The sequence below is a fragment of the Asaia sp. A2 genome, from assembly GCF_057319415.1.
In genome coordinates, this window is sequence record NZ_JBXWTO010000001.1 from 461,374 (window position 1) to 519,044 (window position 57,671).

A 57,671-nucleotide genomic window follows, 5' to 3' on the forward strand; every position below is an offset into this window, starting at 1 on the left:
TATCGATTTTGACATCCCGAACCCGGATTGTCCCGGAGTCAGGTATCTCCAAAAAATTGAGACAACGCAGAAAAGTCGACTTCCCGCAGCCCGAAGGCCCGATGATGGAAATCAGGTCACCACGCTCAACGCAAAGCGACATGTCGTGCAGTACGACATGTCGCCCAAAGCTTTTGGTGATGTTTCTGGCGTCGAGAACGGTCTCGGCGTGATCAGTCAGTTTCGGTCATCCCGCGCAGGACATAAGGAAGAATTCCTCCATGCCTGTAATAGGCGACTTCATCAAGCGTATCGATGCGGCAAAGAAGCTCGACCTGCTCGGTTTCGCCGCTGGCGCGGGTAATGGTCATGGGAACGGTCATGCGCGGCGTAATGGACTCGAGCCCACCCAGCGAGAGCGTTTCGGTGCCATCCAGCCCCAGCGTCTTGCGTGTCGTCCCCTCACGGAAGGTCAGAGGCAGAACGCCCATGCCAACCAGATTGGAACGATGGATACGCTCGAAGCTCTCTGCAATCACGGCTTTGATGCCCAGCAGATTCGTGCCCTTGGCGGCCCAGTCACGCGAGGATCCCATACCGTATTCACGCCCGCCAATCACAACCAGCGGCGTACCATCCTGCTGATAGCGATGCGCCACATCATAGATCGACGCCACCGTGCCATCAGGCAGGTATTTCGACATGCCGCCCTCGACGCCCGGAAGCATCTCGTTGCGAATACGGATATTGGCAAAGGTGCCGCGCACCATCACGCGGTCATTGCCACGGCGCGACCCGTAGGAGTTGTAGTCCGCAACCGCCACCTGATGCTCGCTCAGGAACTTGCCCGCCGGAGAGGACGGCTTAATAGCGCCTGCCGGTGAGATGTGGTCAGTCGTGATGTTGTCGCCCAGCAGCGCGAGGATACGCGCATTCTCGATGTCATGCGTCTCGCCCGGCTCCTTGGTCAGCCCTTCGAAATAGGGCGGCTTCTGGATGTAGGTTGAGCTGTCCGACCAAGCGAAGGTCCGCGCATCGCTGGCAACGGCCAGAGCCTGCCACTGCTTCGTGCCCTTCGAGATGCTGCCATAACGCTCGACAAAGCTTTCACGCGTGACGGAGGACTTGATGAGCGCTGCGATCTCTTCATTGCTTGGCCAGATATCACGCAGGAAGATTTCCTTGCCATCCTTCGAGATGCCGAGAGGCTCTTTCGTGATGTCCTTGCGCAGAGTGCCAAGCAGGGCATAGGCCACCACCAGCGGCGGGCTGGCAAGATAGTTGGCGCGCACATTGGGCGAAATGCGCCCCTCAAAGTTGCGGTTACCCGAAAGCACCGACGTCGCCACCAGACCATTGCCTTCGATCGCATCCACGATCGGCTGGGCGATGGGGCCCGAGTTGCCGATGCAGGTCGTGCAGCCATAACCGACCGTCTCGAAGCCAAGCGCATCGAGATCAGCGCTGAGACCCGCCTTGTCGAGATAATCCGTCACCACCTGCGAGCCGGGGGCGAGTGACGTCTTGACCCAGGGCTTGGGCTTCAGGCCGAGCGCACGGGCCTTGCGTGCCACCAGACCAGCCGCCACCAGAACCGCCGGGTTGGAGGTGTTGGTGCAGGAGGTGATGGCCGCAATCACCACATCACCATGACCGATGTCGTAATCCGACCCGGCCACGATGGCGCGCTTGCGCACATCGTCAGGCTTCACGCCCAGCGTGGTCGTCAACGCTTCCTCGAAAGCCGCCGTCGCATTGGTCAGGGCCACGCGATCCTGCGGACGCTTGGGACCAGCCAGTGAGGGGATGATGGTCGAGAGATCGAGCGACAGAACCTTCGAGAACACAGGCTCAGGCGTATCGGCGTCGCGGAACATGCCCTGGGCGCGCAGATAAGCCTCGGTGAGACGGATGCGATGCTCGTCGCGCCCTGTCTGGTGCAGATAATCCAGCGTCAGCGCATCGACCGGGAAGAACCCGCAAGTTGCACCATATTCCGGCGCCATATTGGCGATGGTCGAACGATCGGCCACCGGCAGATGATCAAGGGCGGGACCGAAGAATTCCACGAATTTGCCAACCACGCCTTCGGCGCGCAGCATTTCGGTAATGGTCAGCACGAGATCGGTCGCGGTTGCGCCTTCAGGCAGAACGCCCTCAAGACGCACGCCGATCACATCCGGGATCAGCATGGCGATCGGCTGGCCGAGCATGGCAGCCTCGGCCTCGATGCCACCCACGCCCCAGCCAAGCACGCCCATACCGTTCACCATGGTGGTGTGGCTGTCTGTGCCATAAAGCGTGTCAGGATAGGCGTAGTCCTTGCCATCGACCTTGCCGGTCCAGACGGCCTGCGCCAGATATTCGAGATTGACCTGATGGCAGATGCCTGCACCCGGCGGCACAACGCGGAAGTTCTCGAACGCGCCTTGTCCCCAGCGCAGGAAGGCGTAACGCTCGCCATTACGCTCGAACTCGATCTCGACATTACGTTCCAGCGCATCGGCGCTGCCCGCGACATCCACCATGACCGAGTGATCGATCACGAGATCGACCGGCACCAGCGGGTTCACCTTTTCCGGGTCACCATCAAGGGCAATGATGCCGTCGCGCATGGCGGCGAGATCGACCACGGCCGGAACACCGGTGAAATCCTGCATGAGGATACGCGCCGGTTTGAAGGGCACTTCCTGATCCGAATGGCCCTTAGCGGTCCAGTCGACAATGGCCTGCGCATCTTCGGTGCGATAGCTCAGCCCGTCTTCAAAGCGCAGTACGTTTTCGAGCAGCACCTTGAGACTGACCGGCAGGCGCGACAGATTGCCCAGCTTGGCCGCCGCCTCTGGCAGGGAGAATATGTGGTACTTTCGGCCATCAACCTCCAGATCCCGCATCACGCCCAGGGAATCCCGTCCAACGGTTCTCATGGCTTGTCCTCCTGCCTTGTCAACTGGCTGTCTTGTCAACTGGCCCTCTAGGGCTGAGCCTTCTATACAGTCTCGACCCTTATTCGCACAGAGTCGAATAAAACTCTCTCAGGAAGATGTTATTCCCGCACAATGTCAGGTTTTCCCTCGCCTCCAGCGCCCTGGCTCCATTTGCATGACGTAACCGTGATACGCGGTGATCGTCTGGTGCTGGATCGACTCAGCCTGTCGCTCGCGCCCGGTGAGGCCATCCTGCTTACAGGCCCGAATGGTGCGGGCAAATCGACCCTGCTCCGTTTTCTGGCCGGGCTCTGCCCCGCACAGGGTGGTCAGATCATCTGGAATGGCGAGCCAAGGTCAGCCGACAGGCCCGATCCGACACAGGCTCTGGATATCGCCTATCTCGGTCATCAGGATGCGCTCAAGCCTGCCCTGACCCTGCGTCAGAACCTGAACCTTGAGGCCGGGCTATTTGAGGCACGAACAGGCAAATCGGGCGAGAGTGCTGCGCTGGATCAGGCTCTCGACGTCCTCGGCCTTGTGACGCTGGCCGATCTGCCGACGCGTCTTCTTTCGGCAGGCCAGAAAAGACGTGGCGCTTTCGCTCGTCTCCTTCTGCGCCACGCGCCCCTGTGGTTGCTGGATGAGCCGAGCCTCGGGCTGGATGCACACGCCATCGAAACACTTGGGCATGTGATGGCCCGGCATCGTGCCCAGGGTGGCATGATTATCGCCACAACCCATGTTCCCCTGCCCCTGACCGATGCCACGACCCTCGCTCTCACTCCCACGGCCTTTCACGGGAGCGACCCATGCTGGTGAGCGCCTTCCTCTCCCTGATCCGGCGCGACCTGTCTCTTGCCATGCGCTTTGGGGCCGATACGCTCGCAGCTGTTCTTTTCTTCGTGCTCTGTGCCAGCCTCTTTCCGCTGGCGCTTGGACCATCGCCGGTTCTGCTTCACCGCATGGCCCCAGGCATTATCTGGGTCTGCGCGCTGCTGGCCAGCCTGTTGCCACTCGACCGGCTTTTTGGTGCCGAGCTTGATGATGGCGGCCTCGATCACCTTCTGCTTCTGGGCCTACCCCCTTCACTGGTGGCGCTTGCCAAGATCATCGCGCACTGGCTGACGACCGGCGTGCCCCTTCTCGTTGCGGCCGGCCCTCTTACACTCATGCTGGGGGGCACACCGGGCGATATCCTGCCACTACTAACGGGGCTCGTGCCGGGCACGGCGCTGCTTTCGCTCCTGGGAGGAATGGCGGCGGGGCTGGTGCTGGGCGCGCGACGTGGCAGCATCCTGCTGCCGCTTCTGACCCTGCCTCTCGCCTCACCTGTGCTGATCTTTGGCGCAGCGGCGGCCGATGCCGCGGCCAATGGTCAGAGCAACAGGGTGGAGCTGAGCATACTTGGCGCCTTTCTGGCGCTGGCACTGCCTTTGTGCCCCCTGGCCGCGGGGAGCGGATTACGCGCCGCTACCAGCTGAGGCCCCTCCCGGTACCGTTTCCTGTACCGTACCGTTCCGTCTGGATGGCCCATGCAGGCCATGAGGCTTGCGTTTGGGGACACTTCACAGTTTCTATTTGCAACCCCGTCGAGGTGAGGCTTCCGCGCCAGTCTCCCGCATCACAGAATTTCGTTGCTCCAGAAGGTGTTCATGCGTCTCTCCTCCCTGCTCGCCAGTACCGCTATTGCCAGCCTGACCCTGCTTGGCCTTGCCTCGCCTCCGGCCCAGGCTGCGCCCGGCTATCTGCGTGATCCGGCCCTGTCAGGCACGACCCTTGTCTTTGATGACGAGCAATCCGTGTGGAGTACCCCCCTGCAGGGTGGCAACGCCACGCGCTTGACTGCGCCAATCGGCACCGATCCGCATCCCGTCCTTTCACCCGATGGCAAGCAGGTAGCCTTTCTGGCCAATTATGACGGCCCGCAGGAAATCTATGTCATGCCGATCGAAGGAGGGACGGCCAGACGTGTTACCTTCGAGAACCAAAATGTCATGCCTATTGGCTGGGACAAGAAAGCAGGCATCCTCTACAGCTCTGCTCCCGCGACAGGCCCGGGCCTGAGTCGTGTGGTAAGCGCGATCCTTCCCGTCAGCGGCACGAAGCGTACCTACCCTCTGGCCGATGCCAATGACGCGGCCCTGAGCACCGACGGACAATGGCTCTATTTCGTCCGTTTCGGCACGGCCGTCTCCCATGATCACCTCAGGCTGTATCGCGGCGGCGCCGTGGCGCAACTCTGGCGCTATCGACTCAAGGGCGGCGGTGAAGCCGAACGTCTGGGGCCGCAGAACGTCAATCTGCGCCGCCCCATGCTCTGGAAAGACCGGCTGATCGTGATCAGCGATCAGAGCGGCCGCGATAATCTCTGGAGCTATGCGCTGGATGGCACGGATGGTCGTCCGCTCACGCAGCATGATGATTTCGGTATCCGGCAGGCCAGTCTGAGCGGTCACGATGTGGTTTATCAGCGCGGGGCCGACCTCTATCACCTCGACCTCGATACTGGCAACGAGACGCTCATTCCGGTTGACATTGTGAGCGACAATGCTGCGCGGCGCACTCAGTGGCTGGACAATCCTTTCCCATACCTGACCGATATCGATCTCGCGCCCAACGGCAAGCAGGTCGCCCTGACCCTGCGTGGTCATGTAGTGCTCGCCAGCTCGGGGCCACAAAGACGCATCACGCTGGCAACGCCAGCGAGCACACGCTTGCGACATGCCAGCCTCTCTCCTGACGGCAAGACGCTCTACGCGTTCAGCGATAAGGGCGGTGAATCCGAGCTCTGGGCTTTTCCGGCCACAGGGGGCGCCGAAGGGACGGCCCTTACCCATGCCAGCAAGAGCGAGCCTACCGGGCTCTGGATTTCTCCTGACGGCACCCATATCGCTCACACCGATCTCGCCGGGCATCTTTCCATTCTGGACGTGGCCACACGCAACGACAAACTGATCGATGACGCCCGCCTTGATGGTCAGAGCGACTATGATTCCGTCGTCTGGTCCCATGACAGCCGCGCGCTTGCCTTCACGCGAGCCCGTGGTGAAAACATAAGACGTCAGATTGCGCTTTATCCCCTGGATACGGGCGTGACACTTTGGGCCACAACGCCGGATTACGACTCCTACGCACCGCGTTTCAGCCCGGATGGGCATTTTCTGTGGTTCCTGTCCGACAGGATTTTCGAACTTGCTAATGGCAGTCCGTGGGGAGATCGCAATCCTGCCCCCGTATTCGGCCCCCGCACGGGTGTCTTTGCGCTGGCGCTGCACAAGAATGTGCGCTTTCCCTTCGCCCCACACAACGAACTCGATCCCACTGCACCTGCCAAGACACCGGAGAAGACACCAACGCCGGCAAGCACCAAAAGCCCGGCGTTCGATCCCGATGGCCTTGCTTCGCGCCTGTATCAGTTGCCCATCCCTGCGGCGGAATACAGCCAGATCGAGGTCACCCCGGATTATCTCTATCTGCTCGCACAAAAACCAAGCGACCCGGCAGGCAAAAGCGACGGGATGACGCTCTATTCGGTCCACGTCACGCACGATGAGATCAAACCGAAGGTTTTCGCCTCGGATCTCAGGGAGATCAGTCTGACACCGGACGGCAAGACACTCATGCTTGTCTCGGGCAAACGAAAGCAGAAACCAAAGATACAGCTAGTCCCCGCAGCCGCGACGCTGGGTGATTCAGGAGGCCCCGACTCTCAGCTCAGCCTCGACGGCCTTCGTCTGCGCATCGACCCCGGTGCAGAATGGCAGGACATGTTTACCGATGCCTGGCGCCTGCATCGCGACCATTTCTATGATCCCGCGCTGCATGGCGTGGACTGGAACAGCGTGCGCGAGCGCTACCGCCCACTCCTGACCCGCGTCGGTGACCGTTCCGATCTGGATGACTTGCTCGGCCAGATGATGGGGGAGCTCAACGCCCTGCACTCGCAGCTCCGCCCCGCCGAGACCGTGACCCGCGACAATGAGACCCTGATAGCCGGTCTGGGTGCTCATCTCATACGCCAGCCGGGTGGCTTTCTGATTGATCGCATCTATGCGGGCGACCCAGATCTTCCACAGGATCGCGCACCGCTCGCCGCACCCGATGTCGACGCGCAACCCGGAGATCTGATTATCTCCCTCAACGGGCAGAGTCTGGCCGATCTGCCTGACCTCTCCTCGCTGCTCGCCAATCAGGCCGGCAAACAGGTGTTGCTGACCCTCAAGCGTAAGAACGGGCAGGTACAAACCATTGTGACGCCCGTCACCGCGAAGCAGGAAGCCAGCCTGCGCCTGCGTGCCTGGGAGAGCGAAAGGGCCGATCGGGTCGAGAAGGACAGCCACGGGCGTATTGGCTACCTTCATCTGCGTGCGATGGGTGAGGATGATATTGCCACCTTTACACGCGATTTTTACGCGCAGACCGGCAAGGACGGCCTGATCATCGATATGCGTCGCAATCTGGGCGGCAATATCGACTCCTGGGTGCTGTCGCAGCTGCTGCGTAAGGTCTGGATGTTCTGGTCAGATCATGGTCAGGCCCCACAGGGCAACATGCAGCAAGCCTTCCGGGGGCATATCGTTGTCCTGTGCGACGAATTCACCTATTCTGATGGCGAAACTTTCTCGCAAGGCGTGAAGGCTCTTGGTATCGGCCCGTTGATCGGCATGCGGACTGCCGGTGCTGGTGTGTGGCTTTCAGACTCTGACCGACTGGCCGATAACGGCTTACCCCGCACGGCGCAGCACCCCTATTTTGATATGAAGGGCCATTGGCTGGTCGAAAACCACGGCGTCGAACCCGATATCACGGTTGAAAACATGCCAGTTGCGACCTTCAACGGTCAGGACCAGCAACTCGACAAGGCACTGGAGACCTTACATGCGCTGCTTGAAAAGCACCCCGTTGCGCCGATGGTTCATGAGGGATTTTCCAACGTCGTGGAAGCTGTGCCGCACTGAGCGCGGTTCTGCCTTTTTCTTTGCGCTGGTTCTTTGCGCTGAGGCAGAAAAACACCGGGGGTAATGAGCCCCGACAGATGATCGGTGCGAGCGGGTCATGCATCCCGTTCGCTCCGATGTCCCCCCCTTTCACGCCCTTGCAAACAGTTCCGGACAGAAGGTCTTACCTCAGGAACTGCCTGGACTTTGGCGCAGGCTCGTGGCGCGACCACCCATCAAGGACAGCGCCGGGCCAAACTGTTACAAGCTTCGCTCGACAGGAATGGCCTTGCAGCCATTGATACCTGCTCCCTTTCATTCGGGATCATTGCCATCTGGAACGCAACGTGCGTAAGGCGTCAGGATAAAACTTATCAGGCTACCGGCTCGGCGAATAAGCGACCGGAGTCAGGATGCTGCTTTGCATGGTGCCGAGCAGAGGCAGGATATTTTTTGGTGGCCATACACCACTGTCTACCGCCTGTTTGCGCTTTGCAGCACGGTCAGCAAGGTCGGCATAGGGCCAGATGTGCAAAAGACGCGATGGCCCATGCGCGGCGGTCATAACGCCATAGGCTGGCGAAATTTTGGCTCGTGCGGGTGTGGAAGCCGCCATCAGAGCAACAACCTCGGCCTCTGAGCCTGCGAGGATGTCGTAGAGGCGCCATTCATAACTGCCGCCGTAGATACCAGGTTCGGGGCGTGTCCCGGCCTGTAATATCCATTGTTGCTGGACCAGGCTTTCCACACCGAGATCTGCGCCAGGCCAGACAATATCGTCGGGCAGCTTTTCGCACATGACCACGACCTGATTGAGAATACCCAGTTCGGTTGTCCAGCAGCCAAGAAAACCGGCATGGCCTACAAGTGACGCCTCAAGAGCCGCGACTACGCCGTGCACGCTGCCCGAGCAGCAGGTGAGAACGAAGGTTTCAACACGAGCCGCCATCGGGACTTTTCCTCTTTGTGCTTACTTCTTGAGCGATTCGACGAATTTTTCCAGCCAATGGATCGTGTAATCGCCCTTCTGAAACTGCGGATCTGCCAGAATCTTGCGGTGCAGCGGAATGACCGTTTTCACGCCATCAACCACACATTCATCCAGAGCGCGCATCATGCGGGCAATGGCTTCAGCACGAGTTGGCGCATGAACGATCAGCTTCGCGATCATGCTGTCGTAGTAAGGCGGCACGCGATAGCCTGCATAAATGGCGCTATCAATACGCACACCTAGCCCACCCGGTGCATGGAAAACCTTGATCGTACCCGGATTGGGCATGAAGGTTTCCGGGTCCTCGGCATTGATACGGCACTCGATGGCATGACCGCTGAACGTGATGTCCGACTGCTCGTATCCGAGGGCTTCGCCAGCCGCGACACGGATCTGCTCACGTACCAGATCGACATCACACACCATCTCGGTCACCGGATGTTCGACCTGAAGGCGCGTGTTCATTTCAATGAAGCAGAACTGACCGTCCTGATACAGGAACTCTAGCGTCCCGGCGTTGCGATAGCCCATTCGTTTGAGCGCAGCCGTGGCGGTAGCACCAATGGCATCACGCTCTTCAGCCGTGAGAACCGGTGATCCGGCCTCTTCCAGCAGCTTTTGATGGCGGCGCTGGAGCGAGCAGTCACGTTCACCGAAATGCACGACATTGCCATGCGTATCGGCCATGATCTGCAATTCGATATGACGTGGCTTGTCGAGATATTTCTCGAGATAGACTTCGTCATTACCAAACGCCGCGCGAGCCTCGGTACGCGCAACAGACCAGGCTTCCTCAATCTCGTCCTCGGTCTGAGCCACTTTCATGCCACGACCGCCACCGCCGGCGGCGGCCTTGATCAGCACTGGATAACCCACCTTGGCCGCAACTTCGCGCGCTGCTGCCAGATCGCGCAGGGCGCCATCGGAGCCCGGCACGAGCGGCACGCCAAGCTCACGCATGGTGGTCTTGGCCATGATCTTGTCACCCATCGTACGGATATGATGGGCGGTCGGGCCGATGAATACGAAGCCATGCTCCTCGACCGTCTCGGCAAAATCGGCATTTTCGGACAGGAAGCCATAGCCGGGATGAATGGCTTCCGCCCCGGTTATCGTTGCTGCCGAAAGAATCGCTGCCACGTTCAGATAGGAGTCACGCGAAGAGGGCGGCCCGATGCAGACCGCCTCATCCGCCAGTCGGACATGCATGGCATCGGCATCGGCCGTGGAATGCACGGCAACCGTTGCAATGCCCATCTCACGGCAGGCGCGCAGGATGCGAAGCGCGATTTCGCCGCGATTGGCGATCAGGATCTTGGAAAACATCGGGTTCCAGACTCAGTCAGTAATGCTTATTCGATGATGGCGAGCGCTTCGCCGAATTCAACCGGGTCACCGCTGGAAACCAGCAGGCGCTTCAGGGTGCCCCCACGTGGTGCCTTGATCTGATTGAAGGTCTTCATGGCTTCGATCAGCATGAGTGTCTGGCCAGCGGTCACAGCCTGACCTTCCTGCACGAAGGGCGGCGCCGACGGGTCGGGTGCGAGATAGGCAATGCCAACCATGGGGCTGTTGACAGCACCCGGATGATTGGCGGCATCGACAGGTGCGACAACTGGCGTGGATGCCGCAACGGGAGCTGCCGCGGCAGGCGCGGGTCCAACGGCGTGAACAACCTGGCCACCGGCATTGCGCGCCACCCGGATGCGGCTGTCCTTTTCCGCGACCTCGATTTCGGTCAGCCCGGTTTCTGTCAGAATATCAGCCAATGCCCGGATGGCATCCGCGTCCACGAGCATACGGCTCATCGTTCGTCCTCGTCTTCAATCATGTCATAGAGTGCACGCAATGCCATGGCATAGCCACGCACACCAAACCCGCAGATTACGCCAATTGCGGCCTGGGAGGTATAGGTATGATGGCGAAAGGCATCGCGGCGATGGATATTGGAGATATGAACCTCCACCGTCGGCAGACCGGTGGCCAGCAGCGCATCGAGCAGAGCGATGGAGGTATGGCCATAGGCCGCCGGATTGATCACGATACCACGCGCCCTTCCCCTGCATTCCTGGATCCAGGAAACCAGCTCACCTTCGATATTCGTCTGGCGAAAATCGATGGCGACATCCAGTTGCTCGGCCGCCTGGATACAGACCTGTTCGAGGTCGTCCAGCGTCGCATGGCCGTAGATTTCCGGCTGACGCATACCAAGCATATTGAGGTTGGGGCCGTTGAGCACGGCAATCATCGGGCGAATCATGAGAGGAGCCCGTAGCACTTTCACATGAGGCATAAAAGCCTCCCTGCAACAGACTGACGGATTACGCCTCATTCCTGCCCTGTTTGTCGGGTCCTGTGCCAGCAGGGAGACAGATCCGGGTGCTGTCCCACGACAGGAAGAGGCTGCCGCAACTACAGCAGACTTCAGGATTTCGTGATCAGGCCCGTCTGTGATACACACGTCGTTCGCCGTCCCGGCTTGTCGGGACAATCGTTCGTTCGGAGTAACTGGGCAAAAGGCTGTACGCTGTCGTGACATCAATCAAAAGCAGAAAACTCGCTTTCAGTTCCACGGAACGCTGCAAGAAGCGTCTTCGCGCCCGAATCGGCGGTATTGCTCTGCTTTGCACAGTGCTCGCTCCGAAACATGCTGCCCATGCTGCCACGTCCGCGCAGTCGGATCAGCTCATTCAGGCCACTCCAGAGCACGCGCCCTGGGCATCATCCGTGCGCCTTGCCCTTGCCAAGCGCGCCCACCGCATCGCGCTTGCCAGCCATAATGTTCTGGCCTGGTCGGAACATGGCGTTGCCAGCTGGTACGGGCGACGCCTCGCTGGCCACCGCACGAGCAGCGGCGAACGCCTCGACAGCCATGCCCTGACTGCAGCCCATCCCACACTGCCGATGGGCTCCAAGGTTCTTGTGCAGAACGAAGATACGGGACGCTCCGTTATTGTCACGGTGAATGATCGCGGGCCTTTCAATAGCCGGATCATTGATCTGTCTCATGCCGCCGCCGCCGAAATCGGGATGCTGGGAAGCGGTACGGCTCATGTAAAGATCGCCCCCATCCCGGCCGACGCGCCGATCAAGGAAGATGAGCCGATTGAAGTGGCCGAGGCTGAGGCTGATGACACGAGTGCCCAGGCCATGGATGCGGTGACACCTGTCATGACTCCCCATGAGACGAAGGCGGCTGCGGCGCATCATGCCCGGCATCATCACAAATAAGACCTGCCTTGGCTGACCTGAAGGTCGGCTGCCCTGTTTCCACTCTACAGAAAGATGGCAGGATACGATAAAGGCGCCGGGTTGCCCCGGCGCCTTTATCGTATCCGACATGCAGCAGAACTTGCCGTGTAATCAGCCCTCGCTCTGGACGGCCACCGGTGCAGGCTCTTCCTGCACGCGGGTCATCCCGGGAACCTTGGGATTGAAGCCCTTCATCCGGTCTTCGAGGCCTGCGTTGAGTTCCGCACCGAACAGGACGACATAGGTGCCCACGAAGAACCACATCATGATAGCCGCGACAGCACCCAGAGGCCCATAGGTTGAGCCGTAACTGGCGAAATGGCTCACATAATAAGAGAAGGCAAGCGACGTCAGCACCCAGAGCAGGGTTGCAACCAACGAGCCCGGCACAATCCAGCGCCAGTCTGGTTTGTCACGACACGGGCCATAGCGGAACAGCAATGTTACCGCCATGAACACGAAGAGCAGCATAAGCGCTGGCGCACCGAAATGGACAATATAGCGTGTGCTGTAGCTCATGAGATAATCCGTGAGATACAGGATTTCAGGTGGGAGGTTACGCAGCCCAAACCGGTTGAGCAGGTCCGGCAGATAATCGATCAGCGCCGGGAATGCCACCATGAGGGCCAGCGTCAGGCAAGCGCCCACGACCGCGCCGAATGTCACACCCAGAGCAAGGAACTGGAACCGGAAGAAACCACGTGTTTCCAACACGTCGTAAGCGAGGTTAAGCGCCGACAAAACGGACTTCGTACTTGCAGAGGCTGACCACAAGGCGATGACGGTGGAAAAAATCAGGCCAACAGTCAGCGACGCATGGGGCTGGGCTATCAGCGTATGGATCTGTGACGCGATCAGCTCAAAAGCGGTGGGCGGCAACAGGTTGCGCAGAACATTAAGCTGAGGCTCCACCGTCTGCAGATCGAAAATGAGTCCATAGACCGAAATCAGCGAGGATATGGCTGGGAAGAGCGAGAGCGTGGCGTAGAAGGCACAACCCGCCGCCGAGAGGCTGGTCTGACTTGATCCCAGATTGCTGAATGTCTGCCGCATGACCAGCTTCCACCCGCCAAGCGGCATATGGATGGGGCTTCGGGCGCCTGTGCCAGGGGCTTCACGGCCAAGCGCCTCTTCGGGCACATCTACCGGTTCCCCCGGAGCATCGTCCGAAGGTTCGCCGGATGCTATAGTTTGCGTTGCTGTAGCATCCTGCACGGATAAGCGCGTTTCCCCTGGGGCACCGCCCGATTCCGCAGCAGCTCGCGACAACTGAGTTTTCTGGGTCGGTGTCTCGTCCACTAACACTTCCTTCTGTCAAAGCGGCCCCGTTCCACCTGGTGAACACAATACATGTCATCTGGCGCGCAGCACTGATTTACTGTCGGAATGACGCCCCGGCACGGGAAACGTTGCAGGCTTACCGACGTTCAAACGCGACAACTGCGGCCCTCGTGTGAAAAATACAAGTCCGACCCATTTTTTAGTTGCAACAGGGGGGCTTTGGTCCCATATGCGCCGCACGCAGCAACGCACGTGCCACTGGCCCTCTGTAGGTTACGCAACGACGTCAAGCGTTCTGGCAATCGGGCTGATCCTGCTCACTTTTACGAGCACTCAGCCTCGTCCTGATCGCCGGTCCGTTCGACCGTTTCGCAACAATTCCGCCCGTGCAGTGCTGGGCGGATTTCGGGAGGAGTGACTCATGACTCCGAAAATCGTCCGCTATCTTGCCGAGCAGCAGCCGGCAACTCCCTGCCTCGTGGTCGATGTCGATCATGTCGAGGCACGCTATCACGCCCTGCGTGATGCCCTGCCGCTTGCGCAGATCTATTACGCCGTCAAAGCCAACCCGGCTGCCCCGATCCTTGAGCGCCTCGTGCGTCTGGGCTCATCTTTCGACGCGGCCTCCATCGGTGAAATCCACCAGTGTCTTACCGCTGGCGCACAGCCAAGCCAGATTTCGTTCGGCAACACTGTCAAGAAAGTCTCGTCCATCCGCGAGGCGTTCGGTCTTGGCGTCGACCTGTTTGTGTTCGATAGCGAGGAAGAGCTGGCGAAGCTGGCTGAACACGCCCCCGGCTCGCGCGTTTTCTGCCGCCTTGCCGTCGAGAATGAAGGCGCTGACTGGCCGCTGTCGCGCAAGTTCGGCACCACGGTCAATCACGCCAGGGATCTGCTGCTGAAGTCGGTCGAGCTCGGCCTCGAACCCTATGGCCTGTCCTTCCACGTGGGCAGCCAGCAGACCAGCACGGCCGCCTATGAGGCGGCTATTGCCAAGGTTGCCATGCTGTTTACCGATCTCTCGGCGGCTGGCATCGACCTCAAGATGGTCAATCTCGGTGGCGGCTTCCCCGTGCGTTACCGCGACGACATTCCCGAGATCGAACAGTTCGGTCTGGCCATTGGTCGCGCCATGACCGAGCATTTCGGCAACGCCCTGCCGCAGATGCTGATCGAGCCGGGCCGATTCATGGTGGCTGAAGCCGGGGTTGTCTCGACCGAAGTCGTGCTTGTCAGCCGCCGTGGTGGCAAGGAGAGCGATCCGCGCTGGGTCTATCTCGATATCGGTCGTTTCGGCGGTCTGGCGGAGACCGAAGGCGAGGCCATTCGCTATCGTTTCCGCACCCCGCATGACGGTCTGCCCACGGGTGAGACGGTCGTTGCCGGCCCGAGCTGCGATGGCGTCGATATCATGTATGAGAAGAACCGCGTCCAGCTGCCACACGCCCTGAACTCGGGGGACCGTATCGAGCTGCTGACCACCGGCGCTTATGTCACCACCTACTGCTCCACCGGCTTCAACGGCTTTGCCCCGCTGAGCGAGCATTACATCTGAGCGCTTAATCAGGCCTTGGCTGGCGGCGGTCATGAACGCTGACCACCACCAGCTTCCTGCCTGAAGCCTTCAGGACCCGATCTGTTGCGAAACGGAGAAAGCGCCTCTCGATCCCCAACGGGACCGAAGGCGCTTTTTTCTTTTGGGCTGGATGACGTTTGTCCGGAAGGCACGCCGCCTTGTGGCGCTGACTAACTCACTGCGGGCCAGTGCAGGTCCTTCATTGCTCCCTCGCGTGTAATCGCTCTAGTTTGGCCCGCCCAACCAGCATATGCCCAAAGGAGCCCCGCCATGAAACGCCGTGCTTTCTGCCTTGCCAGTCTGGCAGCGACAGCGCTCGCGAGCACACCCAAGACCCGTGCCGCGTCACACGGCCATGTGGGGCAATCCAACACACTCGCCGACGTTGCGGGCCTCAAGATCGGGCAGGCGCAGGACAGCGTGCGCCGCACTGGTGTGACCGTCATTCTGCCGGACCAGCCCGTACCCTGTGCTGTCGATGTACGCGGCGGCGGTCCCGGCACACGTGAAACCGACGCGCTGAATGGCTGGAATCTCGTCCATCGTATCGATGCCCTCACCCTCTCGGGCGGGTCGGTTTACGGCCTAGCCGCTGCCGATGGGGTGGCCGCATGGCTCGGCGCGCAGGGGCGTGGCTTTGCCATGCGCCGTGTTGCGGGTGTGCCCGTCTCACCCATCGTTCCAGCCGCCATCCTGTATGACCTCGATAATGGCGGAGACAAGAACTGGGGCGAAACCCCACCCTATCGGGCACTCGGTATGCAGGCCGTGCGCGATGCGCAGCGCAATCTCGAACTTGGCACAATTGGCGCGGGATACGGTGCGACATCGGGCCGCCTCAAGGGAGGCATCGGTTCAGCCTCCTGGGTCACGGAGGATGGGATCACTGTCGCGGCCCTTGTCGCTGTCAACAGCCTTGGTGCCGTGACACCACCGCATCAGCGTCAGTTCTGGGCCGCCCCTTTCGAGCAGGGGCAGGAGTTTGGCGGCCTTGGAGTCTCCACCGCCACGGTCGCCCCCGATGACTGGACCGGCACGAAACTCGACCCCGCCCCACGTGCCAACACGACCCTGGCCTGCATCGCCACGGATGCGACCCTTGATCAGGACGACCTCAAGCGCATTGCGATGATGGCACAGGATGGGCTCGCCCGGGCCATTCACCCCGTCCACTCGCCTTTCGATGGTGATACGATCTTTGCGCTTTCAACGCAGCGCCGCACAATAAAAGACGAAGGACGGGCTCTGATGGTGGCCCGTCTGGGCAGTATCGCCGCCGATGTGCTGGCCCGCGCCGTCGCGAGAGGGGTTTACACCGCAACGCGCCCACCGGGCATGAACATCGACCTGTGGTCTGACGTACCTGCACGCCAATAATCACGCACCGGTAATTCCACCCCGGCGCGATGGCCACCCCATCGGGCCGACAACACAGAGGGCAAGGCAGGAAAATAATGCCGGGATAATAACGCTGCGATCACGTTAGCTCTATCAGGGCTCGCCACAAGACTCATCATATGTTTTTCTTCCTGCCCGCGATTTCTGGCGAAACCGCCCCGACCAATTTTTCCGGAGACAAGCCCATGACCAGAACGCTGTCTGTTGCGCTCTCGGGGCAGGATCTGCTCAACCATCCCTTCCTCAACAAGGGCCTCGCCTTTTCCAGCGAGGAGCGCGATGCTTTCGAGCTGCATGGCCTCCTGCCCAAAGCCGTCCAGACGCTGGACCAGCAGGTTGAGGCAGCGCTGAAATTCCTCGATGCCCTGCCCTCACCTTTTGCACGCCATGTGCATCTGCGCGAATTGCAGGATACGAATGAAACGCTGTTCTACGCGCTGCTGACCCGCAAGATCGATGCCATGCTGCCGCTGGTCTATACCCCCACCGTGGGTGAAGCCTGCCAGCGCTTCTCCGAGATCTGGCGTCGTCCGCGTGGCCTGTTCCTGAGCTACCCCGAGCGCGAGTCGATGGAAGATATCCTCGACAATCCGGCCTATGACGATGTGCGTGTGATTGTCGTAACAGACGGCGAGCGTATCCTTGGTCTTGGCGATCAGGGCGCAGGCGGCATGGGCATCCCTATTGGCAAGCTGTCGCTCTACACCACCTGCGCAGGTATCTCGCCTGACCAGACCCTGCCGATCGTGCTCGATACCGGCACCAATAATCAGGATCTGCTGCAGAACCCGGCCTATATCGGCTGGCGTCACGAGCGCGTACGCGGCGCAGAATATGACGCCTTCATCGAGCGTTTCGTGACCGCCGTGCAGACACGCTGGCCCCATGTGGCCCTGCACTGGGAAGATTTCAGCGGCGCCAATGCGGCCCCCATTCTTGAGCGCTATCGCGACCGGCTTTGCACCTTCAATGATGACATCCAGGGCACGGCGGCCGTCACCACTGCCGCCATTCTGAGCGCCAATGCGGCCCATGACGGCAAGCTCAAGGACGAGACCATCGTCATGCTGGGCGCGGGCTCTGCGGGTGTGGGCATTGCCAAGCTTCTGCTTCAGGTCATGCTCGATGAAGGCGCGAGCGAGGAAGACGCGCTGGCCCGCTTCTACATGCTCGATCAGGACGGGCTGTTACTGGACGGGCGCGACGGGCTGACCGATGGTCAGGCGCTTTTTGCCCGCAAGGACTGGAAAGACCGCCCCACCGATTTCGAAAGCGTCATGCGCGAGTGCAAGGCCAGTATCCTGATTGGCGTGTCCGGCGTGAAGGGGCTGTTTACCGAGACCATCGTGCGCGAGATGAGCAAGACCTGCAAACGCCCGATCATCTTCCCCCTCTCCAACCCGACCTCCCATTCCGAAGCCACCCCTGAGGACATCATGGCCTGGTCGGATGAGCGCGCACTGGTCAGCACGGGCAGCCCCTTCCCGCCGCTCGACCTGCATGGCCGCACCCATCGCGTGGACCAGACCAACAACGCCTATATCTTCCCCGGTCTCGGGCTCTGCCTGCTGGCCACCGGCGCGACCCGCGTGACGGATTCCATGTTCATGGCCGCAGCCCGCGGACTTGCCTCGCTGTCGCCGCTGCGCAGCAACCCCGATGGCAATCTGCTGCCGCCCGTCACGCAGCTGCGCAAGGTGGCTCTGGCCGTGGCCGAAGCCGCCGCCCGTCAGGCGCGTGAAGATGGCGTTTGCCCCTCTTTCAGCGATAACGAATTGCTTGAACGCATCCAGTCTCTGGTCTGGACGCCCGAATATTGTGCTTATGAGAAGATCTGACATGACCGATACACGCATCGAAAGCGACGGCCTCGGCGAAATCGAAATCCAGGCCGACAAGCTCTGGGGCGCGCAGACGCAGCGCTCGCTTCATTATTTCAGCATCGGCCGCGAGCTGATGCCACGCGATATGATCGAGGCCTATGCCATCGTCAAGCGCGCCTGTGCGAGCGCCAACCACCAGAGCGGCCGTCTGGGCGAGACGCAATACAAGCTGATCACCACGGTCTGCGATGAAATCCTGGCCGGTCAGCACGCCGACATGTTCCCGCTTCATGTCTGGATGACCGGCTCCGGCACCCAGTTCAACATGAACATCAACGAGGTCATTTCAAACCGCGCCTGCCAGCTTTCCGGCGAGGCTCTGGGCAGCAAGCGCCCGGTTCATCCCAACGACCACGTCAACATGTCTCAGTCTTCCAATGACAACTTCCCCACCGCCATGCACGTCGCCGTCGTGCTGGGCAGCCGTCGCAGGTTGATCCCTGCCCTGACCCGTCTGGCGGAATCTCTCGAGGCCAAGGCCGAGGAATGGAAAGACATCGTCAAGATCGGCCGCACCCATATGCAGGATGCCGTGCCGGTCACGCTGGGTCAGGAATTCCACGGCTATGCCGGAATGCTGCGCGAGAACATCGCCCGCGTTGAGGAAGCCGAAAAGGGCCTCTACCCCCTCGCCCTTGGCGGCACCGCGCTCGGCACCGGCATCAATACCGACGCCCCCTTTGCCGGTCGCGCCTGCGCCGAAATTGCCCGCCTGAGCGATGCCGCCTTCATCAGCGGCGAAAACAAATTCGCCTTGCAGGGCGCGCATGATGCGCTCGTGCATTTCTCTGGCGCGCTGCGCACCACGGCAGGCGCGCTTTACAAGATCGCGAACGATATCCGCCTGCTCTCCTGCGGCCCGCGCGCGGGCTTCGCCGAGCTGCATCTGCCCGAGAACGAACCCGGCTCGTCCATCATGCCCGGCAAGGTCAACCCGACCCAGGCCGAAGCGCTGGCCATGCTGGCCGTGCAGGTGATGGCCAATGACGTGGCGGTTGGGTTCGGCGGTGCCGGTGGCCTGCTGGAAATGAACGTCTATAAGCCACTCATCATCCAGAACATCATGCAGAGCATCACCCTGCTGCATGACGGCAGCGAGAATTTCCGCACCTTCCTGATTGAAGGTACCAAGCCGAACCTCGCTCGCATTGAGCGCTATGTGGCAGAATCCGTCATGCTGGTGACGGCCCTTGCTCCCACCATCGGCTACGACACGGCCTCAAAAGTCGCCCATCACGCCATGGACCATGACTGCACGCTGAAAGAGGCCGCCCTGGCCCTGAATGCCGTCAGCGAGGCCGATTTCGACCGACTGGTCGACCCGCGCACCATGCTGGCACCGAATTTGAAGGGGAAGTAAGCGAAAGCGGGGCTCTGCCCCGCCCCCCCCCCCCGGAAAGGGGCAGAAGCCCCTTTCATCCCAATATATCTAGTATTGTGCGACGTCTGCATTTGGGGGAGAGCTGCAGGTCTGGTTCTGGCGAGAAAGTGTCAAAAATCAGAGTTTCCGGGAGTTATCGCGTACATATCATGATAGCGGACATAATTAACTATTGAGGGAAATGTTCGATGGTTTCAAATTTGACCGATATTTTAATGCCCCTTCGACACCTACTATCATTTACTGATCATATTCTCGGGCCAAGTCCAGTGCCGCTAATGCTCCGTCCCCCAAGTCGTCATTTACGTCTATCCCCTGAGCCTGATCGAACAAATCAGTCTCACGCTCCTCCAAATTAAAATATTCATAAGTATATTCTCCTTTGTTGCTCCCTGGTTTTTTTATATATTTTATAATTGTGATGTCGTCATTCATTTCCATGCGTATGGATATATGATCTTTATAAAGATCAAAGTTGGGATGGATTAGACGATAGTTTGTGCTTTTTTGTAGCGCTAAGATATCGTTGGCGTCGATGACGAAATCTATCCTTCTGCGTTTGTATTGCATGTTGCAACGCTTGCAGGACATGCCCAAATTCCAAATTGTATAGGCAAGGCACCGATAACTAGCTGTCGATTTGGGTAAAATGTGCTCGGGATCGATGACAAAATAGCCGCCACCATGCATTGGAAAGCGACAATAGCAACACCGATTACCATGCCGTTCAAGATGCAAATCACGAATTTTTTTCTTAACCTCAATAAGTACAGTATCGTCGTGGCCCCCAGGTTGCCAGTCCCATGGCTTCTCGGTGCTGAGCGCAGCCGTGACGACAGTCTGTTCGTCATCGGTTAGCGCGAACGTATTGAGCGCCGGCAGGTAAGGATCAGGCAAGATCGTGACCTCCGTCAACGACACCCGCTTTCGAGGCCTCAACTTTGTCTAATAAGGCGCGCACAGCTTCGAAAAAGCGCTTTTGACGTGGTTCAAAGCTGTGCTCGTCCATCTCGTTTATGAGCTTCAACACCCTATTCTTGGGCAACTCATTATTCTCGAAGCGTGAGATGGCACGTACGATCTCCTCACTGACAAAGTGGTTTGCAGGCGTCACCACTTCAAAAGCTTCCCAAAGTATTTCTTCAATGCTACTAGGGGATGCGGACGCTACTATTTTAAGCCGTCGTGGCTGTCCATTATTAGTTCGAAAAACTGAGACTTTGCGGGATCTGTCGCTAAGAGCCCCAGTCACGACAAGTGGCGCATGGGTGGCGATGATAATTGTGGCGTCACGATAGATCATCGCAGCCATTAATTTCTCAACATATTCACGCTGCCAACTTGGGTGTAGGCTGTTTTCTGGTTCGTCCACAAGAATAAGCGGCTGATGACCAGCTTCCACAATCAAGAATAGGAGTGATGAAATCAGCGCTAGTTGTCCTGAACTCGCTTGGCGCATTTGTATTATCTCACGCCGACCATTTACAGGCTGTAGCAACACCCCAATGCCACCTATAACTTTGTATTTTTGAAGTAACCATTCAAGTTTTAGAACCGAAGAGAATTCTCGAAGACGGCTAAATTCGAGAGTTGACATAGAAGCATCGATCCAAATCGGCACATCAAACTCGCAGCGCTGGAGAAAGGTAAGTGCACGCTCCAATTCTTCCCTAAGATCGGGTTGTCCAGCTAAAATACTATCGTCATTTCTAAGTTTTACGTAAAAACTCTCCATACTCGTTCGCAGTTTATCGAAAGATAAATTATAATTTCTCTCAAATACAAACCCAAAACGTGGATGATAACCACAATATTCCATAATCGCACTAATTTGGTAGAAACTGGAATCTATATTTTCTAGAGAATGTTCAACCGCGCGCTTGACTATACTGTCCGGTCTATCAATTGGACGACCAACTGAAATACGCTTGATCTTGCGTAAAAAAGCAAACCTGTCGTGCGGTGTGTTCGAGACCGCAATTACATTGTGATCTTGGTAAAATTCAGCCAAGCCTCGCAGGAAAGTACTCTTCCCTGATCCATTTGGTCCGACCAGAATTACAACAGCGTCAATACCGTGCTGGGGACCAAACAGCTCAAGATCGTTCAGCGTCGCCATCTAGTTATCCTCCTAAATCATCTGCGGTAGCTAGCGCTTCCAGTTGAATAAGTTGATTTAATATTTATTATCAATAGCTTGGTCTAATTGCAATTTTAGCTTCATCCCTTGTCCGCTTTTGGCATGCAACTTGGGTGTTCGAATGGACCGACATGAGGCGAAAGCCGCCGCTCAACGACCAAATTCGTCAGCGGGTTCACAAAGGGCGACGGCCCTTTGGCGGGTTTCAGGGCAGCGCCCTGAGCCCCCACATTGCACCCCCTTCCGAGATTGTTATACTGTTCCAAACTCGAAAGGACTTTGCATGTCGCGCAAGACTCTTGTTGCGGCGTTGCTGGCTTCGGCCTGCTTCGCCCTGCCTCTCCTCCCCGCCGCCCACGCGGCAGAGCCCGCCAAAAGCGAGGCACCGAAGGAGGGATTGGCGGCGCTGCTGCCTGCGGATTCCATCACCAAGCATCATCTGATCGCAGGCGGGCAGAGCATTGCCTATACTGCCCATGCAGGCACGGTCACGCTGCGTGACAAGGAGGGCAAGCCCTCCGCCAAGGTCTTTTATGTTGCCTATACCAAGGACGGGGCGAATGCCCAGACGCGCCCGGTGTCGTTCTTCTTCAATGGCGGCCCCGGCGCAGGAACGGCCTATCTGAATCTCGGTGCGGCTGGCCCGCGCGTGCTGCAATTCCCGGCGGATCACCCGGAAGATGGCGCGCGCGCCCATCTGGCCGACAACCCGGATAGCTGGCTGCCCGCCACTGACATGGTGTTTATCGATGCCGTGGGCACAGGCTATTCGCAGCCGACCGACCCGAAAAAGGCAGCTGAAGAATTCTATAGCGTGACCAAGGATGGCGAGGCTTTCGCCAAGGCCATTGCGCTCTGGGTGGGTGAAAACGGGCGTCAGGGCTCGCCGCATTATCTGGTGGGTGAGAGCTATGGCGGCATTCGTTCGGCACAGGTGGCCGATGCGTTGCAGCAGCAGCAGAACCTTATCGTCAATGGCATTGTGATGATCTCACCGGCCATCCAGATGCAGTTTCTGGACAACACGAACAACCCGATGGCCTCGGCCATGGCGCTGCCCACCTTCATCGCCTCGCATCTGTCGCAAACCGGCAAGCTGACGCCGCAGGCGGTGGATGAGGCCTATCACTATGCGCTCGGCCCGTATCTGACCACCATCGCCAATGCCCCGCCCAAGGGCGATGACGCGAAGAAGTTCTATACCGATCTCGCCGCCCGCACCGGCCTCCCGGTGGATGTCATCACCAAGGAAATGGGCGAGCCCAACCCGTTCGCGCATGACGTGCGCAGCCGTGATGGCCGCCTGTACGGCATTTACGACTTCACCCAGTCGATCCCCGATCCCTATGCCGATGGCATCGAGAACGGCCAGAGCCCGGAAATGACACTGTCCGGTTTCGGTCGTGCCTATGGCAATGCCTATAGCGGCTATCTGGCCAATGAGCTCGGCTACAAGACCGACCTCACCTATGATCTGCTGAGCATGGAGGTGAACGGCGCCTGGAAATTTACCAGCTCCGGATCACAACTGACCGACCAGGTCGGTATCCTGCGCAAGATGCTGGCGCTCGACCCCAGCCTGCACATCTTCATCGCCAATGGCTATTTCGATATGGCCTGCCCGTTCGGCACCACGCGCTGGACCAAGGACCACATCCCGGTCGGCGCCGATCGTATTGCGCTGCATCTCTATGAAGGCGGGCATATGCTCTACACCCGCCCTGCCAGCCGCGCCGCGCTGACGCGCGATGTTTCGGCTTTTTATAACGACACATCGAAATAAAAAATCCGGGCGCAATAGGCAGCCGGCTTTTACGAACATGGCTTTTACAAAAATCGCAAAAGTCATGTTCCTCTTACGCGACTGGCATTTCCGCTCCTCCCATCTGTTTGAACACCGCGATAGCCTCCTCGACATATGTTTTTTGCGGAAAAGCACCCAGCCAGGCGAGACCACTCTCCAGCCTCATTTCCTCCATCGTTTCATAGTCATTCATGCTCATGAACCCGATATAGTCGGTTGCGCTTGAGAGCGCGTAAGTCGGAATAATACCCCACCCCCCGCTTGCGAGAAGAAGCTCTTTCACACCTGAGGCGGAATTATATTCGATCAGATTCGGCGGTGGGTTGAGATCGCGTGAATAGAGTACAGCATCGAATCTATCGCGTATTGCCATACCCTTAAATGGCAGGATCCATAGGTCATTTTGATAGGAGGGCCACTCCTCAACAATTTCTCTCACACTTCGCGCACCATGCTGCGATACTGCAACGCAGCCTGCCTGAAGCATGGCAAAGAAAGAAATATGACTATGCTTCTCCACCTGGAATGAATCGATAAAAATCATATCCAGTTCACGCCTATTCAGCATGTCGATAAGATGACTTCGTTCTCGGTGAATTACGCGAATAACACGTTGAGGGTCATTCCGCTTGAGGGCCGAGACACCCTCCATAACCTTCGCCTCCAGCCCCATAGCCTGTAAGCCGATTGTAAGCGGCCCCACCTCGATACCCTTGTATTCGTTTACCGTTCTTACGAGCCTATCCAGTTCGTGGCCGATAGAGCGACTTGATTCGACAATACGCAGGCAGATCTCAGTTGGCTCCATACCATGGTGAGAACGTATAAAAAGCTGCACATCGAGGATACGCTCGATCTCCAGGCATGCTTTGGAGAGTGCCGCAGGTGTTACATTCAGCCTTGCCGCAGCCCCCACAAGTGACTGCATTTCGCAAATAACATCGATGAAATGCAGATATCTGAGCTTGATCTTCCTTATGATCTGCTCATTCAGACTTTTCACACCAAAATTCCTTAATTTTGCATCCTTGATGCATCGACCAAAACCAAGAGCGTGAAGGCCAATAGCCGTTCCTCGTCCCGCCAATGTGTTGTGAACCTTCTGACAGGTCGTTGACTCGTTTCGCGAAACCACACGTGCTCGTGCGTCACAATGCTTCATCCGGAAAGTGACATCGCCCAGTGCATTCCAGACATGCCGTTAACGCAGATCACGTACCCGTGACTGCATTACAAACTGGGCTTTCTTCGCTTAGCCGCTGCTCCAGCCAGTCGGAAACACAAGTGGCAAAACTTGCGGTCTTCGACATCAAGCGACTGAACAAACCGCGATAAATATTCCCCAAATCTCGGGGCATTTCGTGCATCTTATCAATAAGCACCTCGGTCTCGGAAACATAAGGTCAATACTCAACACAGATCGCTCAAGAGGTAATGGCATCTTTTTTGTCAATGATTTCGCACGCTCATTAACCTGCGTTTCATTGCACAGTATTTCTACAACCAGCGCAATATACGGGGGTCAACTTTCAGTTTATGCCCTTGAACAAGATTTCGGTTTCTTGCGCCAATATTTTTAGTCAGATGAAAGATATTGAGTTAACGTCGTGCAAACGAGGGATGACGAAAGCTCTTTCACAAACAATAAAATTCGCACCATCGCAGCAAATCAAAAATATAGATGAAATACTATGCGACGCCTTGAAGCTATGCACTGACGATGCAATGCGGCCGGTATGCACCTTCTATATTAAACGATCCACGCGTTGTGCCCGGGTTTCTGGAGACGCAAGATATCATGCAGACCGATACAGTTCAGAAGTCGACTGCCGAGGCAGCGAGCACAGACGCAACGACCAATAATATCGGCATCTGGGAGGGCTACCTCTCAACAGGTCCCGCAGACCTCGCGAGCAGCGGCACGACCTCCGGCGGTCTTTCTAGCAGTGACAAGGGTAAGTTGACTGTCAATTACGACGATAAGAGCTTCACCTACGAGGCTGCCGATGGCACCCTCATAAAAGGCACGATCGATAAAACCTTTTCTCTTGTGGGAGCAGAAAACACTCCGCTCGGTGGTGGGACACTTGCCTTTACCGATGGCAATGGAAAACTTTGGATCCTGTCCCAGAATACTCCCCTCACAAATTCCCGGTGGACTTATTACGCTGCCAGTGGCGGCACTCTCCTTGTCATAGCTTCGAGCGCAGCTGGAAACCCCACTCAGATAGCTGGAACGGCCTCGTCCAATCTCTGGTACGTTGAGCAGAAATACGCCGTACAGCCGCCCCCGGTTCATATCATGAAATGGTCGGTCTATCTCAGTGGCGGCCCCACACAGCTATCAGGCTCGCGTCAAACTGGTTCGCTCAGTAATGGCCCGCAAGGTACGCTCTATGTCGATTATCTAAATCGAAGCTTTACCTATATTGTCGAGGGGAGTGACCCCGTAACCGGAAAGATCGTCAAGACATTCCCGATACAAGGAGGGTCAGGAATGACGATCGGCGCAGGCACTTTGGCGTTCACCGACGAGAAGGGGCAGCTCTGGATTTTCACGCAGAACCAACCGGGAGGCAGCGGACGCTGGACTTATCTACCGAGCACAAGCACCGATGCACTCAATCTGGTCACTCAAAGTACAACCAGCACAACTAACTTACAAGCTGCCGGTGCCGGATCTGCCGACCTATGGCTCGACGAACTCAAATACGGCACCCCCGTGCCGGAAGTCTGTTACCTACCCGGCACGCTTATCGCCACACCGCAGGGAGATAAACCTGTCGAAATTCTCAAGCCGGGCGATGAGGTGCTTGTCTTGCGCGCGGGGGTAGTCGTTGCGGAAAAAATCATTTGGACGGGGTCCGGTTTCAGTTCGACACGCAACACACGCCACAAAGATCTGGCCGGGCACCCGGTACGCATTCATGCTGGCGCGCTGGGCGATAATTTGCCTTCAAAAGATCTTGTCGTCACCTCCGAACATTGCCTCCACCTCGATGGAGCACTGATCCCTGCACGTATGTTGGTTAACGACCACTCTATTACCTATGAAGATACGCTTTCATTTTACGAATACCACCATTTCGAGCTGGAAACGCATGGACTAATCTTTGCCAATGATACGTTGAGCGAAAGTTATCTGGATACAGGCAATCGGGTAATTTTCGGGCTTCAGGCTTGGGCTCCAGACACAACTCCCTCGCGGCGCAAGATGCGCTCGTGGGCAAAAGACGCCGCAGCCCCCTTGCAAACAAGCCGTGAATTTGTAGAGCCTGTCTGGCTTAGACTGGCGGCGCACGCAAACCACATTCCTGCTCCCGAAGCATGGTCCCTGCCGGAGGACGATATTTTCCTCGAGGTGCAGGATGGTGGGAAAGTGCGCTATCTTCGTAAGGGCAGTGAGGGCTATGTCTTCATGGTCGAGCCGAAGGGACAGGATATTTTCCTTCGCACAAACACACATAGGCCCTGCGACAGGATTGGCCCATTTGTGGATGATCGGCGTGAACTCGGATTACTGGTTGGAGGAATCAAGGTGTTCACTTCAAAAACAAGCTTCGACATCGATCCAAACAGTATCACCGGAGCCCAAAATGGCTGGCACGGTATTGAATCTCCAACTCAGCGCTGGACCAGGGACAAGGCTCTCATTCCACTCAGGGAAGCCGATAGCGACGAACCGCTTGTCATCTTTGTCTCGGCAGCTCCCAATGGGGCTAGGCAGGCTTCCAAGTCATATACGCATTAAATGAGAGGGCTTACCCCTTTCTTCTGGTTTCCCACGCACTTGCTTGAGGAAGGTGCCACCTGCTGCGGCACCTTCCCAATTGCGCAAACAGTTCCCTTGGCAACAAGCCTCAGAAGAAACCGAGTTTCGTCTCGCTATAGCTGACCAGCAGGTTCTTGGTTTGCTGGTAGTGGTCGAGCAGCATCTTGTGCGTCTCGCGGCCGATACCGGATTTCTTGTAGCCACCGAAGGCCGCATGGGCGGGATAGGCGTGGTAGCAATTCACCCATACACGCCCGGCCTGAATCCCGCGTCCCATGCGGTAACAGGTATTCGCGTCACGGCTCCATACGCCCGCACCCAGACCGAACTCGGTGTCATTGGCAATGGCCAGGGCCTCTTCCTCGGTCTTGAAGGTCGTTACCGCCAGAACGGGGCCGAAGATTTCCTCCTGAAAAATACGCATCTTGTTATTGCCACGGAACACAGTCGGCTCGATGTAAAAACCGTCATCCAGCGTTCCGCCAAGTTTTGCCGCCTTGCCGCCCGTCAGAAGCTCGGCCCCTTCTGCTTTGCCGATATCGATATAGGACAGGATCTTGTCCTGCTGCATCTGCGAGTTCTGGGCCCCCATCATGGTGGCGGGGTCGAGCGGGTCGCCCTGTTTGATGGCCCGCACGCGCGGCAGCACTTTCTCCATGAAGCGCTCATAGATGGATTCATGCACCAGCGCACGGCTCGGGCAGGAGCAGATCTGCCCCTGATTGAGCGCGAACATGGCAAAACCCTCAATCGCCTTGTCGAGATAGGAATCATCACGATCCATCACATCGGCAAAGAAGATATTGGGGGATTTCCCACCCAGTTCGAGCGTTGCAGGAATAAGGTTTTCCGCGGCGGCATGAGCGATGGTCTTGCCCACGCCGGTCGAACCCGTGAAGGCCACTTTGGCAATGCGTGGACTTTTCGCGAGGTAATCCCCCACATCGCGCCCATTGCCATTGACGATATTGAGCACGCCCGGCGGAAACAGATCACCAATGATATCCATTACCACCAATATACTGGCGGGCGTCGTCTGGGCGGGTTTCATGACCACGCAGTTACCGGCGGCAAGCGCAGGCGCCAGCTTCCATGCGGCCATCAGAATCGGGAAATTCCAGGGAATGATCTGCGCGACAACACCCAGCGGCTCATGAAAATGGTAGGCCACAGTGGTATCGTTGATTTCGCCCAGACTACCTTCCTGCGCCCGGATGCACCCGGCAAAATAGCGGAAATGGTCGATCGCCAGCGGAATATCGGCATTGAGCGTCTCACGCACCGGTTTGCCGTTATCCCAGGTTTCGGCACGGGCAATCAGGTCGAGATTGGCCTCCATACAGTCTGCCGCCTTGAGCAAAAGAAGCGCCCGGTCAGCCACCGAGGTCCGGCCCCATGATTCACGCGCCTGCTCGGCGGCATCGAGCGCCATATCGATATCAGCAGGGGTGGAATGGGGAACCTGGCACAGCACGCGGCCATCAACTGGCGAGTGATTATCGACATACTGGCCAGAAACTGGCTCACGCCACTGTCCGCCGATGAAATTGCCATAGCGTTCGCGAAATGGAGGGGCTGCCTTGTTTCCCGACATTTTATCTACCTTTTCAGCAGGCGGTAGGACGACATCTTTGGGGGATGTCTGGGCCTAACCGCCCGACCTCAATACAGCCGTTATCAGCAACAAAATTATTGTGCCGTTTAACGTTATTCATGAGATAAACATGAAAAAGCCGGTCGGGTTTACTCAAGCTCGCGAGAGGTCACCGCTTCGTGAGAGCGCTGCAAGGGCAGCACTGTCGCCAGAAAGAGGCGACCCCGCCCTGCATCCTGCTGCACTCTCAAAGATCGTCGCGCAGAACAGGCGCAGCGAAGCGCCGGTTTTCGAGCACAGGCAATATGCGCCTGACCTCCTGCACATGGCTCTGGTCGAGTGTCGCCATGATCAGCCCCGGTCGGGCGCCCTGTGCGACCACCACCACGCCAAGCGGGTCAATCACCATACTGTTGCCGATATTCTGCGGACCGCACTCGCCCGCCCCCAGCACATAACAGGTGTTTTCGAGCGCTCTGGCCGCCAGCATGATTTCCCAGTGCCGCTCCTTGCCGGGCCCGCGTAACCATGCGGCAGGCACAACAATCGCCTCCGCACCCGAGAGCGCCAGATGACGCGCGATTTCCGGAAAGCGTACATCGTAGCAGGTCATGAACCCGATCCGCACGCCACCGATCTCGAGAACAGGTGGCAGATCATGGCCGGGGGCAATCAGGCGTGATTCCTGCATGGCAAAGGCATCGTAGAGATGCAGCTTTCTGTAGCAGGTCAGGATCGCACCGTCGCGCATGACAACGAGCGTGTTATGAAAGCGCTCTGCCCCATCAGGCACGTTCACGCAAAACGCGACCGTGATATCCTGCGTGACCGCCAGCAACCCGGTGACAAACGGGCCATTCAGCTTCTGCGCCGTGCGCAGTACATGATCCGGCTCAGCCGGATCGCGCGCCAATATCCCCTCGGGCAGAACAAGCAGCTTTGCGCCAGCCGATCGGGCCTCCGCGATCATCCCGCTCGCTATGGCAAGGTTTTCTTCCCATTGGGCCGAAACGATGAATTGTCCAAGCGCGACGCGCATCGCAAGCTCCATTCCGGTGCGTGATCTCGCCACCCTAGACTGGCGAGGCACGCCTTGCCATCACGTCGTCACCGTTGTTACGCGATAGAGGCTGCGAGAGCGCCGAAGCGCCCTAGCTGATCCCGGCAGCCTCCAGCGCCTCACCCAGGCGCGCGACAAAGGCGCTGTCCGTAACCCAGCCCGCCAGCTGAGCGGCAACGAGCACGGCTCCTCCTATGGGGGGCAGACCCGGCGCGACAGGCGCACCGCATTGCTGCGTGATACGCTCACGCAGCACAGGGCTGCGCATGGTGCCCCCGGCATAGCTCCATGCCAGATGCGGCGCGTCGAGCCTGTGACGCAGGGCATGAACATGCCGCGCAAGGTGCTCTGCCGCCTGCGCAAACAGGTCATGCGAGACGATACACCCCTGCTCTGCAAGTCGCCCCAGCCCTGCTGTGAGGGCTGCCACGGCCGGTCGGGCCTCGTGCAGCCCTGCATACCATTCCTGAAGAGCGCTCGTGCACCCGGTAGTTTCCTCCGGCCAGCCCTGCATCCTCGCAAAGCGCGCCTGAAAGCCGGTTTCGTCAGGGAGGCGCCCATCCAGAACCTGCGCCAGATGCGCAAGGGCCAGACGCCCGATCCAGTAGGCACTTCCCTCATCGCCGAAGAGACTGCCCCAGCCACCCACACGGGCTGTCCGCCCCTGCTCATCCTGCCCCCAGGCCATCGACCCCGTGCCAGAAAGCAGCAGCACACCCGGCCCGTTCAGAAAGGCACCCCGGCAGGCCATATCGACATCATTATGGATGACATGAGGCGCGGGACAGGCTGCACCAAGTGTCTGTGCCAGTTCGCGGCTGAGACGCCCACTCTCGCCAAATCCAGCCATACCGAAAGCTGCCGCACGAATATAGGGCTGCTGACCCTCCAGCAGCCCTGTAATCACGCTCCGCCACTCTGGCACGTCAAACGGGTTTGACCCACCGGCCTTGCGCATGTCGGCAAGGGAGGCGTCAGGTCTGACGCGCAGGAGAAGTGTTTTCGTGCCGCCGCCATCAATGGCGACAATATCGTTGTTCCGCACGTGTTTCCCGTCTCTAGGCCATTGAAACGCGCCCGGACATTCTCCGGGCGGGGGCGATGAGTCAAGTCGATCCGGTTATTCATCCACGACGGATCAGAACCCGGTCGAGAGTGAAACCAGAGCCGCAAAGTTACCCCCAACGAGATAGATCGGTGAGCCGGCCTTGGTCTGATTACCGTAAATCCCTGTGCGGCTCTGGGCGCTGGTGACGAAACTGGCTGGTGCGGAACGATAGATGTTGTTGCCGATATTGACCAGATTGAGCTGGATTTTCGGGCCGTTCAAATGCGCGACATGAGGCAGGCGATAACCAAGCGTGATGTCTGACACGACATAGCCCGGCATGCGCTGGTCATTCATGAACGTGGAATATTGCGAGCTGATATAACGCAGGCTGAAATTCCCGAAAAACTGCCTGTTGTCGTCATAGGCAAGACCGACGGACGCCGTCACATGCGGTGTGGCCACCATCGTCTTGCCCGCGGTTGGCAGATAATCGATGACAGACTGACCCGCTGCGTTGGTCGCCGAGACAGGCAGATTATTATCCGTTGTCGCGTGCAGGTACTGGGCCGAGACATAAGGGCTGAAATGATGCCAGGGCTTGAGCCCCAGCTCCCCCTGAATACCGCGGATCGTCTCGCCACCCACATTGATCGGCATGGAAACCAGGGTATTGGTGCCAGGGATATAGGAGGTGGAGCTTACCTGATGATTGGTCAGGTTCATGTTGAACGCCGAAACCTGAAAATGGATCAGCGTGCCATTGTGGCGATAACCGATTTCCTCACCAATACCGTACTCGCCCTTCAGGCTGCCTGGCTGTGATGTGGCCCCAACTGAGTTGGGATCGAAAATCTGGCTATAGGCCTGCACCGAAGCCGGCGCACGGAACGAGGTCGTGCCATTGATATAGATCTGGTCCTTCGATGTCAGCGCATAGCTAATGGCCACCTGTGGCAGAGGTGCGAAGTAATTGCGCACTGTCTTGTAGGGATCGGCTCCGGGTACGTCATTCGTCCCCTGACGTGACACCATGACCGTACGAAAGCCCGCGCTCAGTGTCAGCTTGTCATTGAGCAGTTTGAGCGTGTCGGCAATGAACAGCGCGTTGATCTGCTGCATGAAATTGAGGTTATAGCCGCTCAGCAGATCACCGCCCGGCACACGGATGCCATAGGCTCCATAGGAATTGGCAGCCTTGCCCGAGAAATCCACGGTCGCGAAGGTCGAGTGCTCCTCATGCGTTGCATAGGAATACCAGTAACCGCCAGACAGCGTGTTGTGCCCGGAGGTCCAGTCGAGAGACGTATTGATGGCACCGACTTTCTGGTTCCACGGATCGACCGCAACCGTCGTGATCTTGCCGTTGGTAACGTAAGGCTGGTTCAGATTGCCATAAACCTGCGTCCCGAAAGTACCACCGGATGCCGGAATATTCTCACCACCCACAGCGGGGCCGAACTGGTGAACATAATAAGGCGTGACACTCAGCTTGAGCCCGCGTGCAAGCGTGAAATGCATGGGCACCACGACATCCTGCGAGTTCAGATTGCTCAACTGGAGCTTGTAGTAGCTGGCATCCCCTGGCGTGTAGTGATCGCTATAGGTCAGCCCCTCGCCCCATTGCTTCCACTGGGCCGCCGTTGGCGAACGAAAAGGCGTCTGCTCCTGTTTATTGAAGCCGAAGATGGCACTGATCGAGTTGCCATCACCCCATTCCTTCACGAACTTCGCATCGACATGGTAGCGCTTCAGCCCGCCGGGACCACGCCAGTTATTGTTCGATTGGTGCGAGAACGATACGAAACCACGGATACCTGTCTGGCCGATATCACCCGTATCCAGACGGAGAAATTCCTTGTTAGCGCTCTTGTTGCCTCCCATCAGATTGATGAAGCCACCATATTTGTGCGACGGGTTCAGCGCTGTCGCTGAAATCTGCCCACCAACCGCGTTGAATGTCGGCGCATTGAGATCGGGCGAGCCTTGGGAGACCGTCACGGAGCCCAGATTTTCCGTGTCAACGAGCATCGCCGTGTAAGGCTCGTAATTGATCGGATCAGCCAGCGGTGCGCCTTCAAACAGATAGCCGATCTGACTCTGGTTCATGCCACGCATGGTGATATTGTCACCTGCCGTCGCAAGCGGACTTTGATTGGCATAGACCACGCCCGGGAGATTGGCGATCATCGACGAGATATTGCCCGTGGGCGCCTGCTTGGCGATGAAATCGCGCGTCACCCCGCTCTGTGAGCGCGGCGCAGTCTGCTTTGGCATCAACCCGCCGCCCGGCGTGGTATTGGTCGTCCCATCCGCATGACGGCTGGATGATCTGACCGAGATTTCCTCTGCCTGCGGGTTGGGCCCCAAAACCGAGCCTTCAGTCGCGCTCCCCGCCCGGCGATGCGCAGTGTCTGCCTTATGCGCCGGAGCGGCAACCGGCGCCTTGCCGGACTGTCCGCTTCCATCGGGCGTTTCCGCTGCCTGTGCGGCGATTGCGCCAACTACCGAATTCATTGCGATAGTGGAACAGAAAACAAGGAGATCACGTCTTAGATGGCGCATGGTCCACTCCCGTCTGCGTGGAGGATTCAAAATAAATCGGCCGCGATGGGAAGAACAGTTTGTTGTCCGTCCGGATCGTTCCGCGTTCTTGCAAAACGTTAGACGGCTGATTTTCGCCCTGCAATTGTTTATTGGAAAAACTAAGTAATTTGCCAGTTTTCGGGAGAATTAACGCCAGAAATCCTTCATTACATCACGTTTGAGTGTCGATCCCGCGATTTTTACTTAATTTATGTCGATAAATAAAGGGGGAGGTCTTATCAGGAGATGGAATCGGTATCGCCCCGGATGTATCAGGGGCTTCACAACACAGGATCATGACCGTCCATGCGCCTTATTATTATGCCAGAGTCCGGCTCCGCCATGCGACTCGCCGCAGCCGAAATTGCCTCAGTGATGACCTCCTGCGCATCGCCTGTGCTCGGCCTGGCGACAGGACGGACCATGGAAGGCGTCTATGGCGATCTGGTCAGACTACACCAGAAACAGGGGCTCGATTTTTCAAGCACAACCAGCTTCAATCTTGATGAATATGTTGGCCTCTCTGCCGATGACCGCAGATCCTATCATTACTACATGAACGATCTGCTTTTTCGTCACGTCAATATTTCTCCCACAAACGTACACCTCCCAAACGGGGTCGCCGCTGATCTTGCGCAGGAATGTGCGTATTACGAGCAATCGATACGCAACGCGGGCGGGATTGATCTGCAATTACTTGGCATCGGCGATACAGGGCATATCGGCTTCAACGAGCCGCCCTCGCCATTCGACACGCGCACGCGCTGCGTCACGCTCAATGAGCGCACCCGCGAGCAGAACGCCGCCATGTTCGGTGGGGACCCTCAAAAGGTGCCGGATCGGGCCCTGACGATGGGCGTCGGTACCATTCTCGAAGCGAAACATCTCCTGCTACTGGCGCTGGGTTCTGCCAAGGCGGATATCGTGGCCCGTGCCCTTGAGGGCGATGTCACGCCGCAGGTCAGCGCGTCGGCCATTCGGCTTCATGACCGTTGCACGGTCATTCTGGACGAGGCCAGCGCCTCTGCCCTGACAGAGCAGACGAGACGCAATGCAGACTTCCGGCCGCGCTGAAAATCCCGTGTGCTGCGTCGCATTTTCAAGCCTGTTTTACAGGTAGGCGTCGTGGCGCGGCGTATCCAAGGGCGCTGACCCTTCCATATCAGCGCCCAGGATATTTTCCTGAATGGAAAAGGGGTTCCGGACCAATCATCCGGAGCCCCTTTTTTCAGTCGGCGCTGGCGATCAGCGCCTTTATGCCGGGCACAATGGCAATCAACAGCCCTCCCGGGGGTTGGTTCGTATGGTTCGAGGCTTCGTGGTCAGCACTCGCGGCGTAAGCGGCATCCTGCTCGGCAAGGAGTGCCTGAGCATGCTCATGCCAGGCCTTGTCTTTCCGGCCCGGCTGCATGGCGTCCAGGCCAAGCTGTGACAATGCTGCGATCTGAGCCGAGACAGGCTTGACCTCATCAATGACTGGCTGCGCGGGCAAAGCCTGAAACGCCTTGTCGTTGCCGATATAGCGCGAAAGATGGCCCTGCACCGCAGCGATAACGCTACGATCTCCTGCCTTGTAGCGCGCGGCAAGCGTGTTGAATTCGTTCCCCTCAAAGCTGTCCGGCCCCGCGATTGCCGCCGGGGAACTCAGGATTTCATCACCCTTATGGCTCGCAAGCCGGTTGATCGCGTAATTACGCACCGGCACGGTGATCGCGATCAGCTGCGTCAATGGCGTGATATTCTGCGGGGTCAAGCGGGCAATCATGCGGGCCTGATGATCACTCGCCTGCAAGCCAAATGTTTCTAGCATATTCATGACCAGCGGAAGGCGTCCTTTAAGGGCCTGCGGGTCTCTTACCGACTGATCGGACCAGTAACGCTCGGCAATAGCCGCAGAACGCGGCCAAAGACGCGCATCGACCATTTCATCCGATACGACTTCCGTCCAGAGCGGCGCCTCACCACCCAGCACCAGCTTCTTCTGAGCCTCGTCCAGAGGTGGCGCATTGGGGTCGAGCGTAAAGGCATCATCAAGCGGGCGCGGTTTCTGTCCCGGCGGATTAGGCGCCAGACCGTCGGCACGCGTATCAAAGGGGTCGACGGCATAATGTGTGGTGGAGGGATTGAGCAGATCTAGATAATACCCCGATGACACGACCACCGGATGACCAACACGCGTGGCAGAGCCAATCCATTTTGAACCGCGCCAGGCTTCGACAACAACATTTTTGGGTATGGGGGCCTCGCTCACCTCATCCCAGCCCATCATGATCTTGCCATCCGCAGCGAGAAGCTTCTCGATCTCTGCGGTAAAGGCCGCCTGCATGGCAGGCGCATCCTTGTAGCCGTGCGCCTGCATATAGGCCGTGATCTGCGGGTTGGTGGTCCACTGGCTGGATACAACCTCATCACCCCCGGTATGAAAATAGCGATCCGGGAAAAGCCGTGCCATTTCGGCAAACAGGATACGGGCGAATTCGAGAACTTTGGGGCTCGTCGGGTCCATTGCCGGCGTGTTGAGGTTGGGGTGCTTCGCGCAATGGGTCGTCGTTTCGCCATTACCCGAGGCGACGTCGCAATCCTTCACCCAGTCCTTCATCGTTACGACGGGCTGCTGCGCGGCAAGCTCGGGATAGGCTGCCAGAATGGAAAGCGTATGCCCCGGCACGTCGAATTCCGGCACGATCCGTATGCCCCGGTCGGCGGCATAGGCGATGATCTCGCGTATCTGATCCTGCGTGTAGTAACGGCTATGCCCGCCGAGTTCCTGAAGGCGTGGCAGGCGCTTGCTCTCCACCCGGAAGCCGGTTCCATCGCTCAAATGCCAGTGCATGACATTGAGTTTGGTCAGTTCCATCGCATCCAGCTGGCGTTTGATGGTATCGGTGGACTGGAAATGACGCGAAACGTCGAACATGAGACCGCGCCATTTGAAGCGTGGCGCATCGACGATACGCCCCTGCGCGATCACCGGCGCGTCACCTCTGGTGTCCAGCATCTGCAGCAATGTAGCGAAAGCATGAATCACGCCGGCGGGTCCGTCCGCAGACAGTCTGATGCCTGCGGGTGAAATATCGAGTTTGTAGGCCTCACGCATATCGAGCGCCAGATAGGCCGGGTCGTGTCCTACATCGATCGTGAGGTTCACTTTACGATCGGGTGTCGGGCGGATGCCCGCAGCTTTCAGACGCGCCACAAAGCGCGCAGCCGCACGCTTGAGCAAGGGTGTGGGCGCATGGGCCCAGTGAATAACTGGCACTCCGGCAAGCATCACGCTCTCCTTGCCGAGATGAACGCTGGCCGGTTGCGGCATGAAAACAGGGGTCAGCGGTGCGGCCAGCGCAGGAGCCACCACGGCACAGCCAGCAAGCAACGCACCGAGCGCCGCGCCGGAGCGCATTACCCTTTTGGGGAGGAACATCAGGCCAAATCCTCTTTTCAAAAGCGTGTCACTCCTGCCATGCAGCGCGTATCGCCTCGTGCAGCCGGAGGATCTCCGCAGCAGATGTCACAGCGTGAGACGCTGCGAATCCGAAATGATCAAGTCGACCATCCTGCACTGCTGGCCTTATCCGGCAAGAGGCATGAAAGGATTTCACACCAGAGGCACGGACAAGGCTGCCTACATTCTCCGGCCGCACACCTCCTCCGGCCATGATGTCTATGCGACCGCGCGCATGATCATGCAGTCTGCGCAGACATGCTGTGCCGTCTGGCGCATGCACGGCCTGACCTGATGTCAGCACACGTTCAAATCCCAGATCAATCGCCATATCAAGTGCCGCGACCGGGTCCGGCGTCAGATCAAACACACGATGCAATTGCCGGCGCATGGTCCCACAGGCCAGCGAAAGTCGCTCAAGCACTGGGCCATTCAGCGTGCCATCCTTTCGCGATGCCCCCAGAACAACGCCGGCCATGCCGGCCTCGCGCACAAAAGCAATGTCTTCTTCCATTTGAGCCAGATCGGCGTTCAGGTAAATGAAATTCCCTGCGCGCGGGCGGATCATCACGAATACTGGCACACGTGAATGGCGCGCCTGTATCACCAGTCCGGCAGAAGGCGTGATACCGCCCATATCAAGCCCCGCACAGAGTTCAATACGCGACACTTCATCGCACTGCGCTGCAGAAAGGCCCGCCATATTCTCAATGCATATCTCAAGGCTTGTCTGGGGGCCCTGTTGCGTTCGTTGCCCAGGGCGGTCCACCGTACCAGGCGGGCTGATGGAAACGGAATGCCCCTGATCCAGCGTCATATTGCTCTCCTGATGCGCCCTCGGTCGGCGATTCTGCCTCTTCATCCGACAGAACATACATCGACACAGAGAGAATCCTGCGTTCGGTACGGAGCCAATCACGGACGGACGAGAGTCGACAAGTTGCCTTTCAGGTAAGTCATAGATTGGTGTTGCCGAACAGAAAATGCTGTGCGGCCAGACTTGCCGCGCCCGTGGCGAAGTCCAGCGGCTGCAACGGTGATAACAGCAATTCGGTATGATAGCTGTCCCGTCGAAGCACATGGGCCTCGACCGCTTGGCGCAAGGCGCGGGCGAAAACACTATCGACAAGATTGGGGTCGAGGCGGACCACGATCCGGGCAGGATCGACAAACTGGATGACCTGAGAGAGTGCCACGCCAAGCGCGGTACCAGCGCGGTGCAAAATAGCGAGTGCTTCGGGGTGACCATCCGTAGCCAGTTGGTCGATACCAGCGATATCGTCCGGCAGACCCGCACGACGCGCAGCCCCGAGAATGGCCGGAAGCGCCGCCAGGGTTTCAAGGCAGCCTGTGTTGCCACAACGACAGGGTAGCGCAACCCCATCAATGGCGATGGGAGAATGGGATATCTCGCCTGCTCCTCCGTGACGCCCACGGTGCAACCGGCGGCCGACAATATGAGCGCCCCCAATCCCTTCACTGACGAAAACAAGGCTGAAATCCTGCAGATCGCCGGAATGTCCGAAAAGCTGCTCAGCAACAATCAGCGCATTGGCGTCATTTTCGACAAAGACCGGCAAATTCGTCATGGCAGAAAGACGCGATCCAACTTTAATATCCTGCCAACCCAGCGTTGCGGAAGCGAGACAGGTCTGACTGTCGGACGACACGATCCCGGCAATGACAATACCAATGCCGGCGATCTGACCAATTTCGGGAGGCATGATATCGAGGATTCTGCTCACAGCATCGGCCATGGCCTCGAGGCATCGATCAACATCCACCATCAGCGGAAAGGTCAGTTGTGCGTGCACATGACCATGCGGATCAGTAAGGACAATAAGCGCAGGATCCTCCTGGAGCGAGATACCGATAAAACTGGCCGCGTCCTGCCTGAGGCCCAGCATGACTGAGGGGCGCCCGAAACCGAACACTCTCTCTCTTTCATCCAGAATGTTGCGCTCTATCAATTCACGCACCAGTGCCGTCACACTCGCCTTGCTCAGATTGAGAATACGAGCAAGATCAGTGCGACTCTGCGGCCCGGAACGGCTGAGCACACTGAGGATACGGTGGTGGCCTGTGGAGAACATCTCTTATTTCATTTTCAAAAGTAATAGTTGGTAATTTGCAGTCTAGATAACGAGACCATCGAAGCGTCCACTCTCAGACACGCTTGATCCGATCCTGCACGAAGTCAGTTTTCATCTCGACAGTCTATCTTCATATTTTCTCCAAAACATATAAAGAAAATCGACTTTGTTCTAATTGATAATTTTCTGGCGCCATGCACTGCACCTCATTACGATTTGCATGGTTTCACAACTTACTATAGCAATGAAATACCAGTCCACATGCTTTTTCCAGCAAGCATAAGAAGACACATTCCGACAAATTCAACTTTGTTTCCGATACGGAGCAACCAAGCAATGACATCGACGCCTGATGTCTCGCAGACGCGTTGAGGTTACCCATCAAAGCGCGACACGCCCCCTCCGGAACGTCATGTGCGGTTGAAATGGACCTCCTGGAAAATCGCAAAATCTACCCAACATAAACCTGCCTGGCGCCAGCACCGAGGGTCTCATTCGACTGCCCCCGTGGGGCTTTGCCCAAGCCTGACACAGCCTCAATGCTCGTTTCCGATTATTGTGAAAGCGAAACCTGTAAATGGTGCTGGCAAGAAACCTGCATGTTACCTATAATCCACATAGTTCAGTTTGTAAAATAAATATCCCTCGTTCAGGTGAGGAATTTCAAGCAAAATGTCCGAGCTCTCCCCGCATGATAACAGGTTGGTCGGCCCCTATGGCTACAGTGCGCTTGCCATCGCAGCGCTTATCTTCTTCGCCATGGGGTTTGTTACCTGGCTAAACGGCCCGCTTATCTCCTTTGTCCGCGTTGCCTTTTCGCTTAGCGAATTCAGCAGCTTTTTCATTCCGCTCGCGTTTTATTTTTCCTTCTTCCTGTTTTCTATCCCGACGTCGCTGATTGCCCAGCGCCTTGGTCTGAAGGCAGGCCTCACACTCTCAGTGCTCGTCTCCGCACTTGGCGTTGCCGTCTTTGGCCAGTTCGTCGCCTGGCGTATCTATCCCGGCGCGCTGACAGGACTGCTGATTCTTGGCGCCGGCATCTCGCTCATGCAGGTCGTCATCAACCCTCTCGTGAGTTTGCTTGGCCCAGCCGACCGTGCGGCGCAGCGCATCTCGATCATGGGCATTTGCAACAAGACGGCTGGCATTCTTGCTCCGGTCGTTCTTGGGCTGCTGGTCATGCGCAATATCGGAGCAGTTGCAGAAAAAGCGCAATCCGCAACGGAACCTGCAATACGTGAAGCCCTGCTGAATAATTTCGTTCAGGCGCTTTACCTGCCCTATCTGGGTATGGCGGGTATTCTGGTCCTCATTGCCGTGGTTGTCGCCTTTGCCCCGCTCCCCAATCTCGAAGCTCCGCCGATCCGCTCCGGTAACGGCGCGAACGAGCACTTCTTCAAGCCGCATCTGGTCTTTGGTTTCATCGCGATGTTTCTTTATGTCGGCATAGAAGTCATGGCAGGGGATGCAATCGGCACTTACGGCCAGAGCTTTGGCCTGCCTCTGGATGAAACCAAGTTCTTCACAGCCCTGACCCTGACAGGGATGCTGATCGGCTATATTATGGGCTTCGTTATCGTCCCGCGCTTCATCCGACAGGAAGTCTATGTGCAGCTCTCATGTCTTGCAGGATGCGTGCTCACCCTTCTGGCCGTATTCACCCAAGGTTATGCCTCCGTTTACTGCGTGGCCTTGCTGGGCGTGGCCAATGCCATGATCATGCCCACCTTGTTCCCTATCGCGATACGAGGCGCAGGCCACCTCACGGCAATGGCATCGGCCATCATGGTCATGTCCTATAGCGGCGGGGCGATCGTGCCTCAGTTCTACGTATGGCTCAAACCGGTATTCGGCTTTCAGGGCATGTTCGCCATGATTGTCATTCCGGCCTATCTCATCATTCTCGGTTACGCCAAGCGCTACGGCCGTGTCGGACTCTTGAAGGGAGAATAAGATCGTGGGTACCAGGCTTTCCGGACAGATCGTCCTTCCAGATCGCATCATGTCCGGCACGATCACCTTCGATCATCTGATCAGATCTGTTGACGCCGAGGCCGCAACGTCGGACCGCTATATCCTTCCCGGGTTCATTGACGGGCATGTCCATGGCGGCGGTGGGGCTGACACAATGGATGGCCCCGATGCCGTCAGACAGCTGGTGCGGTTCCATATGGAGCATGGCACGACCACGATCCTGCCCACCACCATCACGCGCCCCTGGAGCGACGTCATGCGTGCGTTGCACGATGTAGCCAACGTCATGCGCGATCCCGATCCTGATGGACCACGCATCCACGGCGTCCATCTTGAGGGCCCTTTTGTCAGCCCTCACAAGCTCGGGGCTCAACCGCCCTTCACCCTTGCGCCTACGCCGGACAGGCTTGACGATGTCCTCTCGGTTGGATGTGTGCGTGTGGTCACGCTTGCGCCGGAAATAGATCATGCCAACGACGCCATCGATCGTTTTGCCGCGGCTGGTGTCCGTGTGAGCCTGGGGCATACCACAGCAGATTACGAGACAACCGAGGCTGCCCTTTGCCGCATCTGTACCACGGGGGGGATTGGCGGCGGAACACATCTGTTCAATGCCATGTCGCCCGTCGAGGGCCGTAACCCGGGGCCTGTGACGGCGCTGATGTGTCATGACGCGAGCTATGCAGAGATGATTTTTGACACACATCACGTGCATCCTGCCAATTTCAGCCTCGCCAGGCGCGTGATGCGGGACCGTCTGGTTTTCGTCACTGATGCCATGCGCGGTGCCGGTCAGCCCGACGGCCCGAGTTCACTGGGTGGTCAGGACGTGGTGATCAGGGACGGCGTGGTACGTCTGCCGAATGGGTCACTGGCAGGCAGCTTGCTGACCCTCGACCAGGCGTTGCGCAATGCCATTGCCTATGGAGCATCACTACCCGAGGCAAGCGCTCTGGTGAGCGCCAATCCGGCGCGCTATCTCGGCCTTGACGACCGTGGCGCACTCGAATGCGGCAAACTGGCCGATATGGTTGTGATGGATGAACAGTTCGCTGTCCGTGAGATCTGGGTAGGCGGCGAGAAAACCTACGCGGCTTGACGTGCGCAAGGCATTCGCGTGCGAAATAAAACAATCATCTCACTGGTTTGTAACAACATCACACGAAATATTGTATTTTTTCTTGGTGTTGCCCGAACATGTCTTTCTGTTAATGCCATGTGCGATAACACTGCTTCAGGACAGCAGTGGCCAACCCAGACCAGTCAGAGCAATGAGAAGATCAGATTTGACACTGCATACCCCATCTGGCCCCTTGAAAGCTCCACCCGTCTCCCCGCATGACAGGCGACGCTCCCGACGATGGCGTGCGTCCGTCGCCCTGTCACTTACTCTTGTCTGCGGTGCGGCCTCAGCAACACGGGTTCACGCCCAGACGCAGACGGCCAAGACACTCGAGAGTGACGACTACGTTGCGATAGGCTTTCCCATTGCTGGTCAGGGTGCTGTACCCATCGGCCCCCTTGTTCCTTCCCTCTATGGCAATCCGCATCTTCTGGGTGACTGGGGCGGGGCGCAAAGCTGGATGCAAAAGCGCGGCATCTTCCTCAATGTGGCGCTCAACGAAGAATATATGGGCAATCTCACGGGTGGTCGCACGCGTGATAATGTCTTTGCCGGTCAGGTTGCAGCCGAACTCGACATTGACTGGCAGAAGCTGACAGGGTTCAAGGGATTCTGGACCCATATGCTGGTCGTGAACGGTCACGGCCGCAACTTGAGCTATTCGCTGGGCGATTATGTTTCCAACCCTGAGCAGATATATGGCGCACGCGGCAATGTCGTCGCCCATCTGGTCTCAATGTATGCTGACAAGACCTTCCTGCATGACCGGGTCATTCTTTCCGCCGGTGTGATCCCTACCGGTACGTTCTTCGACTTTGATGCACTTGCCTGTAACTTCATGAATGTCAGCGTGTGCGGCAATTTCGCGCCTGGCAAATATGCGCCGGGCGGACGCGACTGGCCCTCAGCCAATATCGGCGCCGTGCTGCGTGTGCGCCCGACAGAACGCACCTATCTCATGGGAGGGCTGTTTGCCGTCAGCCCGCACGCCTTCAATGGCGGCGTGTCAGGCTGGGCCCTCGCCCAGGATGGTCTTGGCAAGCTCAGCTCGCAATTCGAGGCAGGCTGGGATCCCGCTTTCGGCAAGGACAAGCTGCTCGGTCACTACAAGGTCGGGTTTTATTACGACAACTCACGCTACCCCCATCTCTATGAGGATCGTTACGGCGGCTCCTATCAGGCCAGCGGCCTAGGCGCTCGCCAGCAATCGGGCATGTGGTCCAGCTGGTTCATGTTCGATCAGATGCTCATGCGCAGTGGCAAGGGTCTTGCGGATGGTCTGATCGTTATCGGCGGCGTTGGTTACGCCCAGGGCAATGTGGTGGCCATGCGTGACCATGAATGGATTGGCCTTTTGCAAAGCGGCACACCATGGCATCGTCCGCTTGACCAGATCGGTGTCATGTTCCAGCACATGAACATGAGCCGCTCGGTGCGCTTGCAGCAGGAATCCTCGGTCGCTCTGGGGCTGCCTTTCGTGTCCAACCAGTGGGGCAACGTTTACGGCGTGCAGAACTGGGAGCAGGTCTGGGAAGCTTTCTACAGCGTGCATCTGGCACGGGCCACGGCGCTGCAGTTTGACTTCCAGTATCTGCAGCATCCCGGTGCCACAACCACCTTCAACGACGCCGCTGTGATTGGCGGCCAGTTCACCACCAACTTCTGAGCAAGGCGCTGCGTCGGTACATGCCGGCGCAGCCTTGTTTGTCCATCGTTCAGGATACCAGTGACATGGTATCCACATCGATCATCCCGAGATCTGTGATCTTGAGATGCGGAATGACCGGCAGCGGCAGGAACGCCAGTTGCAGGAAAGGCTCCTCCAGCGTGCCCCCCATGGCGCCGACTGCCGCACGCAGTTTTTCCAGATCTGCCCGCACGACCTCGAAGGGTCTGTCGCTCATGAGCCCAGCCAATGGCAGGGACAATTCGGCCACGACATGACCCTCCCTGACAGCCACGAAGCCACCGCCAAGCTCGGCCAGTCGCGCGACAGCCAGCGCCATATCGCTGTCATTCATCCCGACGACGCAAAGATTATGGCTGTCATGCCCCACCGATGAGGCGAGCGCCCCGGTGCTCAGGCCAAAGCCTTTGACGAAACCGCGGCCGATATTGTCATTCTTGCCATGCCGCGCGATGACACAGATCTTCGCGATATCACGTGCCGGGTCTGGCTGAACCGCCCCACCCTGCACGGGCAGATCGAAACGCAGGTAGTCCGTTATGATCTGCCCCGGCACGATACCGATGACAGGCCGGTTTTCCCCCGGTGCCGCGATAACCAGATCTTCGGCAGTAATCGGCGCGGCGAGGCGCATCGTGCCATATCCCTGCGGGTCGATTGTCTCACGCGCTGCAAACAACGCCTCGTCAACCAGACGCCCCGCCGAAAAGACCTGCGCGACCTGACAGGTTTCGAGGTCATCAAGCAGAACGATATCGGCACGCTGTCCCGGAGCAATCTGCCCGCGATCGCGCAAGCCGAAAGCACGCGCCGCCGAAAGGGACGCCGCACGGTAGGCCGCGAGCGGGGCGACGCCAAGCGCAATGGCCTTGCGTATCAGGAAGTCGATATGGCCTTCATGCGCAATTTCGAGGGGATTGCGGTCATCGGTGCAGAAAGCAAAGAACTGTGAAGTCTCTGGCGTCAGCAACGGCGCCAGCGCCGCCAGATCCTTGCAGACCGACCCCTCGCGGATGAGGATGGTAATACCCTTGCGGATCTTCTCGAGTGCCTCATCGGCCAGCGTGGCCTCATGGTCCGTCAGAATACCCGCAGACAGATAGCCGTTGAGCTTGCGCCCACGCAAAAGAGGCGCATGACCATCGATATGCTCACCCGCAAAAGCCACGAGCTTGTCGATGCAATCGGGCTGGCATGAAAGCACGCCCGGGAAATTCATGAATTCGGCGAGCCCGATCACCTTGGGATGGGACCGGTAGCGCGAAAGGGCCTCAGCATCGAGAACTGCCCCCGAGGTTTCGAACGGTGTGGCTGGCACGCAGCTCGACAGATTGACGCGCAGATCCATCACCGTGCGGGTGGCACATTCGAGAAAATACGCGAAGGCCTCGCCGCCCAGCACATTCGCCATTTCGTGTGGATCGCAGATTGCCGTTGTCACGCCATAGGGCAGCACACAGCGATCAAACTCGAATGGCGTAATCAGCGACGATTCAACGTGCAGATGCGTATCGATGAAACCCGGAACGGCAATGCGTCCCTGCCCATCGATCTCTTGCACCCCTTCATAGGTATCGAGAATACCCACGACGCGGTCGCCGCAAATCGCAATGTCGGTCGGCAGCAAGTCGCCCGTAACCAGATCGAACAGCCTGACATTGCGTATGACGAGATCGGCTGGCTCAACCCCTGCACCCTGTTTCACACGCCGTTCGATTTCGTCTCGCATCATCAGCCTCTCCTGCCGGACGCAAGGTTGCGCCTTTCATCTCGAACCCATCATATAGGTTATCGGCAGATATGAAACCGGTTCGCAAGCAAAGACCTCGTGCCCTCAGCAAGACGTCGGCTACAAAACGCATGACCCGCGAGAATGATGTCAGGCCGTCCTCAATGCGCGTTCAGGGTTGAAAAAACACGTATCGAAAGTCTTGGTCTCAATGATCGCAGCAGCCAGCCTGTGCATAATGGCAAGATTTTCCTTCAGGCGAGCTTCAACAGCATCATCCGATTTGTCATCCATGAAAATCGATCCATTCGCGTAGTCCTGGAGAGAACCAGCCAGCTCGATGAAATCCGGCAAATGATAGTCGTCATGTCGATCAGCACTGCGAAGGTATGACAAGACTTGATGATGAACCTTGTAGAAAGCCGCTATCGTCTCATGTATTCTCTCAACAAAGGAAATATCCGCAAACTTGTCATTCATGAATAGAACGCACATGAACATGAAATAGAAACAGGAATCCCAATTTGCCTTGATAAATATGTGACTCCATATGCCCAATCTCCCGCCCGAGTCACGATGTGTGTCGTCGAAGCCGTTATAGACCTCTTCCAGCAAGCCATTTATGCGGTCAATCAGGTCCATACCATCAGGTCTGATAATGGCATCCGTAATCAGTGTATTGGCGAGCGCGATCAGATCTGTTCCATTTGAATACATCGGATCAACGAAACCGGCTGCTTCTCCAGTCAGCGCCCAACCATCCTTTGAGATATACTGAGTGGAAAGATACGAATAGTTACGCATCATCATGAAATCGAGCGTCTTGAACGACTTGTGCTCGAGGTAATCCATCAGGCGCGGCTCATTCTGGCGCAACCAGTTGGCAGCCAGCGGATAGGAGCTCATGTCCGACAGCTTGTGAATTGCGTTATCAAACACGATTCCAATACTGGTCGTCTGTTCATTGATAGGGATGATCCACACCCAATATCCCTGCCCCAACAGGTGGGTTGTGCTGCGACCGCGCTCAGTAACACCTGCGAATAGCCCGGTACCGTCCGCAGAGTTGATAAATTCATTGATGTCAACGTTTCCGCCAACGCGAAACCATACCGCTGAATGATCGACGTGCGACTTTCTCTGTAGATGGAACTGCCGCATCAGCACGCGACCGCGGCCTGAGGCATCAACAACCCAGCGCGCCTTGCGGCTGGCTACGTTGCCTTCATGATCGCGTAACGAGACGATATTTCGCCCATCCCCGATGACCATATCGAGCACCCGACAGTTTTCCATCATGGTGATACGTCCACCAAGCACGCCACGCAGGTAATTCTCCAGTCGACCTCTGTCGATCTGGAAAGTGCTATGGTGGGGATAAAATGTCAGGCCGAGTTCACGATAGGGGGCATCACCTCGCAGGCCCTGGGTCTGTATGAATCGCTGCCCCATCTTACGAAGATGGCACTCTTCCAGATGCTCTTTGCAGCCGATGATTCTGGACAGATAGTAAGCCCCGATCTCGACCGTCGATTCACCTACCTTATGCACCCTCTCAGGGTAAGGAAACCGGCGATTGTGAACAATACAGATGTCGAGCGTGGGTTGCCTGTCAAGGAGTTGCTTCGCCAGGGTCAGACTAGCAAGACCAGCTCCAATGATCAGAACGTCATGAACGGGCAGTGAGTTATCTTCAGACAAGATGCGCACTCAATACAGAATGATTGTGACTTTATATTTCGCCGCTAATCAGCAAATTTGTTCGGACAGAAGAATTAGTCCCGAATTCCTGTATAATCAACTCGGTTTGCGCTTGATATCGTGAGAACCGGAAAAACACGCATCTCTGCGAGGAACGACAGCCCGACGCAACAACCCTGATGCAAATTTTATTTGCAAATTATAAATATGTTTTGTTTTATTAAAAGTAAATAATATAGAAAGTGAAAAATAATGTTTTCTGCCGAGGAAATAATTACACTTCTTGCAATAAAAGGCATCGGCCCGACCGTCATCAAGCGCATTGAGGCAGCCGGCATAACGTCTTTTTCAGCCCTCGCTCATGCTTCACCAGACGATCTTTGTCAGGCCATAGCCCGCCAGCTTAGTAGCACTTGCTGGCGAAACAGCCCGCAGGCCCGTGCGGCACTCATCAGAGCCATCGACACCGCGGGTCACGTCATTGCCCGAACGGGGCCGATACCACGTTCGCACCAAAGGATTTAACCCCTTCCCCCTTCCCTAAGAAAACATGAAGGACTATCTAGGCAATTGAGAAGCGTTCTCAGGGCGTCTCGCCCCAGACTACAGGTGTATTGACCCATGACTCTCGACTCCCTTCCCAAAGGCGCTCACGCGGTGATCAGTCAGGTCGTTTCCCGCACGGAAAATGACCCGATCGCCCTGCGCCTTGGGGAGCTTGGCTTCATTCCGGGCGCACCTGTCGAGATCGTCGCGACCGGCCCGGTCGGCCATGACCCCATTGCCGTTCGTCTTGGTTCCACCTGTTTCGCCCTGCGTCGTGGCGAAGCTGCACGCGTCTCGCTCAAGCGCGACCACTGATCCCTGATGGATGCCGTGACCTCGACCGTAACGGAGACCATCCCGTTGCGTGCCGCCCTCGTCGGCAATCCCAATTGCGGCAAGACCTCGCTGTTCAACCAGCTGACCGGCAGCAAACAAAAGGTCGCGAATTACGCGGGGGTCACGGTCGAGCGCAAGGAAGGGTATCTCACGACGCCCAATGGCCGGTCAGTACGCCTGCTCGATCTGCCGGGCGCCTACAGCCTGAGCGCCACCAGCCCGGATGAGGATGTCACGCGTGATGTCTGCATGGGTCGCCACCCTTCCGAAAAACAGCCTGATCTGATCATCTGCGTCGTCTCAGCCAGCAATCTGCGGCTGCATCTGCGCTTTCTGCTCGAACTCATGCAGCTGGGCCGCCCCATGTTGGTCGTGCTCAACATGATGGATGAGGCCGAGCGCCTCGGGCTGAAAATCGACGTACCGGGCCTCGCGACAGCGCTCGATCTGCCCATTATCCCGACCATCAGCTTGCGAAAGAGCGGGGTGAGCCACCTTCTTGCAGCGCTGGATCAGACAGCGACCCTGACCCCACCCACACTCGGCAAAGAGATCGACCTGCATGCCCGGGCGGGCGAGCTTATCGCCCGCTATACCAATGAAGGGACTTTGCGTGGCGACCGGCTGGCTGACAGGCTCGACCGCTGGTTCCTCCACCCCGTCTGGGGGCCTATCATTCTGCTGGTCGTGCTGTTTTTCATGTTCCAGACGGTCTTTGCCTGGGCACAGCCGCTCATGGATGCTCTGGGATCCGGCATCGCCTCACTGGGTCAGATGGTGGTCTCCCCTCTGCCACCCGGGCTTTTGCGCAGCCTTCTGGCGGATGGCATTTTCGCCGGGGCAGGAACCGTCATCGTCTTTCTTCCCCAGATCCTGATCCTGTTTCTCTGGATTCTGACCCTGGAAGAGACGGGCTATCTGCCAAGAGCCGCTTTCCTGCTCGACCGCGTGATGGCTTTGGCCGGGTTGAGTGGACGCTCTTTCATTCCGCTGCTTTCCAGCTTCGCCTGTGCCATTCCGGGCATCATGGCGGCGCGTACGATACAGAACCCGCGCGACCGTCTGGTGACGATCCTGATCGCGCCTCTCATGACCTGTTCAGCGCGCCTGCCGGTCTATACACTTCTTATCGGCGCTTTCGTACCGCATCGCACGGTTCTTGGCTTTCTCGGCCTTCAGGGCCTCGTGCTGTTTGCGCTCTACCTCGTGGCCATTCTCAGCGGCATTGTTGCCGCGCGCCTCATGACACGCGGTGTGGCGTCCGATGAGCATCCGCTGATGCTCGAATTGCCCCCCTATCGCACGCCTAATCTGAAAAGCGTGGCCTTGGGCCTGTGGCAGCGCGCGGTGATGTTCCTCTCCCGCGTGGGCACGATCATTGTCTCCCTGAACGTGCTTCTCTGGGCGCTCTCAAGCTTCCCCTCCCCGCCCGCCAATGCCACCGGGGCCGCCATCGATTACAGCCTCGCTGGCCATATCGGGCACTGGATGCTGCCGATTTTCGCCCCGCTCGGTTTCAACTGGCAAATCTGCGTCTCACTCATACCCGGCCTTGCTGCGCGCGAGGTCGCGGTGAGTGCGCTGGCAACCGTCTATGCGCTGGGTGCCAATGAAGACAGTGCAGCAAGTGCCCTGCTGCCGTTACTCAGTGCCCATTGGAGCATGGCCACGGCATTTTCGCTGCTGGCATGGTATGTCTATGCTCCGCAATGCATCTCCACCCTTGCTGTCATGCGGCGTGAGACGCGCTCATGGAAAGTCGTCGCCGGCGCAGCGGCCTATCTTTTCGGCCTTGCTTATCTCGCGTCGTTTCTTACCTATCATATGACTGTCGCCCTTAGCGGATAAGGCCCATGATCCAGACTCTCATCGTCATCGCCGTTATCGTGGTCGCCGTAGTTTTCTGGCTGAACCGGCTCTTTCCTGCGCATGCACGCCGCGTCAAAAGCGTGCTCGGCCTGCATGTCCCTCACGCGGCTGGTGCCCCGGCACCCAAGGAAGGCAAGTCCTGCAGCGGGTGCTCCGGCTGCAAGGGCGGTGGCTGTCACTAGAGGCGGCTGAGGGCGCAATGCGCTCCCCCTGACGAGCTTCAATCGAATACGGCAGCCAAGGGGCAGGCAAGCATCCCTCGCCCGCCCCCTCAACTACGGAGAATCAGCCTGCGCGATCGATGAAGTCGCATACCTCAAGAAGATCATTCATGATGGCATGGGCCTTCTCCGTGATCTCCTCATTCGGGGCCATCAGGTCAGGCACAACAATGACCCTTATCCCGGCGGCATGGGCCGCGCGGGCGCCATTGTGGGAATCCTCGAGCGCCAGACAATAGGCGGGCTCGACCTCGATCGCCTTAGCAGCGCGCAGATAGGGCTCCGGGTCAGGCTTGCCGCGCGTCACATCGTCACGCGTGATGATGGCATCAAACCGGTCATAGATCCCTACATGGCGCAGATGCGTCTCGGTACGCTCACGCCCTGAGGATGTGGCAATGGCGCGAGGCAGCTGGCGGGCATCGAGCATTTCCAGCAGCGGAAGCACGCCCTTTTTCAGCACAAGCTTACCCGCCTGAACCAGTTCATGCAGACGGATATTCTGCCTCCTGAACAATGCAGCCAGATCGATATCAGGGCCAAAGCTGTCAATCACCAGCTGGGCACAGGCATCACCGGGCAGGCCGATCATCTGGCGCGCAAATTCATGATCCATCTGATAGCCCAGATCACGCGCGCCGAGGGTAAAGGCATCGAGAGACAGGGTTTCACTATCGAGCAAAAGCCCGTCCATATCGAATAACACGCCGCGTATGGGGCCAGGGCCAGTCATGAATGTCTCCTTCGGTACAGTTACTGATGTGGGTTCAACGGGCCAGGCCGCGCAGATGTTGCCAGATGGCCGATCACAGCTCGTCGGGTCTGTGGTCTGGCAATGTATAGCTTCCCGCCATTCGGCTGCTTATGACCAACCACACCTATCGCCAGTCCGGTCGCCGTGAACGAGTTTGACGACCAGTTCCGCCGCAACGAGGGCAGCGATGACCGAAGGACGCTTGTCACGGATCCTGTACGGACCGTCGTGATGCCCGATAGGGCAGACCAGCGCATCAATCCTGTGCTGTGCCATCCCCAGCGCACGAAATCCGGCCTCGAACCGCCGCCGCTTGGTGCGCGAGCCAATCAGGCCGACATAGGCCAGATCGCCACGATCAAGGGCGGCAGCCGTGATAAGCGCATCCAGCGTATGGCTGGGTGTCATGATCACCACACCATCACCGGAGCGCAGCAGGGCAAGTTCGGCCTCCCAATCCTGCGTCACGCTCATTGTCACACCGTCGGGCACGCGCCCGAATTCATCCACTCGCGAATCAATCCAGCGCAAGGCCAGAGGCAGGGGGGAAAGCGCATGGGCCAAGGCGCGGCCAACATGCCCTGCGCCAAACAGGCTCACCACCGGCCATGAAGCCTGCTCTGCCTCAAGGCAGGACAATTCATGATCGAGATCGAAAATCGGTTCGTAGCGTATCGTCACGGCCCCGCCACAGCACTGATCGGCCTCGGGCCCGAGACGATAGCGGTGTTCCTGCGCAAGGGTGGCACCGCTCAGAATCCGGCGCGCCTGGGCCAGACATTCCCATTCCAGAGTTCCACCACCGATTGTGCCTGTCTGGGCGTTGTGGGACACCAACATGAATGCCCCGGCCTCACGCGGGGTCGAGCCCGCAGCGTCGGCCACGAGGATCCGGAGCACGGCAACCGCCTCGCGTTGCCAGCGCCGGATCAGGTCAAGGTCGATCAGACGCTCTCTCCCGTCGGGGCGTCCACGGCAGCAGATGACGGCCGGATAGCGGACGATTGGGCGACAGATGACGTCATGGCCATGATGGTGCGCAACAGCCGCTCGGGTGTCGCGGGTGCATCCAGCCCCGGACAGTGCCGGTAATCGCCCAGGCTGGCAATCGCATCGGACAGCGCATGCAAAACCGCAACGCCATGGACCAGAGGAGGCTCGCCCACGGCCTTCGAGCGGTAGATCGTCTCCTCACGGTTGGGGGCATCTTCCAGCAGCATCACGTTGAAGATATGCGGTCGATCCGAGCAGGCTGGAATTTTATAGGTGCTTGGCGCATGGGTGCGCAGGCGGCCCTTCTCGTCCCAGACCAGTTCTTCCGTGGTGAGCCATCCCGCTCCCTGAACAAACGCCCCCTCGATCTGACCGATATCAATGGCCGGATTGAGAGATTGCCCCGCGTCATGAAGAATATCCACACGCTCTATCGTGTTCTCACCTGTCAGCAGGTCAAGCGTGACTTCAGCGCAGGCCGCACCATAGGCGAAATAGTAGAATGGGCGCCCACGCCCCGTTGCGGCATCCCAGGAGATTTTGGGCGTCTTGTAAAACCCGCTGGCTGACAGCGAGATACGGGCAAAATAGACCTGCCACACCAGATCACGAAAGCTGACACACTCGTCCCCGATGCTGACACCCTCGGGCGTAAAAGAAATCGCCTCGGGCGCAACCTGCCATTTTTCAGCAGCAAAAGCGATCATGCGGCCCTTGATCTGGCTTACAGCATCGAGCACCGCCATACCGTTCAGATCTGCGCCAGATGATGCCGCCGTGGCAGACGTGTTGGGCACCTTGCCGGTCGTCGTGGCGGTGATGCGCACTGAGTCAGCAGGTAGAGCAAATTCCTGCATGACGATCTGCACCATCTTGGTGTGCAGACCCTGCCCCATTTCGGTCCCACCGTGATTCACCTGCACCGACCCGTCGGTATAGACATGAACCAGAGCACCCGCCTGATTGTAATGCGTTGCCGTAAATGAAATGCCGAACTTCACCGGAACGAGGGCGATCCCCTTGCGCAACGTGCGGCTGGTTGCATTGAACGCTCTGAGGGCCGCCTTGCGATGGCGATAATCGCAGCGCTCTGCCAGCTGCGTCATGACCAGATCGCTGATCGAGTCCTCAACGACCATGTGATAGGGCGTCAGATTGCGCTCACCAGTGCCATAGACATTGCGCAGACGGATATCGAGCGGGTCCTGCCCGGTGGCAAACGCAATTTCCTCAATCACACGCTCGGCAGCCACGATCCCCTGCGGGCCGCCAAACCCGCGAAACGCCGTATTGGACTGTGTGTTCGTCTTGAGCGCCTGTGAGCGGAAACGCACATCGGGGTAATAATAGGCGTTATCAGCGTGAAACAGGGCGCGGTCCGTCACCGGCCCCGAGAGGTCTGCCGACCAGCCACAGCGGGCCGCCAGCTCCATATCCACGGCGAGAATATCGCCCTGGCTGGTAAAGCCGACATCGTAACGCACCTGAAAATCGTGACGCTTGCCCGTGATCATCATGTCGTCATCACGATCAAGGCGCATCTTGGCCGCCTGGCCGGTCAGCTCTGCCGCAAGCGCAGCCAGGCAGGCGCATCCATTGGCTTGGGACTCCTTGCCACCAAACCCGCCCCCCATGCGGCGGATTTCAGTTGTGACCAGATGGTGAGGGCGACCCAGAACGCTTGCCACGAGATGCTGTGTCTCAGAGGGGTGCTGGGTGGAGGACCAGACCCGCATCTCGCCAGCCTCACCCGGCTGGGCCAGAGCCACCTGCCCCTCGAGATAGAAATGCTCCTGCCCGCCAATCGTCACGCAGCCACTCAGCCTGCCTGGTGCGCTTTCCAGAGCGGGACCAACGGCGCCGCGCTCCATCGTCAGCGGGCGCCAGACCAGCGGGCTCCCATTGGCCAGCGCAGCGTCGATATCGAGCAGTGCTGGCAGTTCATCATAGTCGATACGCGCCAGACGCACGGCACGGCGTGCAATGGCACGATCGGTCGCCACCACGGCAAAGACAGGCTGACCGACATGCTGAACCAGATCCACCGCCAGCAAGGGCTCGTCATTGGCGTGAACCGGGCTGGTCTGGTTCTCTCCCGGTATGTCTGCCGCCGTTATGACGCGCACCACACCCGGATAATCCCGCACCGCTGACAGATCGACCGACACAAGACGGGCATGGGCCTTTTCGCTCAGCCCCGCCACGACATGCAGCAGCCCCTTGGGCTCGGGGAGGTCGTCGATATACTGCGCCTGCCCGGTCACATGCAGAATGGCGCTTTCGTGCTTCATCGAACCCGGGCCTGCGCCTTCGGCGGCAGAGTGTTTGCCTGACCCGGCGATTGGCGTGTCCATGAGACCCTGAACATCAGACATGGGCCAGGCTCCCGGCCTTGGCGAGACGCATGGTCTCGCCCCGGCTCTCTTCGAAAAACCGCGTCAGAAGATTGGCAGCGACCGTCTGGCGATACCAGGCACTAGCCCGCATATCGCTTAGCGGTTTGAAATCCAGCGACAGGGCCTCGCGGGCAGCCTCCAGAGCGTCCTCGTTCCACAGGGCACCTATCAGGGCCTTTTCGGCGTAATGGGCGCGGCATGGCGTGGCTGCCATGCCACCAAAAGCCAGTCGCACATCGATTACACGCCCCTTTGCGTCGCAGCGCAACGCAAAGGCGCCCAGAACCGCAGAGATATCCTGATCGAAGCGTTTGGAGATCTTGTAGCTGCGATAGAATGTTCCCGGCAGCGGTGCTGGTACGCTCACACCCTCAACAAACTCGCCCGTTCGGCGGTCCTGCTTGCCATAGGCCAGAAAGAACGCCTCAAGCGGCATATCCCGTCTCTCATGGCCGCAACGCAGATGCAGGATTGCCCCGGCGGCAATCAACGCAGGTGGGCCATCGCCAATCGGTGAACCATTGGCAATATTGCCGCAAAGCGTCGCACTGTTCCGGATCGGTGTGGAACCGATTCGACCAATCAGCACGCCGAAATCGGGGAGAATCCGCGAAAGCGCCTCGCGCGCCTCCTCGTAGGTGACGGCAGCCCCAATATAAAGGCCTTGGGCGCCCGTCTCCAGACGCATCAGATCCGCGCATTGCCCAATGAACGCGACGCGCGGCAGAGGACGCATGGCTTTGGTGACCCAGAGCCCCACATCCGTCGCCCCGGCCACGATCACGGTATCCGGGAACAAGGTCAGCCGTAGCGCCAGGGAATCCGCCGTGGCGGGCACAAAAAGACTGCTGCCCTCATGCTCGATCAGCACATCCTGACCGTCTGCCAAGGCGTGGAGGCGCTCAGTCATCTCTGCCACCCTCTGCTCGAAGGCAGCAGGAGGAGCCAGAAGCGCCTGTTTCATTGCCTTGACGATGGGCGCGTAACCCGTGCAGCGACACAGATTGCCCGAAAGCGCTGCATCGATCGCGGCATCGTCATCCGATGCGCCTTCGGCCTGACGATAGGCCACCATCGACATCACAAAACCCGGTGTGCAGAAGCCGCACTGGGCGCCGTTGAGCGCTACCATAGCCGCCTGCACGGGGTGGAGCGCTCCCGGTGTCGCGATATCCTCGATTGTAAAAACAGCGGCACCGTCCAGCATGGGCAGCAGCTGAATGCAGGCATTGACGGCCTTCACCGCAAGCCTGCCCTGACGCAGCCGCGCCACGATCACCATGCAGGCCCCGCAATCACCCTCGTTGCATCCTTCCTTCGTACCGGTACGCCCCTCATGGCGCAGCCAGTCCAGCAAGGTTGTGTCGGGGGCGATATCACTCAGGCTGACGAGGCGTTCCCCGAGATAGAAGCGTATCGTCTGACGCATGGATTACCCCCCTCAAAGGTGGAAACTGGTTGATTGAACGAGGGCGGCCCCTTCGCCATTTCCGGAAACTCTTGTATGATTGTAAGATTCGACGGCAGAGAACAATCAGGAATATTGCATTTCCTGCCTTGTTCTCTCATCGAACTGCGCCTAAGGCTCCACGGCCATTTCAAACGCAAGAGGATCACTATGAAGTCCACTGATCTGATCGACCGCATCGCCGCTGCCACCGGTGGCACCAAGGCCGACGCCAAGACCGCCCTCGACACCGTCTGGGCCAGCATCATCGAAGCCGCCACCAAGGGCGACGAAGTGTCCATCCCGGGCTTCGGCAAGTTCCAGGTCCGCTCGACCGCCGCACGTCAGGGCCGCAACCCCAAGACCGGCGAGACGATCGAGATCGCAGCTTCCAAGAAGCTCAGCTACTCCCCCGCCAAGAACGTCAAGGACGCTCTGGCCGGCAAGTAAGCCGCTCTACCGTGCCGGATGTCATGGGCAGCGTCTCGACGCCGCCCGATCCGGCACCCAGGCATCTCCTGCCTCTTCTGCCCCGTGCAGCAGGCAGGGTGCCTCCCGGCTTCTGTCCGGGTGCTGTTCCGGTTCAGTTCCAGTGCAGCCTTCTGCAAATCCACTGATCCCGCACAGACATTCCTGACTTCAAGCGATTTCTTCGAAGCCTTAACGGGTGACGCCCTCAACCTCGTGCTGCCGTCATGCCGATAAAAGCGACATCCTGCGTGTTCGCGTGCTTGCAAAACCCAAAAGGTTTCGTCACGTTTCGCGGCATGTTGCCCCGCATCCTGCCCGCTTTCGCCCTTGCCGTTCCGCTCGTCTTTTCGTCTGCCTCTGCCCGCGCCGAGACAGCCGACACGCAGGCAACCTCGCGCATTTTCGATCATCTACGTAATGACCCAGCGCGCCTGACCGTGTTTCTGCGCGGCTTTCCCAAGGGGGGCGATCTTCACAACCATCTGGCTGGTGCTATTCCGGCCGAAAGCTTCCTAGACTGGGCCGGTCAAGACGGCCTATGCGTCTCTCTGGCGCAGGGACGAATCCTGCCCACAAAGTGCCGTCTGGCCACGCCGGGCGATATGCCCGCTTCCCAGCTTCGCACCCGACAGGACGCGCGCGAGCTCATGATCGATTCTCTTTCGATGCATGATTTCGTTCCCACGCCAGCAGACCGCTCCAGGCACGATCACTTTTTCTCGACTTTCGGGCGCTTTGCGCCGGTGCTTTCGGCCCATCAGGGCGCCATGCTTGCACAGGCGCGCGATCAGGCTGCGGCCGATCACGTGGTCTATCTGGAACTGATGATCTCACCCGCACTGGGCAGCATGGTGAAAGCTGGCGACCAGCATCCCCTGCACGACCTCGACCTCGATGCCGCCCATGAGGCGCTTCATGATGAACGCCCCCGCCTCGTGGCCGAAGCGCGCCATGAGACGGATGAGATGGAGCATCAGGCGCGCGACATCCTGCAATGCGATACGCCTGCGGCCCATCCGGGGTGTGCTGTAACGGTACGCTATCTGTTTCAGGCCATCAGGACCATGACCCCTCCCGAGGTGTTTGCGCAGCTCGATACGGGTTATGCCCTAGCCCATGAAGACCCGCGCTTTGTCGGCCTGAACTTCGTCGCCCCTGAAGATGATGCCGTAGCAATGGCTGATTACGCCCTGCACATGCAGATGTTCGCAAAACTTGGCGCGCTCTATCCCGATGTGCGTCTGAGTCTTCATGCTGGCGAACTCACCCCCGCGCTG

At 58.2% G+C, this 57,671-nt stretch carries 43 protein-coding genes (2 of these 43 only partly in view); 20 read left to right on the forward strand and 23 right to left on the reverse strand.

Annotated features, from left to right (window positions below; translation table 11 throughout):
* Both ACWNRM_RS02090 and acnA read right to left on the reverse strand, forming a co-directional pair.
* Positions 1-142: the 5' portion of an amino acid ABC transporter ATP-binding protein gene (locus ACWNRM_RS02090; RefSeq protein WP_485169258.1), read on the reverse strand. 551 nt of this gene lie to the left of the window's left edge; only the first 142 of its 693 coding nucleotides appear in the window; the start codon lies at positions 140-142; the stop codon falls past the left edge of the window.
* A gap of 70 nt (positions 143-212) precedes the next feature.
* Positions 213-2,906 (reverse strand): aconitate hydratase AcnA, encoded by a 2,694-nt coding sequence (gene acnA / locus ACWNRM_RS02095; RefSeq protein WP_485169259.1) that lies wholly within the window; start codon positions 2,904-2,906, stop codon positions 213-215.
* A gap of 132 nt (positions 2,907-3,038) precedes the next feature.
* Between acnA and ccmA the strand changes: the two genes are divergently transcribed.
* The 3 genes from ccmA (at position 3,039) to ACWNRM_RS02110 (ending at position 7,867) form a co-directional block, all read left to right on the forward strand.
* Positions 3,039-3,728 carry a heme ABC exporter ATP-binding protein CcmA gene (ccmA, locus tag ACWNRM_RS02100; protein ID WP_485169260.1) on the forward strand — a complete coding sequence of 230 codons (690 nt, stop codon included), beginning with the start codon at positions 3,039-3,041 and terminating at the stop codon, positions 3,726-3,728.
* Positions 3,719-4,390 carry a heme exporter protein CcmB gene (ccmB, locus tag ACWNRM_RS02105; protein ID WP_485169261.1) on the forward strand — a complete coding sequence of 224 codons (672 nt, stop codon included), beginning with the start codon at positions 3,719-3,721 and terminating at the stop codon, positions 4,388-4,390. Before ccmA ends, ccmB begins: the two co-directional genes overlap by 10 nt.
* 171 nt (positions 4,391-4,561) lie before the next feature.
* The gene (locus tag ACWNRM_RS02110) at positions 4,562-7,867 is read left to right on the forward strand and encodes a S41 family peptidase (RefSeq protein ID WP_485169262.1); all 3,306 of its coding nucleotides are present in this window, start codon (positions 4,562-4,564) and stop codon (positions 7,865-7,867) included.
* 358 nt (positions 7,868-8,225) lie between these two features.
* Here ACWNRM_RS02110 and ACWNRM_RS02115 read toward each other — a convergent pair whose 3' ends face one another.
* Genes ACWNRM_RS02115 through aroQ form a run of 4 tightly spaced genes read right to left on the reverse strand, consistent with a single transcriptional unit; the run spans position 8,226 to position 11,097 of the window.
* Entirely contained in the window at positions 8,226-8,795 is a 570-nt protein-coding gene (locus ACWNRM_RS02115; RefSeq protein WP_485169263.1) for an NIPSNAP family protein, read from the reverse strand.
* Between the two features lie 21 nt (positions 8,796-8,816).
* Positions 8,817-10,163 carry an acetyl-CoA carboxylase biotin carboxylase subunit gene (gene accC, locus ACWNRM_RS02120; RefSeq protein WP_485169264.1) on the reverse strand — a complete coding sequence of 449 codons (1,347 nt, stop codon included), beginning with the start codon at positions 10,161-10,163 and terminating at the stop codon, positions 8,817-8,819.
* Positions 10,164-10,189: 26 nt separating this feature from the next.
* Positions 10,190-10,645 (reverse strand): acetyl-CoA carboxylase biotin carboxyl carrier protein, encoded by a 456-nt coding sequence (locus tag ACWNRM_RS02125; protein WP_485169265.1) that lies wholly within the window; start codon positions 10,643-10,645, stop codon positions 10,190-10,192.
* Complete coding sequence (gene aroQ / locus ACWNRM_RS02130; protein WP_023979560.1) at positions 10,642-11,097, reverse strand: type II 3-dehydroquinate dehydratase; 456 nt, start codon at positions 11,095-11,097, stop codon at positions 10,642-10,644. The genes ACWNRM_RS02125 and aroQ overlap by 4 nt, the downstream gene beginning before the upstream one ends.
* A 272-nt stretch (positions 11,098-11,369) precedes the next feature.
* Here aroQ and ACWNRM_RS02135 point away from each other — a divergent pair, with 272 nt between their 5' ends.
* Positions 11,370-12,068, forward strand: a complete 699-nt coding sequence (locus ACWNRM_RS02135) for a septal ring lytic transglycosylase RlpA family protein (protein ID WP_485172138.1) — start codon at positions 11,370-11,372, stop codon at positions 12,066-12,068.
* Between the two features lie 132 nt (positions 12,069-12,200).
* Here ACWNRM_RS02135 and ACWNRM_RS02140 read toward each other — a convergent pair whose 3' ends face one another.
* Positions 12,201-13,169: a YihY/virulence factor BrkB family protein gene (locus ACWNRM_RS02140; RefSeq protein WP_485169321.1), complete on the reverse strand. Its 969-nt coding sequence runs from the start codon at positions 13,167-13,169 to the stop codon at positions 12,201-12,203.
* Between the two features lie 622 nt (positions 13,170-13,791).
* Between ACWNRM_RS02140 and ACWNRM_RS02145 the strand changes: the two genes are divergently transcribed.
* The 4 genes from ACWNRM_RS02145 to ACWNRM_RS02160 all read left to right on the forward strand — a co-directional run bounded on the left by ACWNRM_RS02145 (position 13,792) and on the right by ACWNRM_RS02160 (position 19,587).
* The gene (locus ACWNRM_RS02145) at positions 13,792-14,925 is read left to right on the forward strand and encodes a type III PLP-dependent enzyme (RefSeq protein WP_023979557.1); all 1,134 of its coding nucleotides are present in this window, start codon (positions 13,792-13,794) and stop codon (positions 14,923-14,925) included.
* Positions 14,926-15,216: 291 nt separating this feature from the next.
* Positions 15,217-16,323 carry a P1 family peptidase gene (locus ACWNRM_RS02150; RefSeq protein WP_485169267.1) on the forward strand — a complete coding sequence of 369 codons (1,107 nt, stop codon included), beginning with the start codon at positions 15,217-15,219 and terminating at the stop codon, positions 16,321-16,323.
* Between the two features lie 206 nt (positions 16,324-16,529).
* Positions 16,530-18,182: an NAD-dependent malic enzyme gene (locus ACWNRM_RS02155; RefSeq protein ID WP_485169268.1), complete on the forward strand. Its 1,653-nt coding sequence runs from the start codon at positions 16,530-16,532 to the stop codon at positions 18,180-18,182.
* 1 nt (position 18,183) lies between these two features.
* Positions 18,184-19,587 carry a class II fumarate hydratase gene (locus tag ACWNRM_RS02160; protein ID WP_485169269.1) on the forward strand — a complete coding sequence of 468 codons (1,404 nt, stop codon included), beginning with the start codon at positions 18,184-18,186 and terminating at the stop codon, positions 19,585-19,587.
* Positions 19,588-19,848: 261 nt separating this feature from the next.
* On the opposite strand, the gene ACWNRM_RS02165 is transcribed toward ACWNRM_RS02160, so the two are convergent.
* The gene (locus ACWNRM_RS02165; protein ID WP_485169270.1) at positions 19,849-20,505 is read right to left on the reverse strand and encodes an HNH endonuclease; all 657 of its coding nucleotides are present in this window, start codon (positions 20,503-20,505) and stop codon (positions 19,849-19,851) included.
* Positions 20,498-21,727 carry an AAA family ATPase gene (locus ACWNRM_RS02170; protein WP_485169271.1) on the reverse strand — a complete coding sequence of 410 codons (1,230 nt, stop codon included), beginning with the start codon at positions 21,725-21,727 and terminating at the stop codon, positions 20,498-20,500. Before ACWNRM_RS02170 ends, ACWNRM_RS02165 begins: the two co-directional genes overlap by 8 nt.
* 304 nt (positions 21,728-22,031) lie before the next feature.
* On the opposite strand from ACWNRM_RS02170, the gene ACWNRM_RS02175 reads away from it, so the two are divergent.
* Positions 22,032-23,531, forward strand: a complete 1,500-nt coding sequence (locus ACWNRM_RS02175) for a S10 family peptidase (RefSeq protein WP_485169272.1) — start codon at positions 22,032-22,034, stop codon at positions 23,529-23,531.
* Positions 23,532-23,604: 73 nt separating this feature from the next.
* Here the strand turns inward: ACWNRM_RS02175 and ACWNRM_RS02180 are convergent, their stop codons facing one another.
* Positions 23,605-24,555 (reverse strand): LysR family transcriptional regulator, encoded by a 951-nt coding sequence (locus ACWNRM_RS02180; RefSeq protein ID WP_485169273.1) that lies wholly within the window; start codon positions 24,553-24,555, stop codon positions 23,605-23,607.
* A 795-nt stretch (positions 24,556-25,350) separates the two neighbouring features.
* Between ACWNRM_RS02180 and ACWNRM_RS02185 the strand changes: the two genes are divergently transcribed.
* A complete protein-coding gene (locus tag ACWNRM_RS02185) occupies positions 25,351-27,303 on the forward strand; it encodes a Hint domain-containing protein (protein WP_485169274.1) in 1,953 nt (650 codons plus the stop codon).
* A gap of 109 nt (positions 27,304-27,412) precedes the next feature.
* Here the strand turns inward: ACWNRM_RS02185 and exaC are convergent, their stop codons facing one another.
* The 4 genes from exaC to ACWNRM_RS02205 all read right to left on the reverse strand — a co-directional run bounded on the left by exaC (position 27,413) and on the right by ACWNRM_RS02205 (position 33,591).
* The gene (gene exaC / locus ACWNRM_RS02190; RefSeq protein ID WP_485169275.1) at positions 27,413-28,918 is read right to left on the reverse strand and encodes an acetaldehyde dehydrogenase ExaC; all 1,506 of its coding nucleotides are present in this window, start codon (positions 28,916-28,918) and stop codon (positions 27,413-27,415) included.
* Between the two features lie 247 nt (positions 28,919-29,165).
* Positions 29,166-29,957, reverse strand: a complete 792-nt coding sequence (locus tag ACWNRM_RS02195; protein ID WP_485169276.1) for a deaminated glutathione amidase — start codon at positions 29,955-29,957, stop codon at positions 29,166-29,168.
* A 112-nt stretch (positions 29,958-30,069) separates the two neighbouring features.
* On the reverse strand, positions 30,070-31,023 hold the full coding sequence (locus tag ACWNRM_RS02200; protein WP_485169277.1) for an N-acetylglucosamine kinase: 954 nt from the start codon (positions 31,021-31,023) through the stop codon (positions 30,070-30,072).
* 93 nt (positions 31,024-31,116) lie between these two features.
* Positions 31,117-33,591, reverse strand: a complete 2,475-nt coding sequence (locus ACWNRM_RS02205; RefSeq protein ID WP_485169278.1) for a TonB-dependent receptor — start codon at positions 33,589-33,591, stop codon at positions 31,117-31,119.
* A 327-nt stretch (positions 33,592-33,918) separates the two neighbouring features.
* Here ACWNRM_RS02205 and nagB point away from each other — a divergent pair, with 327 nt between their 5' ends.
* A complete protein-coding gene (gene nagB, locus ACWNRM_RS02210) occupies positions 33,919-34,686 on the forward strand; it encodes a glucosamine-6-phosphate deaminase (RefSeq protein WP_485169279.1) in 768 nt (255 codons plus the stop codon).
* A 154-nt stretch (positions 34,687-34,840) separates the two neighbouring features.
* Here nagB and ACWNRM_RS02215 read toward each other — a convergent pair whose 3' ends face one another.
* From ACWNRM_RS02215 to ACWNRM_RS02225, 3 genes are all read right to left on the reverse strand, one after another.
* Positions 34,841-37,033 carry a beta-N-acetylhexosaminidase gene (locus ACWNRM_RS02215; protein ID WP_485169280.1) on the reverse strand — a complete coding sequence of 731 codons (2,193 nt, stop codon included), beginning with the start codon at positions 37,031-37,033 and terminating at the stop codon, positions 34,841-34,843.
* Between the two features lie 28 nt (positions 37,034-37,061).
* Positions 37,062-37,823, reverse strand: coding sequence for a copper homeostasis protein CutC (locus tag ACWNRM_RS02220; RefSeq protein WP_485172140.1), 762 nt, complete (start codon positions 37,821-37,823; stop codon positions 37,062-37,064).
* Between the two features lie 187 nt (positions 37,824-38,010).
* The gene (locus tag ACWNRM_RS02225) at positions 38,011-39,147 is read right to left on the reverse strand and encodes an ROK family protein (RefSeq protein WP_485169282.1); all 1,137 of its coding nucleotides are present in this window, start codon (positions 39,145-39,147) and stop codon (positions 38,011-38,013) included.
* A gap of 672 nt (positions 39,148-39,819) precedes the next feature.
* On the opposite strand from ACWNRM_RS02225, the gene gluP reads away from it, so the two are divergent.
* The 3 genes from gluP to ACWNRM_RS02240 all read left to right on the forward strand — a co-directional run bounded on the left by gluP (position 39,820) and on the right by ACWNRM_RS02240 (position 43,910).
* A complete protein-coding gene (gene gluP, locus ACWNRM_RS02230) occupies positions 39,820-41,100 on the forward strand; it encodes a glucose/galactose MFS transporter (RefSeq protein WP_485169283.1) in 1,281 nt (426 codons plus the stop codon).
* Positions 41,101-41,104: 4 nt separating this feature from the next.
* Positions 41,105-42,220 (forward strand): N-acetylglucosamine-6-phosphate deacetylase, encoded by a 1,116-nt coding sequence (gene nagA, locus ACWNRM_RS02235; RefSeq protein ID WP_485169284.1) that lies wholly within the window; start codon positions 41,105-41,107, stop codon positions 42,218-42,220.
* A gap of 484 nt (positions 42,221-42,704) precedes the next feature.
* Entirely contained in the window at positions 42,705-43,910 is a 1,206-nt protein-coding gene (locus ACWNRM_RS02240) for a carbohydrate porin (RefSeq protein WP_485172141.1), read from the forward strand.
* 49 nt (positions 43,911-43,959) lie between these two features.
* Here the strand turns inward: ACWNRM_RS02240 and ade are convergent, their stop codons facing one another.
* Complete coding sequence (gene ade / locus ACWNRM_RS02245; RefSeq protein ID WP_485169322.1) at positions 43,960-45,660, reverse strand: adenine deaminase; 1,701 nt, start codon at positions 45,658-45,660, stop codon at positions 43,960-43,962.
* A gap of 150 nt (positions 45,661-45,810) precedes the next feature.
* A complete protein-coding gene (locus ACWNRM_RS02250) occupies positions 45,811-47,361 on the reverse strand; it encodes an NAD(P)/FAD-dependent oxidoreductase (protein WP_485169286.1) in 1,551 nt (516 codons plus the stop codon).
* A gap of 252 nt (positions 47,362-47,613) precedes the next feature.
* Here ACWNRM_RS02250 and ACWNRM_RS02255 point away from each other — a divergent pair, with 252 nt between their 5' ends.
* From ACWNRM_RS02255 to ACWNRM_RS02270, 4 genes are all read left to right on the forward strand, one after another.
* On the forward strand, positions 47,614-47,886 hold the full coding sequence (locus ACWNRM_RS02255; RefSeq protein WP_485169287.1) for a helix-hairpin-helix domain-containing protein: 273 nt from the start codon (positions 47,614-47,616) through the stop codon (positions 47,884-47,886).
* Between the two features lie 96 nt (positions 47,887-47,982).
* Complete coding sequence (locus tag ACWNRM_RS02260) at positions 47,983-48,222, forward strand: FeoA family protein (RefSeq protein WP_023979534.1); 240 nt, start codon at positions 47,983-47,985, stop codon at positions 48,220-48,222.
* A gap of 6 nt (positions 48,223-48,228) precedes the next feature.
* A complete protein-coding gene (gene feoB, locus ACWNRM_RS02265) occupies positions 48,229-50,091 on the forward strand; it encodes a ferrous iron transporter B (protein WP_485169288.1) in 1,863 nt (620 codons plus the stop codon).
* A gap of 5 nt (positions 50,092-50,096) precedes the next feature.
* Positions 50,097-50,294, forward strand: a complete 198-nt coding sequence (locus ACWNRM_RS02270) for a hypothetical protein (protein WP_485169289.1) — start codon at positions 50,097-50,099, stop codon at positions 50,292-50,294.
* A 103-nt stretch (positions 50,295-50,397) separates the two neighbouring features.
* Here ACWNRM_RS02270 and ACWNRM_RS02275 read toward each other — a convergent pair whose 3' ends face one another.
* The 4 genes from ACWNRM_RS02275 to xdhA all read right to left on the reverse strand — a co-directional run bounded on the left by ACWNRM_RS02275 (position 50,398) and on the right by xdhA (position 55,905).
* The gene (locus ACWNRM_RS02275) at positions 50,398-51,066 is read right to left on the reverse strand and encodes an HAD family hydrolase (RefSeq protein WP_485169290.1); all 669 of its coding nucleotides are present in this window, start codon (positions 51,064-51,066) and stop codon (positions 50,398-50,400) included.
* Between the two features lie 129 nt (positions 51,067-51,195).
* A complete protein-coding gene (gene xdhC / locus ACWNRM_RS02280; RefSeq protein WP_485169323.1) occupies positions 51,196-52,071 on the reverse strand; it encodes a xanthine dehydrogenase accessory protein XdhC in 876 nt (291 codons plus the stop codon).
* The gene (xdhB, locus tag ACWNRM_RS02285; protein WP_485169324.1) at positions 52,032-54,434 is read right to left on the reverse strand and encodes a xanthine dehydrogenase molybdopterin binding subunit; all 2,403 of its coding nucleotides are present in this window, start codon (positions 54,432-54,434) and stop codon (positions 52,032-52,034) included. Before xdhB ends, xdhC begins: the two co-directional genes overlap by 40 nt.
* A 13-nt stretch (positions 54,435-54,447) precedes the next feature.
* Positions 54,448-55,905, reverse strand: a complete 1,458-nt coding sequence (xdhA, locus tag ACWNRM_RS02290) for a xanthine dehydrogenase small subunit (protein ID WP_485169291.1) — start codon at positions 55,903-55,905, stop codon at positions 54,448-54,450.
* Positions 55,906-56,094: 189 nt separating this feature from the next.
* Between xdhA and ACWNRM_RS02295 the strand changes: the two genes are divergently transcribed.
* The gene (locus ACWNRM_RS02295; RefSeq protein ID WP_023979527.1) at positions 56,095-56,373 is read left to right on the forward strand and encodes an HU family DNA-binding protein; all 279 of its coding nucleotides are present in this window, start codon (positions 56,095-56,097) and stop codon (positions 56,371-56,373) included.
* A 317-nt stretch (positions 56,374-56,690) separates the two neighbouring features.
* Positions 56,691-57,671, forward strand: partial view of an adenosine deaminase family protein gene (locus tag ACWNRM_RS02300; protein WP_485169292.1) — the 5' portion only. Its footprint extends 543 nt past the window's final position; the window shows 981 of its 1,524 coding nt (coding positions 1-981); its start codon is at positions 56,691-56,693; its stop codon lies off the right edge, out of view.

Coding starts and splice junctions, on each gene's coding strand:
- ACWNRM_RS02160 (WP_485169269.1), top strand. CDS start 18,184: ATGACCGATACACGCATCGAAAGCGACGGCCTCGGCGAAATCGAAATC.
- ACWNRM_RS02150 (WP_485169267.1), top strand. CDS start 15,217: ATGAAACGCCGTGCTTTCTGCCTTGCCAGTCTGGCAGCGACAGCGCTC.
- gluP (WP_485169283.1), top strand. CDS start 39,820: ATGTCCGAGCTCTCCCCGCATGATAACAGGTTGGTCGGCCCCTATGGC.
- xdhB (WP_485169324.1), bottom strand. CDS start 54,434: ATGGACACGCCAATCGCCGGGTCAGGCAAACACTCTGCCGCCGAAGGC.
- ACWNRM_RS02255 (WP_485169287.1), top strand. CDS start 47,614: ATGTTTTCTGCCGAGGAAATAATTACACTTCTTGCAATAAAAGGCATC.
- feoB (WP_485169288.1), top strand. CDS start 48,229: ATGGATGCCGTGACCTCGACCGTAACGGAGACCATCCCGTTGCGTGCC.
- ccmA (WP_485169260.1), top strand. CDS start 3,039: ATGTCAGGTTTTCCCTCGCCTCCAGCGCCCTGGCTCCATTTGCATGAC.
- ACWNRM_RS02170 (WP_485169271.1), bottom strand. CDS start 21,727: ATGGCGACGCTGAACGATCTTGAGCTGTTTGGTCCCCAGCACGGTATT.
- ACWNRM_RS02275 (WP_485169290.1), bottom strand. CDS start 51,066: ATGACTGGCCCTGGCCCCATACGCGGCGTGTTATTCGATATGGACGGG.
- ACWNRM_RS02205 (WP_485169278.1), bottom strand. CDS start 33,591: ATGCGCCATCTAAGACGTGATCTCCTTGTTTTCTGTTCCACTATCGCA.
- ACWNRM_RS02260 (WP_023979534.1), top strand. CDS start 47,983: ATGACTCTCGACTCCCTTCCCAAAGGCGCTCACGCGGTGATCAGTCAG.
- ACWNRM_RS02195 (WP_485169276.1), bottom strand. CDS start 29,957: ATGCGCGTCGCGCTTGGACAATTCATCGTTTCGGCCCAATGGGAAGAA.
- ACWNRM_RS02110 (WP_485169262.1), top strand. CDS start 4,562: ATGCGTCTCTCCTCCCTGCTCGCCAGTACCGCTATTGCCAGCCTGACC.
- ACWNRM_RS02185 (WP_485169274.1), top strand. CDS start 25,351: ATGCAGACCGATACAGTTCAGAAGTCGACTGCCGAGGCAGCGAGCACA.
- ACWNRM_RS02155 (WP_485169268.1), top strand. CDS start 16,530: ATGACCAGAACGCTGTCTGTTGCGCTCTCGGGGCAGGATCTGCTCAAC.
- aroQ (WP_023979560.1), bottom strand. CDS start 11,097: ATGATTCGCCCGATGATTGCCGTGCTCAACGGCCCCAACCTCAATATG.
- ccmB (WP_485169261.1), top strand. CDS start 3,719: ATGCTGGTGAGCGCCTTCCTCTCCCTGATCCGGCGCGACCTGTCTCTT.
- accC (WP_485169264.1), bottom strand. CDS start 10,163: ATGTTTTCCAAGATCCTGATCGCCAATCGCGGCGAAATCGCGCTTCGC.
- ACWNRM_RS02175 (WP_485169272.1), top strand. CDS start 22,032: ATGTCGCGCAAGACTCTTGTTGCGGCGTTGCTGGCTTCGGCCTGCTTC.
- ACWNRM_RS02140 (WP_485169321.1), bottom strand. CDS start 13,169: ATGCCGCTTGGCGGGTGGAAGCTGGTCATGCGGCAGACATTCAGCAAT.
- ACWNRM_RS02145 (WP_023979557.1), top strand. CDS start 13,792: ATGACTCCGAAAATCGTCCGCTATCTTGCCGAGCAGCAGCCGGCAACT.
- ACWNRM_RS02215 (WP_485169280.1), bottom strand. CDS start 37,033: ATGTTCCTCCCCAAAAGGGTAATGCGCTCCGGCGCGGCGCTCGGTGCG.
- ACWNRM_RS02240 (WP_485172141.1), top strand. CDS start 42,705: ATGCAAAAGCGCGGCATCTTCCTCAATGTGGCGCTCAACGAAGAATAT.
- xdhA (WP_485169291.1), bottom strand. CDS start 55,905: ATGCGTCAGACGATACGCTTCTATCTCGGGGAACGCCTCGTCAGCCTG.
- ACWNRM_RS02115 (WP_485169263.1), bottom strand. CDS start 8,795: ATGGCGGCTCGTGTTGAAACCTTCGTTCTCACCTGCTGCTCGGGCAGC.
- ade (WP_485169322.1), bottom strand. CDS start 45,660: ATGCGAGACGAAATCGAACGGCGTGTGAAACAGGGTGCAGGGGTTGAG.
- ACWNRM_RS02270 (WP_485169289.1), top strand. CDS start 50,097: ATGATCCAGACTCTCATCGTCATCGCCGTTATCGTGGTCGCCGTAGTT.
- acnA (WP_485169259.1), bottom strand. CDS start 2,906: ATGAGAACCGTTGGACGGGATTCCCTGGGCGTGATGCGGGATCTGGAG.
- ACWNRM_RS02225 (WP_485169282.1), bottom strand. CDS start 39,147: ATGTTCTCCACAGGCCACCACCGTATCCTCAGTGTGCTCAGCCGTTCC.
- exaC (WP_485169275.1), bottom strand. CDS start 28,918: ATGTCGGGAAACAAGGCAGCCCCTCCATTTCGCGAACGCTATGGCAAT.
- nagB (WP_485169279.1), top strand. CDS start 33,919: ATGCGCCTTATTATTATGCCAGAGTCCGGCTCCGCCATGCGACTCGCC.
- ACWNRM_RS02125 (WP_485169265.1), bottom strand. CDS start 10,645: ATGAGCCGTATGCTCGTGGACGCGGATGCCATCCGGGCATTGGCTGAT.
- ACWNRM_RS02295 (WP_023979527.1), top strand. CDS start 56,095: ATGAAGTCCACTGATCTGATCGACCGCATCGCCGCTGCCACCGGTGGC.